This window comes from Desulfatitalea alkaliphila, assembly GCF_022968795.1.
In the GTDB taxonomy this organism is placed as follows: domain Bacteria; phylum Desulfobacterota; class Desulfobacteria; order Desulfobacterales; family Desulfosarcinaceae; genus Desulfatitalea; species Desulfatitalea alkaliphila.
In genome coordinates this window covers 57,672-111,167 of the sequence record NZ_JALJRB010000017.1, presented here as the reverse complement: position 1 = coordinate 111,167, position 53,496 = coordinate 57,672, and the positions used below count along the sequence as shown (strand labels likewise).

Sequence of the window (53,496 nt, the reverse complement as noted above, 5' to 3'; positions counted from 1 at the left end):
CAGACGTCGACGCCTGGACGGTGACACCGGCCAGCGGAAGGCCGTTCTCACGCTCCGTTATCACCCCTTCCAAGGATACGCCCTGTGGGACAAACTGTTGCAGCGATGGGGAGAACAGCAGCGTTTGGCCCGCAAGAAGTTCGGTCGATGCGGTTACAGTTGCATATCCGGCAGCTTCGACCACAAGTTCGACCGGCCCGGCCGGAATGTCACCGACCTGGTAAAAACCTTGATTGTTGGTCGTTGCCGTCAAATCCGTATCCCGCACCCGAACGACCGCACCGGGAATCGGGGCGGTCGTACGCCGATCCGTTACCTCACCGCGGGCACTGCCGGTGGTGACAGGCAACCCGGTACCCGGATCCTCCGTTCTCCGGGTCATCTGCAACACACCCAAATCGGGCTTTGCGCCCAGGTGCAAGACCGCACTGAAAACCAAGCCGTCATAACCCGAGCCATTGATATCGATTGTGTAAGCGCCGGGAAGTATATTGCGGATTTCAAAATGACCGTCGCCGGCAGATTGCACCGACATGGAAAAAGGACCTTCGATGGCTATCGTCACGCCGACAATCGGCTGACCACTCTCAGCGTCCACTACCTTGCCGGTCAGGGCGACCTCATCCTCAGCGGGCGTTTCGGCCAGGGATAGCGCCTGCAACGCCAGGGCGGTGGTGAATACATCCTCGTTGAAATCTCCCGCCGGCGACTGAAACGCCTTCAGCGCCTGCACGCTTGACGCCAAATCCTGACGATCGGTTGTGTAGCTCAGCAAGGCGATCAATGCCTTCGCACTTGCATTGATATCCTGCCAAAGATGATCTTCGCCCCTTTGGGCAAGAAGATAGGAACCGGCATTTTGCAAAGCATTTTGCACAGCGTACACCTTGCGGTATTGCCAAAGCGCATGCATGGCCCGTGCGGTCAACATGGTGTTGGATGCGTTGTCCAAAAGGGCCCAACTGCCGTCCGGCTGCTGTGCGTTTATCAAATGGCTGACAGCATGACCGGCCCGCTCATCCGCCCTCTTCTCGAGTGACAAGGCCGACAGCGCCCAGGCCGAACTGAGCACATCGGCGCCGTATCCGGCATAGAAACCATACCCGCCGCCGAGCGCCTGGTGGGCTTCCAATACTGTTATCATTTCATTGTTTTGCAGTCCCAACCGGGACCTGTGAACAATTTGTCGCGCAAGGGCCTCGATGGTGTCTTTTTCGCTGGATTGGCCGATAAATTGAAGGGCGGACTGCAGATTCACCGCCTGGTGCTCACCTGCCGAGATGAAAAAGGATAAACACTCGGCGGTGGCCCGGGCGGGTGTCGCGCTCATTTGGTCTGAAAAAAACGCTCCCGCAGGAGCCTGTCTGGATATCAACCAGCTTGCGCCCGTTTGAATGGAGGCATTGACCAACGGCGCCCAAAGGATGACGCCGAAAAAAGCAGCCCAAAAAAACTTTCCAATTGCGTTCTTCATTTTACCTCCATCGTATGTTTCCTTCTTCATCAACCACCATTTCAGCCGTTCTTTACAACGCAACGGCACACGTCCCACCATGGGAATATAAAACGCAGAAGTACCACAGGAGGCAAGGAGTCATCCGCAGTTCAAATTGGGAGTTCAATAACTGCGTCAAATCAAGTTGATAGCGAGTACATGAGGATCATCAGCTGTATTTCCTTCCACCGTGCCCAAACGCCCACCAGACGAGGGCGAACATAGAGCAAACGGGTCCGATGTGCTTCCCTACGGATTGCAGGAAGCATTATCAATTATAATAATGAAAAAAAATTCAGCGAAAACCCGTCCAGGCTCTACCGCCCAACGGCACCCAATGATTTGAAGCCTATTCGAAGCCTAATTGTATTGAAGCCTGACGACGCAACTATCTTATGCAGATAATAAATGCATTCATTCAAGTCAAGGCTTTTTTCAAAAAACCGATCAGGCCTATTGGATCAGCGCTCATAAAAACAGTACGGCCCATGCATGCCGGTGCCCGGATGGGGTTCGGTTTGCTTCAACCAGAAATTTCAGAAGCGAACGAGGAGGTTTTCGAGCGTTTATATCCAATGACTAAGGCGGCCGGAGAGCGGGCCTGAGGGGACGGGGAGTACAGGAGGGACTGGGACGTACGGGGCGTATCGGAATATCGGAGGGGCCGGAGGGACGCACGGAGTTACGTCAGTTGTTCAGTTCTGTGCGCAATTCGACCACCCATGCAATGAAGGAAGGCGCCGAGTACCCCAATTCTGGTTTACGTGTTGTGACATCATATCCTGAAAACGCGCTATGCTTCCACCTGTCGCCCGATGCCTTGGGCCTTGGTGGTGCCGAGGCGTTCGCTGACTTGTTTGAGCAGGTCGGCGGGGGATTGGTTTTTGAGTTGGGCCAGGCCGGTGCTGATGGTGATGCGTACTTCGCCTTGCTCCCAGCGCAGCTGGGAGATCTCGTGTTGGATGCGTTCGGCGGTTTGGCGGCTTTGGTCGATGTCGGTGTGGGGCAGGATGACCAGAAATTCTTCGCCGCCGTAGCGTCCCACCAGATCGATTTCGCGCACGGTGCGCCGGATGGTCTGGCCGACATCGCGCAGGATGGTGTCGCCCAGGGCATAGCCGTGTTCCAGGTTCACGCCTTTGAGCCAGTCGATGTCGCACAGCACGACGGAAAGCGGATGGCCGTAGCGTTGTGCTTTCTTGGCTTCATCGACCAGGCGCTGGTAGGTTTGGCGCCGGTTGGGAAGACCGGTGACGCCGTCCACCAGGGATTGCTTCTTCAATTTCTGATGGACCAGCTGCAATTGGGCCGATCGTTCCCGTACGCGGGTGTCCAGGGCGGCGTTGATCTCCGCCATCTGGCGTTGTCGGCGCTTCTGCCGCATGATGGCCGCGCAAAGCAAAATACTGATGGCGACGGCTGCGCCGGCCAGGTAGAGAAAAACGCGGGCATAGCGCTCCTTGAAATCGGGTGCCGGGTGAAGGACTTCACTGCCGTCTGGAAGCCGGTCGGTCTTCAAATGGAAACGGCGCAGCAGCCGACCATCGAACATGGGATGGTGGGGGTCCGCCGACGGCATTCCGATGTCGCTGATGGATGCGCCGGAGAGAATGCGCAAGGCCATTTGGCCGGCCCGTTCTCCCTGGCGGGCGGCAACGGTCATCATGCCGCCGACCACCCCGCGGTCGAGGAAGAAATCGTAGGCGCCGTAGACCGGCACCGGCGACCAGTGGGTCACCAGTTCGACCGTTTCGGCCGCCGCCAGGTCCTGGACGCTGCGATCGGGATGGAAGGTGGCCAGGTAGATCAGATCGCCGGGGCCGAGGGAGACGAGCCGGGCGGGCAGCTCCGTCCATACCGGGTCGGCCCAGACTTCGATGGCCACTCGCTGCATCAGGGGCTGCAGGACGCGGGAGACCAGTCTGCGGCGCTCGTTGGGGGAGATGCTGCGCGGGTCGATCAATACGATAATGCGACGGATTTCGGGATGCAACGCCAGCATCAGGCGCAAGGTGGCATCGTGTCCGGCAACGGCCGTCACACCCGTCGCCCGCCACCCCATGGCGCCGATGGCGGCGGCCTCGGGTGCAACGGCGCAAAAAATGACCGGCACATCCGCTAGGATGCGGCTGCTTTGCTGTTCCAGGAATTGCAGCGCGCCCTCGCCCACCGCAACCACGACATCGAAATCGGTATTGCCCCACTTGAAAGCCAGCAGATCCGCCAGTTGCGCGAAATCGGAGGTCCGGGTGGTGCGGCCCATGTCCAGGTACTCCATGTGGAGAACGATCTCCCGGGCAAAGGGTGCGAGGACCTCCTGAATGCCCCGGCTGATGCCGTCGCTCCATTCCCAACCCTGGTGATGGGTGTGCAAGACCAGCACTTGCTTGGGCGTGTCGGCCCGGGCGGCTGTGGCAGCGACCAGAAGCAGCAGTAATAGGGCCACCCGGCCCAGGGTCCGCCCGGATTTAGTAAAAGCGTTCGGTATGGACATGGGCGCCTTCATAACGGGAGTCGATGATGGCCAACAGGTCGCGGATCATCTCGCCACGACCGCACAAATAGAAATCATAATCACCCGGTGGCCAGCCGGCGCGCAAACCGTCGCCGACCCGACCCCCAAAGGGGGACGGGCCGTCGTAGTCATCCGGCAGCGGGCCGGAAATGCAGGGCCGATAGCGGCGGCCAGCACGGGCCAACTCCTCCCGGTAGTAAAGTCCGCGGGGGGAGCGCACCCCGTGCAGCAAATCGAACCCTCGCACACCGGCCCGCACAAATGCCACGAAAGGAGCGATGCCCGTTCCGGTGGCCACCCACACCGCCTGTCGCGGGGAGGGGGCGAAGGTGAAAAAACCGAAGGGTGCCGTCACCGCAAAGCGATCCCCCCTCCGGGCGGCGGCCAACTTGGGTGAGAAACGGCCGCCGGGCACCAGGCGCACGCAAAAAGACAGATGGCCGGCGGCCACGGGACCCAGCATCGTATAATCGCGGCGCGCCGCACCGTCCACGAACCCCACCTTCTGGCCGGGCAGATAATCGAAACCGGGTGGGCGGACAAAACGGATTTCGAATGTTTCTTCGCTCAACCAATGCCGCTCGGCAACCTCCAGGGTGAACTCGGTCATGGGTACCTGCCGCCTGTCGGGTTACGGCCGCCAGAGCCGGTCGCCGGTGCCCGCCTGGTGGTTCAGATGGCGGGCCAGAACGAAAAAATAATCGGAGAGCCGATTGATATAGGCGATGATCGTGCCAAGATCATCGGCGGCCGGACCGCCCGACTGCGGCTGCTGCATCAGGTGAACCACCCACCGCTCGGCCCGGCGGCAGACGGTGCGCGCCAGGTGGGCCCAAGCGGCCCGCGGGTGGCCGCCGGGCAGCACGAAGGACCTCAATTCGGGCAGTTGGTTCTGGAGGTGATCGATGGCGGCTTCCAGGGCACGGCAATGGGCATCCGTGACGGGGTGCAACTGAGCGCGGGAGGCCGATTCGGGAGTGGCGGCCAACCAGGCCCCCGCATGCATGAGGTCCGACTGGATTGCCTCCAACTGTTCGCGCAGGCGGTCGTCCTCGGTGCCCAGCGAGGCGGCCAGGGCGCCGATCACCGCATTGAGTTCGTCCACATCGCCATAGGCCTGGATACGGGCGTTGTCCTTGGCCACCCGCTCACCGGAAAGCAGGCCGGTTTTGCCGCGATCACCGGTCTGGGTGTAGATTTTCATCGGGGTGCCTCGGGGGGCGGCTCGGGGGTGTCCAGCGGCTCGAACATGCGCGCCGGCGCCCCGCACACGGGGCAGCGATAGGGCGGTTGCTCGCCGTCATGCAGATAGCCGCAAATCAAACATCGCCAGCGTTTCATCGGTGCGCGACCTCCTCATGGGGCCAGCAGCCGGGGTATCTGCCCCAGGTGCTCGATATGGGCCATGGCGTGGAGCCCGGGATTGCCGAAGGCCACGAAGGGCACCCCCGCCTGGTGGGCGGCGGCGGCATCCAGCTCCGAATCCCCGATGAATACCATTTCCCGGGGGTCGATGGCAAAATGCGCCAACAAAAGCAGCAGTTGTTCCGGGTGGGGCTTGGCGTAAGTGACATCGCTGGCGGTCACCACCTTGTCGAACAATTCGGTCAGGCCATGTTCCTCGAGCACATGGGACATGGTGTTGGTGCGGTTGGTGGCGATGGCCGTCTTGTATGCGGGCCGCAGCGAATTCAGCAACCGGTGCAGGTGGGGCTCCACCACCATGTGGCGGATGAAAGGCCGATAGCTGATTTGGCGCCGGTAGGCCTGCACCTGCTCCAGCAACCGCGGATCGCCGACGATGAAGTTGAGGGCTTCGTCCACGGTGTGCATGTGGGCGTAGGCGAACTGACGATCGGTAAGGGCCGGCAGTGCAAAGCGCTCCATCAGGTGATCATAGTAGGCCCTGTTGGCACGGGACGAATTGAACATCACCCCGTCGCAATCGAAACCGACCACTTTGAAGGTGTTACGGGTCATGGCACTCATTTCCACTCGGTTCTGGGTGATCCCTTCGGCTGACGGCGACACCGACATGCTCTGTATAGGGTGGGGAACGGGGGGATGTCAAGGCGGGGCGGGTGTGATCGAGGATAGGCACCGGGTGCATCGGGACCATGGCGCACGGTAGATCGCGGTGCCGGGGCCGGTTTCATTGTGCAGGCGATGGTGGGCCTCACATCAGAAACACCGGATCCACATCCACGGCGACGCGGATACCGCTTTTGGGCGTGGGGGCGTCGGGGCCGAACAGCAGTTGGTGCACAAAACGGTGCAAAGCAGCGACCCGTGGTCCCTTGATCAACAGCTGCCAGCGGTGGTGGTCGGCGATGCGGGCCAGGGCGGCCTCGATGGGGCCCAGCAAAACCAGCTCGCCGTAGGCGGGGTCCGCTTGCTGCAGGGCGCTGCCCGTTTCGCCCAGCCGGCGGGCGTGGGCGATCACCCCCTTTTGGTCACGGCCGGTGATGCGCACCTGGACCATGCGGGTAAATGGCGGATAGCCCAGCGCCTGGCGAAACTGGATTTCCTGACGATAAAAGGCGTCGTAATCCTGGTCGCGGGCGGCGGTGATGCTGAAGTGCAACGGGTTGTAAGTTTGCAGCACCACGCGACCCGGCCGTTGCCCCCGCCCGGCCCGCCCGGCCACCTGGGCCAGGAGCTGAAAGGTGCGCTCACCGGCACGGAAATCGGGCAGGCTGAGGGAGAGGTCGGCGCAAATGATGCCCACCAGGGTGATGTAGGGATAGTCGTGGCCCTTGGCCACCATCTGGGTGCCCACCAGGATGTCGATCCGGCGCTCCCGCAGCGCCTTGAGAATCTTGACCAGGGCCCCTTTGCGCCGGGTAGTGTCGCGGTCCATGCGCGCCACGCGGGCGGTGGGAAACAGCTCCTGAATCCAGGCGGCCAATTTTTCGGTACCGATGCCCAACCGGTTGATCCGGTTGGACCCGCAGCGGCTGCAGCGCGCCACCGCCGCCTGGCTGAAGCCGCAATAGTGGCATTTGTAAGCGTTGCTTTGCTGGTGGTAGGTCAACGAGATATCGCAGCGGTCGCACTGCACGGCCTGGCCGCAGGCGGCGCAGATCAACGCATTGGCAAAACCGCGCCGGTTGAGAAACAGCAGCACCTGCTCCTTTTGTTCGAGACAGTGTCGGACACCCTCGGTGAGCGCCGCCGTGAGAAAGCGGCGCGAACCCCGCTCCTCGCGCAGATCGGTCAGATCCTGCACAAATATTTCCGGCATCCGGCGCTGATCCACACGCTCGAACAGGTTGATGCGCTCGAATTTGCCGATCTGCGCATTGTAGGCCGACTGCAGCGACGGCGTGGCCGATCCGAGCACGGCCACGGCCTCCGCCTGGCGGGCCCGCACGACGGCCAGATCCCTGGCGTTGTAACGCAGGGCGCCTTCCTGTTTATAGGCGTCGTCATGCTCTTCATCCACAATGATCAGGCCGATCTGCTCGAAGGGCGCGAAGATGGCCGAACGGGCGCCGATGGCGATGGCCACCTCGCCGTTGCGGATGCGCTGCCACTGGTCCAGGCGCTCGCCGTCGGAAAGGCCGCTGTGCAGCAGGGCCACCTGCCGGCCGAAGCGGGCCCGGAATGCCCTCTCGGTCTGGGTGATCAGGGCGATTTCGGGCACCAACACCAGAACGGTGGTGTGCCGCGCCAAGGCTTCGGCGGCCAACCGTAAATAGACCTCGGTTTTGCCGGAGCCTGTCACGCCAACCAGCAAAAAGGTGCGATACCCCTTGCCGATGGCGGCACCCATGCCTTCCAAGGCCCGCTGCTGCTCGGGGGTTGGCGCGGGCGGGTTATCGGGGGTGATGGGCGCACCCAGCGGGTCCCGATAGACCGCACGCCATTCGATGGCCACCTGGCCGTCCGCGGCCATGCGCCGCACCAGGTCGGCCGCCGTGGGGATGTGGGCCTTGAGCGCGCTCACGGCCATGGCCCCCCGCTGCGCCAGCACAGCCAAAAGGGCACGGCGAGGGGCCGACAAACGCTCTTGCGACGCCGGTTCGGTCAAGGGCCGGACGAAACGTTCGGTCTTGGGACGGATGCGCCCACCGCCCAAAGTGTTTTGGCGCGTCACCCAACCCTTTTGTTCCCACTGTTGCAATGCGGTTCTTGAAAAGTCGTCGCCACCCAGGCGTTGAAGCACCGGCAGCCGGCACGCCCCCCGGGAAAGCCGCTCGACGACGGCCCTTTCCCATGGCGTCCGCGCCTGCTCCGGCAACACTTCGCGGCCCTCGTCGGTCAGGGATACCAGTTGCTGGTCGGCCACGTTGATGCCCGTGGGCAACGCCGCTTGCAGCACCTCACCCAAAGGGTGCATGTAGTAGTCGCTGATCCATTGAAAAAACGGCAGCATGGCGGCAGGAAAAAGGGGGTCGGGATCCAGCAGCCCTTCGATTTGCTTGAGGGCCGCTGCCGGAGCGTCGGCCGCAAACCCCAGCACGTAACCGGTTACGCGCCGGCGCCCGAAAGGCACCAGCACTCGCCGGCCGACCGCCACCATTTCGCGCAGGGCAGCCGGCACGGCATAGGTGTAGCGGCCGAAAAGGGGCAGCGCCACGGCCACCTCCACCAACAAGTCGTCCCGCGCTTCAGAAGGGAATGGATCGCGCGCCGTCATCGCTCATACTCGTGCCGTTGCTTGTCAAGCCGAAGGAAATCAAACCGTTGCGGGACCCGCCCAGACCTGATATAGTCGCAGTGGCGACATCGACGGGCCGATCCGCCCTCTGCGCCCACGCCGTAGAAACCCGTAAGAAAGGAATGGCCATGTTCAAGCAGATCAAACAACTCATCGCAGTGGTTACCGTTCTGGCGCTGTTGGCGGTGCCGGGCACCGTCTTGGCGGAAGCGACCCCACAATTCAAGGATCCCCAAGTTGATGCCGGCAGCATGGCGGCCGACGCCCTCGTGGCACGCCCGCTGGGCATCGTGGCCACCGTGGCGGGATTCGGGCTGTTTGTCATCTCGGTGCCCTTTTCCGCGCTGGGCCGCAATGTGGGCGATGCCTGGAACGCCATGGTGGTCTATCCGGCCAAGTTCACCTTCGCCCGCCCCTTGGGCGATTTCGATTAGCCCCGTCCGCCGGCGCGCGGCCCTACAACAGGCAACGACCGCGCAACCGGCCGCCGCGCATCATTGGCCGCGCTGGTCGATGGGCACGTAGTGGGTCTCCGTCGGCCCCTTGTAAATCTGACGCGGCCGACTGATGCGCCATTGGGGATCGTCCATGCTCTCTTTCCACTGGGCGATCCAACCGGGCAACCGACCGATGGCGAACATCACGGTGAACATGTTGGTGGGAATGCCGATGGCCCGCAGCACGATCCCGCTGTAAAAATCGACGTTGGGGTAGAGGTTGTAGTCGATGAAATAAGGATCTTTCAAGGCCACCTCCTCCAACTCCTTGGCGATGTCCAGCAACGGATCCTGAAAATCGAGGGCCGCGAGCAGGTCGTCGCACATTTTTTTCATGATTTTGGCCCGCGGGTCGTAGGTCTTGTAGACCCGATGGCCGAACCCCATCAGGCGGAAGGGATCGTTCTTGTCCTTGGCCCGCTCGACGGCGCGCTTATAGTCCCCCCCATCGCGGTGGATCTGGCTGAGCATCTCCACCACCGCCTGGTTGGCCCCACCGTGCAGGGGTCCCCAAAGTGCCGAAATTCCCGCCGAAATCGCCGCGTACAGGTTGACCCGCCCGCTGCCCACCACCCGCACCGCCGTGGTGGAACAGTTTTGCTCATGATCGGCATGCAGGATCCAGAACACCTCCAACGCACGCACCACCTCGGGCACGAACGCGTACGGCTTGACCGGGGTGTGGAACATCATGTTGAGAAAGTTTTCGCAGTAGGCCAGATCGGGCCGTGGGTAGACCACCGTGTGACCGCGGGAGATCTTGTAGGACATGGCCGCCATGGTGCGCACCTTGGCCAGCAGCCGGGTCACGGTGAAGTTGATCTCCTCTTCGGTGGTTTGCAACTCAGGGTAGAAACTGCGCAGGGCGTTGACCATGGCCGACAAGATGCCCATGGGATGGGAAGCCCGGGGAAAATTCTGGAAAAAGGTTTTCATGTCCTCGTGAACCAGGGAGTGGTCGTTGAGCATGATGGAGAAATTGCGCAATTCCTCCTGGCTGGGCAGGCGGCCGTTGATCAGCAGATAGGATGTCTCCTTGAAAGTGGAATGTTCGGCCAGCTCCTCCACCGGTATGCCCCGGTATCGTAAAATGCCCTTTTCCCCATCCATGAAGGTGATGCTGCTCAGGCAAGCTCCTGTGTTGGCGAATCCCGGATCGTAGGTGATCAGGCCCGTATCGGCGCGCAAACGCAGAATATCGACCCCCCTCTCCTGTTCGGAGCCGACGAGCACCGGCAATTGGTATTGCTTGCCGCGATAGGTCAAAGTAACATAGTCTTCCATAATCCTCCTCCTGCAGTTGGCGACGCGCCCCGTACGGAGCGCAATGGTTGGTCCTCGCCGCGAAACGCAAATCGGTGCCGCACGCGATGCATCCCGGCTCCAGGCCGCCGAAAGGACAAATCGATGTTTGCGTGCGCCCTTGTTGATTCCGGGAGTTGAGAAACGGTTTGCCGAAATGAAGATTCCTATATACAAAATGGTTGAGAAGGGGTCAATCGGGAAAATAATCAATCCGGCCGATGAGCGCGCCGTCATCGGCATCCAATCGGTGGTGCGGAACAATCCACCGGCACATTGAGGGGGTTCGAATGGGTTTCAGGGAAAATCTCATCAAAAAAATGGAAATCGACCGGCTGGCCGAACAGGTGCGCCGTTCGCTGGCGCCCTCCGAAGGACCCCAGCGGATCGATGGCGACGCCATGCGCGCCCTGCTGGAGATGAGCCGTTTCCAGCATCTGCGCGAACGGGATCTGGACCTCTACGTGCTGGAGGACCCCATCGACGGTCCCCTGGTGCTGGTGCTGGACAACGGCCTGGGACTGTACCGCACCGGCGTCGAGGATGTGGCGCTGCGCAAAAGCCCCACCTTGAAGGAGATGGTCAAAATCCGCAACGCAATCAAAATTCTCAACGACAAGGATGTGGTGCTCAGCCGCAAAACCGACACCCTGGACCGGGTGCTAACCGAACTGATCGACGCTTTGGATCTCTCCTTCACCGCCGCCGACATCGAAGCGATGGCGACCGACGGGCAAGCGGCGTTGCGCAACAATTACGGCGAGGGGGTGGTGGAGATCATGGCCTTGTTCTGCGAACTGCTCGGCTTTAAGGAGGCTCCCAAGCCCTTTCAGGTCCCCCACCACCTCGTGTGGGGCGAGTCGCAACCCACGGCGGACGGCCGGCTGCGGATGGCGCCCATCATCCTTTTCGACCGCATGCACAATCGTTTGAAGATGATCACGGCCCTTATCGAAACCCTGGAGAAGGACGGCATGGCGCACTGGCAGCAGGTGGTCAAAGGAGAGGCCAAGGCCGATCTGGAGGGTGCGGCGGTGTTCGACGCCTTGGCGGAGCAGACGCTCTCCCGAGGTAACCCGGCACAGGGGCAAGGGTCTGCCTGACAATGGGCCATGCGCCCCAGGACCTGAAAAGATGCCGTCTCCTGGAGAAATCCGGCGCCGGCATCTTGGTTTTCAGACCTCGAAAGTCGCCATCTCGCGACTGCGGCCGTCGTAGTAAGTGATCCGCGTCGCGTAGGTCCGCAAATCCACATGAGCGGTCGCCTGGTAGGGCGCCAGGGACCAGGTCAGCTTGATTTCGTCGTCCGGCACATCCTCGATCTTGAAATCCCCCTTGAAGGCCGGATAGGTGCTGCGGAACTCCATCAGGCGCAACAGGCGGCGGACCACCGGCTTGCGGATCTCCTCGGCGATCTCCTCCAGGCTGTAATTGTGCCGATTGATGTCACGGCCGTTTTTGGTGCGTTTGACCAGCTCGAAGTCGTTCTCCCCTGCCAAAAGGCCCACGTAGTAAACCTGGGGAATGCCCGGAGCGAAGAACTGGATGGTGCGTGCCGCCAAATAGGAGTCGTCATTGGCCTCCAGGGCGGAGTAGTAGGTGCAATTGACCTGGTAGATATCCAGGTTCTTGTATTCGGAGCCGGAAAAAATCTTGCGGGTATTGGCGCCCTTCTCGTCCAGGCCGTTGAGGGTGCGTTGGATCTCTTCGGCACTCATCAGATCCTCCACGTCCACCACGCCGATACCGTCATGGGTATCCAGGGTGGTCACCTGCCGCAGCGGGCAAATCTCCATCCAATGACGCAGCCGGGCGCTGGTGTGGTGGTACAAAGTGTGGAGCATCAACAGGGGCAGGGCGAAATCGTAGGTCCAGTAGCCGTGGTCCTCGATCTTCTTGTGATAGCGATAATGCTCGTGCACTTCGGGCAGCATTTCGACCCCGAAAGGGGCCACATATTCATTGAGCCATTCGAGGATCTCCCACACTTGGGGTTCGAGGAAGAAGCAGTTGGTGCCCACCTCGACGGTGGTGTAGGCAAAGGCGTCCATGCGGATCATCTTGGCCGACGTGCGGGACAGCCGGATCAGGAAGTTGCGGAACACCTCCTTGGTCTTGGGGGAGGTCAGATCCACATCGATCTGTTCGTAATCGAAGGTGCACCACAACTTCTCCTTGGAACCGTCGGAGCGCTCGATCATCGTGTAAGGGGGACGCGGTTTGCGGGTGTACACCTTGGCCAGCTCCTGCTCGCCGATCTCCCCCGTGGGGCTGAGCTTGTTGAAGGAAAGGAACATGTCGGCGTATTCGGATGCCTCCCCCCGCTTGAAATAATCCTGGAAAAAGACCGACTGCCGCGAGATGTGGTTGACCATGAAGTCGATGATCAGGTCGAAGTCGTGGCCGATCATCTCCACATCGTCCCAAGTGCCGAAGGCCGGATCCACCTCATCGTAGGTCAGCGGAGAAAAACCGCGATCGGCTGATGAAGGATAAAAGGGCAGCAGATGCACCCCGCCGATGGCCCGGGGCAGGTAGCGCCGCAAGGCGTAGTGCAATTCAAGCAGGTTGGCGCCGAAGCTGTCCGGATAGGTAATCAGTTGCACCTTGTTTTGAAGGGTCATGGTCAGCTGTCCTCGTTACCGGTTTCGGTTGCGTCGATCAGACGGTAGTGTTGCAGCCCCTCGATGATGCCGCCGGCACAGGGTGCTTTGGCAAAGTACACGTGACGGCTTTCGCGCAACATCTCCAGCTCGTGGCTGTAGTTGCCGACCACCACCGCCCGCGGCTCGCCACGCAACATCTCCTCGTCGTTGCCCGAGTCGCCGCTCACATAGAACCGCCCCAGGGGAATCTCCCATTTGTAGCTCAGGTAGCGGATGGCCTTGCCCTTGGAGGCGCGGTAGGGCAGAATGTCCAGATATTGGTCGTGGGAGTAGATCAGGTTGTAGCGGCACTTGTTGCGCAACAGGCGGTTGTGGATCCGGGCCAGGCGTTCCTTGCCGGGACGCATGTAGTAACTGATCTTGTATTCGCGCTGGGTGTCCTCTTCCTGGTAGGTCAAAAAGTCCAGATCGGACAGCAGATCGACGATCTTCTCCCGGCGCCACTGGTGGGCGATATGGGTGGCCCATCCCTGGGCGAACTGGTGATCGGGACCGTAGTAGATTTCACTGCCCACGGAGCTGATGATCACATCGGGCGGCGGCACGTGATGCCGCTCCAGGATGCGCATGGTGGCCTCGATGGTGCGTCCGGTGGCCACCCCGAAACCGATGCGTCCCTTGTGGCGCTCGAGAATTGCCAGCAGGTCGGCCAGGCGGCTGTTGTCCTCACCGATGAAGGTGTTGTCGATATCGGTGATCAGGAAGTGGTTCAAGGCGATCAAGCGCCGGCCGATGGCGTCGGAGGGCACCGCCGTGTCCATGTCCGAAGCGCGATTGGCATCCTTCAAGCGAGCGATTTCGCCGGCATAGGTTTCCGCATGGCTCGCCCAAGTGTAGTGCTCGCGCACCTTCATGATGCCGCTCTTGGAGTATTGCTCCCACAAATCATGATCGGCGATGATTTTACGCAGCGCGGCGCTGATCTCACCGGGCCGGGTGGGGTCGATCAAAATCCCGTTTTCACAGTTGCGCACGATGTCGTTGGGGCCGCCGTCATTGGTGGCCACGATGGGCAGCCCGGTGGCCGAGGCTTCCAACAGGGTCAGGCCGAAGGGTTCGGTCAAGGCGGGATTGATGAACACGCCCCGCTTTTCCGCCGCCACGCGGTAGAGCGCCGGCACTTCATACTCGAAATCGTGCCGCTTGGGAATGGCCAGCTTGCCGTACAGATCGTATTTGTCCATCAGCAGCAGCATCTGGGTCAGCACGTCCCGCTCATTATCCCCCATGGCGTCGATATCCTTGCGAATACCGGCAAAAACAGCCAAATTGGCCATGGATTGCAGCTCCAAATCCTCCCCGTAGGCCTGGATCAAACCGGAAATGTTCTTGCGCTTGTCCGGTCGACACAAGGAGAGGATCAGTGGCTTGTCCGGCTGCATGAAAAAGCGGTTGAGCTCCTTGAGGATCCGCGCCTGGGCATATCGCGAATTCTCCGAGCGATCGTTCTCCTCCAACAAATCGTGATAAAAGGGGTAAAACTTGTCGATGTCGATGCCCGGCGGAATGACCTTGAAGGCCGCCATCTCCTTGTTGTCATACTGCCCGTATTGCTCTTCGATTTCATGGCGCGTGCTGGTGACGACGAAATCGGCACGGGACAATATTTCCTCTTCGGCTTCGATGCGCCGGTCGATTCTGTACTTCTTGATGATTTCTTCTTCGCGCATGCCTTCGGCCAGCAGTTTGGCCAGCTTGGAGCGCCCCAGGGAGTGACCCGTGTAGACGAAAGGCACGCCGAAAAACCCAGACAGTTGACCGGCGATGTATCCCGCATCGGGATAGTGGCCGTGGACCAGATCGGGCACGGCCTGTTCCCGCTTGATGAACTTGACGGTTTTATCGATGTATTCATCCAGGTGGGGCCACAACAACTCCTTGCGCAGGTAGCGACGACCGCCGCACTGGATGCGCACGATGCGCAACTTGTCGGTCACCACCTCGATGGGCTGCGCGTAATCGGACGACACCCGTTTGTCGGAAATCAAGCGGGTGAACAGGTCCACGCGGCCGATATCTTCCCGCTGGCTCAAATGGCGTCCCAGCTCGATCACATAGTTGATCTGCCCACCGGTATCGGCGTCACGGCCCAATTCCAAGTTTTCGGCCCTGAGCAGGCCGTGCACACTGAACATTTGCACATAGGGCAACTTATCGGACATGGTTCCTTCCTTCCAGCTTGCGCCGCAATTCCAAATATACGGCAGGCTCATCGGGCACGGCCCCCGGCAGGGTGCATATGAATGCAGCAAACCGGGTGGCCAGGTCGACGACCTGCTGCAAATCGCAATTGTGATAAAACCCGGCCGCCACCACCGCCGCATAGGCGTCCCCGGCGCCCACCGTATCCACCACCGGTCCATCGCCCGAAGGCGCCGCGCTGATCTCCCGGCCACCCCGGTACAAGGTGCTGCCCTCGGCGCCATGGGTCAGCACCAGGGTGTGAACGCCGAAACGTTCCATGAGCCAATCCGCCGTTCCCTTCGCGGGCCCGCCGTAAAGGGTTTGGATGTGGTTCAGCTCATCGGTGTTGAGTTTTAAAATGTCGGCATAGCGCAGGCAGGCGGCCACCGTGGGATCTTGGTAATGGGGAGGACGCAGATTGATGTCGCAAAACACCTCGGCCCCGTTGCGGTTGGTCCCCATCAACCGCTGCATCCCTTGAAAAACCCGAGACGTGCGTTGGACCAGGCTACCGATGTAGACCATGTCGGCCGACGGCCCGATTTCCGGAGTGTATCCGTCCAGCGCCAAATGATCGTAGGCCACATCGGTGCGGATATCGAACCGCGGCACGCCCTTATCGTCCAGGCGAACCCGCACCGTGCCGGTGGGGTGGTCGGCATCGACCTGCACATCGGCCAAGTCGAAGCCGTTGTCGGCCAATCGGCGGCGGATGGCCAAACCGCGTTCATCATCGCCGACACGGGTCAACAACCGCACCGGCAAGCCCAACTGCTTCAGGTGAAAGGCGAAATTGAAGGGCGCCCCGCCCATGCGCTCATATTCATCGAACACATCGTAAAGCACCTCGCCGACAACGATGATCATGACTGGTCCTTTCCAAGCAGCAGGCGGCATCGATGAACCGACACCAGCGCAGTACGCCACGCCCCCTCCCGGCTGCAAACAGGGGCAAGCGACGCACAAAGAACATGATAACAATATCCGATCATTACGCTTAAGATATAGAGCAATCGCCCCTCCAGGTCAACCAAAGCCCAAGCGCAACCGTGCAGCGTGCGGCCCGCCCAAGGCGGGCAGTTTTAAGTTTAAAGTTTAAAGTTTAAAGCAAGGAATGCTGTCGATTGTAGGCGGTGGGGTGGTCGAGCAGGTGTGCCTTTCAAGTGTCGTTGCCTGTTCTCGCACGGAGGCGGAGCCCTGGCGGCCAGCGTATAGGATGCGCTGACGCAGGAAGCGCATCCTTTCTGATTGAAAAAGTGACATCGCCTGTCCTCGCAGAGAGGCGGGGTGGGCCGGGAGGGTTTGGTGCTGCATTGCGTGCAGCCCGCCCCAGGCGGGCAGTTTTAAGTTTGCAGTGTTAAGTTTTAAGTTAATGAATTCTATCGATTTTAATTGTTTGGGGTGGGCGAGTAAATGGGGCCCTGCCACGCATCGTAGGGGCACGGCATGCTGTGCCCGAGCAAGACCGATACCCATTGATCTCCATTTCATCCGGCACCCCATTACGGCCCCTTGGCGCCAAAACGCGCAGCACCGAACCCTCCCGGCCCACCCCGCCGGCGGTTGTCAACGCCCCCCAATCATTTGTAATCGATAGAATTCCTTAACTTAACACTTAACACTTAAAACTTAAAACCATATACTCCCAAACACTTAATCAAAACTCGACCAACCCGCCAAACTCAAAAAACGCGCAGCCCCGAATCATCCCGGTCCCATCCAGCCTTTTCCCTTGCCTTCGGCCTGCCGTTCATATTAGTTTGGCGGCCGTACCATCAAGACCTTGATCGCATGGTCGACAGCAACCTCCAACGGCCCGAGGCAATTGCCGCGAAATGGCACCCGCTCTTCCGTTGCGCACCCGCATCTTTCTGATTATCGGCGCCCTGGTGGTCATCAATGTGATCGGCGCCTCGGTCATGATATGGCACACCTACCGCACACAGTCGGTCCTCAGCACGATCATCGAAGGCAACCTGACCGGTTATCGTTCGGCCGCCAATCTCGAAGTGGCCCTGGTGAATCAAAAAGGGTTCGTCACCTATTTTTTCCAGGACGGCAACCACGAGTGGCTGCGGCAACTGGGCGAACACCGTCAAATATTCCGCACCCGCTTGGAGGAAGCCTATCACCGCGCCGAAGATGTGCACCAACAGCGCATACTGGATCACATCGAGAAAGAGTACGAGCGGTACACGACCCTCAAGGACCAGGTGATTGCCCACTATCTGGCGGAACGCCGTGATCAAGGATTGCGACTGCACCCTGCCGTCCGGGAACACTTCTTCGCCTTGATGAACACCTGCGAACAGTACAAAGCCTTGCACGCCGCGCGCATCCAGGAAGCGCAAAAGACCGGTATCGAACAAGCGGTGCGTTTGCGCCTGATCGCCGCCGCCGCCTTGACCGGTGGCCTGCTGCTGGCGGTCTTGCTGTCGATCATTTTGCTGCGCCAGGTTCTGGGGCCGGTCAACCACCTGCTGCAAATCACCAGCCGCGGAGATCAAGCCGGCGGTGGCGGCGGCAATGCGGTCTCGGCCCTGAGTATGAAAGTGGAGGGACTGCTGGCCGACGTGGACAAGACCCACCTCGAACTGGCCCGCAGCCGTGAATCCCTTTTGCAGGCCGAAAAGTTGGCCATCGTCGGAAAACTGGCCGCCGGCATGGCCCACAGCATCCGCAACCCATTCACCTCGGTGAAAATGCGCCTCTTTTCCCTCAATCGCTCCCTGGTTCTGGACAGCGAGCAAAAGGAGGATTTCGACGTCATCACCGAGGAGATCCGGCATATCGACACCATCGTGCAAAATTTTCTGGAGTTTTCCCGCCCTCCCAAACTGGTCATGCAACCCATCAGCCCCTCCCAGGTGGTGGACATGGCTGTCCAGTTGCTGCGCCACCGGCTCAAATCCTACGATGTCAATGTGACGATCCAGCGAACACAGCCCTTACCGGAAGTGTCCGCCGATCCGGAGCAGCTCAAGGAGGTGCTGGTCAACCTGATCATCAACGCTTGCGAGGCCATGGAAAACGGCGGCCGCATCGATATTCAGGAAGCCGTCGATGCGGATGACCCGGCAGGGCCGATGGCTTTGCTGCATGTGCGCGACGACGGCCCGGGCATTCCCGAACGATTGCGCGAAAAGGTATTCCAGCCGTTTTTTACAACCAAGGAGGAAGGCACCGGCCTGGGGTTGAGCATCGTGGCGCGCATCGTTCACGAACATGGCGGCCGCATCCAAATCGACCCCGCCAAGGGGATGGGCACCACCTTCATTATTGCATTGCCGATCAAGGAGTGACCGGTGACCACGATTCTGATCATCGACGATGACGACCAGCTTCGCAAAAGCTTCGCGCGCCTGCTGACCAAGGAAGGTCACGAAGTGCTGACGGCCGCCTCCGGCGAGGCCGGTGTCGGGCTCTTCGCAGCGCAGGAGGTGGACCTGGTCATTCTGGATGTGCGCCTGCCCGGCATGAGCGGGCTGGAAACCTTCAAGGCCATTCATGCATCCGATCACCGCGTTCCGGTGATCATCATGACCGCCTACGGCACCACTGAAACGGCCATCGAAGCGACGAAAATGGGCGCCTTCGATTTCGTACTCAAACCTTTCGAGGTGCCCGAAATGCTCAACACCATTTCGCAGGCCTTGGAAGCGGCCCGCTTCATGCGTTCCACGGTGTCGGTCGACGGCGAACCGGGCGCAGCGAACACCGATGCGATCATCGGGCGCAGCGCCGCCATGCAAAAGGTGTACAAGGCCATCGGCCGAGTGGCGGCCACCGATGCCACCGTGCTGGTGCGCGGCGAGTCGGGCACCGGCAAGGAGCTGGCCGCCCGGGCCATCTATCAGCACAGTTTACGGTCTGATCGCCCCTTCCTGGTGATCAACTGCGTGGCCATTCCGGACACGCTGTTGGAAAGCGAGTTGTTCGGCTATGAAAGAGGGGCCTTCACCGGCGCGACCCACCGCCGGGTGGGCAAAATCGAGCAAGCCTCGGGCGGCACCATCTTCCTTGACGAAATCGGTGACATGCCGCTCAATCTGCAGGCCAAGATGCTGCGGCTGCTGCAGGAAAAGAGCGTCGAGCGGCTGGGCGGGCGAGAGGCCATCCCCGTGGATGTGCGCATCATCGCCGCCACCAATCGCGACCTGGAAACCCTCATCACCCAAGGGCAGTTCCGCGAAGACCTCTACTACCGGCTCAAGGTGATCACGATCTGGCTGCCGCCCCTGGCCGAACGCAAGGAAGACATCGCGCTGCTCAGCGAGCACTTCCTGGTCCATTACGCCCGGGCCTTGGGGGTGGACCACCCGGGCATCGAAGCAGCGGCCTTGAGCGCTCTGCAGCAGCGTCCCTGGCCCGGAAATGTGCGCGAACTGGCCAACACCCTGCAAAAAGCACTGATTTTCAACCGCGGCACCCCCATCGGCGTCGACGCGATCGCGCAAGCCGCCGGCGAAGACCCGCCCCTCAGCGGGCAGAACCACGCCCCCGTAACCACCGAGGAGGCGATCCGCCAATGGGTGCGCGAACAGTTGTTGCGCCAGGCCAAGGGCAACCTGTTCGAGGCCTGCATGGACCATTTCGCCGGTCTGTTGATCACCGAGGCGCTCAACATCACCGGCGGCAACCGCTCCCGGGCGGCCAAACTGCTGGGGGTGTCCCGACCGACTCTGCACGCCAAAATCGAAAAATTCGACTTGAAATTTGAAACCTCGGTCAAAGGCGATACATAGGGCTCGCGCAAAAATCGGCGGCCTGTCGGTGAACGCCCACTTGACAACCTGTAAAGAAGTCGGACAGTCGCCACACCTCGTGTATACCGCCAGTTCCGCCCCCCCACAGTGAGCATTCAGCGCCCGGTGATCCCGTTGACACCGCTGCCGCATCAGCAGGCGGCACACCCGGCCATGGCGGCGGCCGGATTTGCGCCCTGCGGTCATCCTGTGATAAATTGAATTTGCAGCCGCGGGCGCAAACCCGGAATCCATGGCACAACTCTTGCGGTTTGAAAAGCAACCCCCCCGGCTTCAACCGGGTGACACCTTTTAACGGCCGTGGTCGCACATATCGCTTGCGATCACGCCGCCCCACAGAAAGGAGTGTGCCCATGTCCGACACCCACACCATTATGGTCGCCTTGGATCTGTCCCGTTACGCCCTGCCGACGGCGCAATACGCCGGCCGGTTGGCACGCGATCTGGATGCCGACCTGCTGTTTGTCAGCGTCATCAACCAGCGGGACATCGACGCGGTGCAGAGCGTCGCCACCACCTACGACACTTTTCCCTTCGAACAATTCGTCAACGATCGCAAAAAAGAGCGCCATGGCCGATTGCAAGAAATGGCTTCGGCGTGCGACCTCGATCCGGCGAGGGTGCGCACCGTCGTCAAAATCGGCATTCCGTTTCAAAAACTGTTGGAAGTGATCGACGAAGAAAAACCGGATCTGCTCATCATGGCCACCAAGGGTCGCAGCGACATGGTGGACGTGGTGATGGGTTCTTGCGCGCGCAGCATGTACCGCCGCTGCCCCATCCCCCTGTTAAGCATCCGCGGCGACAAATACTTTGTCGTCTGACAAGGAGGAGAAAAACACTATGCTGGTCAAGTACTGGATGAGCACGGACGTCATCACCGTCGCCCCCGGCGACGCAATGAAGGAGGCCATGGATCGGCTCAAAGCGCATGCCATCCGCCAGATGCCGGTGGTCAAGGACGGCAAACTGGTGGGCATGCTCAGCGACCGCGATCTGAAGAAGGCCTCGGCATCCGACGCCACCTCCCTGGATGTGCACGAACTGCTCTATCTGCTCGACAAGGTCAAAGTCGCCGGCATCATGAGCAAGCCGGCCATCACCGTGCCGCTTGACTACACCCTGGAAGAGACCGCCGAACGGCTGCTCGAGCACAAGATCGCCAGCATGCCGGTGGTGGACGCCGACGGGACCATGGTGGGCATCATCACCCAAAGCGATCTTTTCCGGGCCCTGGTCTCGCTCACCGGCCTGCAGGACCGTGGCCTCCACCTGGGTTTGCTGATGGCGGATCAACCCGGTTCGATCATGACCGTGGCCAACATGGTGCGTGAAGCCGGTGGCAAAATGGCCGGCATCCTGACTTCCTACAAACGATGCCCGGAAGGCAAGCGCCGCGTCTACCTGCGGTTCTACAACATCGACCGCGACGCCACCGAAGCGCTGCTGCAACAGATCGGCACGAAAGCGCAATTGCTCTACATGGTGGACCATCGTAACAACCACCGCACCGTCTTCGCCGAATAGCGCCGTTCTCTTTGGAGGAGCAGGGCCAATGGATCAACCGATCACCCTCCAAGCCGACGATATCGTCCTGGAGGCCCGCATCAACCGTCAGGCAAATGATCGGGCCGCCATCATCGCTCACCCCCACCCCCTTTACGGCGGGGACATGGACAACGGCGTCGTGATGGCGCTGGTCGAAGCTTACGCCCGGCAAGGCTGGACCGCGCTGCGTTTCAATTTCCGCGGCACCGGCCGCAGCACGGGCCAGTTCGATGACGGCGCCGGCGAGCAAGACGATCTGCAGTCGGCCATCGACTTTCTGCGACAGGCGGGATATGACCGCGTCGATCTGGCCGGTTACTCTTTCGGTGCCTGGGTGATCGCCTGCTGGTCCCGCGCCCATACCCGGCATACCCACCGAATCCTGCTGGTGGCCCCACCGGTGGCCTTCATCGATTTCGGCAACCGGTCCCCCATACCGGGGCTGACCCGCGTGTTCGCCGGCGACTTGGATGACCTGGCGCCCCCCGCCCGTATCCGCACCGCCCTGCCCTTCTGGAGTCCGGCGGCCCGCATGGAGGTAATCCAGGGCGCCGACCACTCTTTCTGGGGCCATTTTCAAGCCCTGCAACAAGCGGTGGTCAAAACCATCGATGGATAGCGCCGCGAACCGACCGTCGCCACCCTTCCCTTGACAACCTTGCAAAACAATGATTTTAAGCACTTATATCCATCACAAGCACAAACGCAATGAGGAGCGGAAATGGCGCGGTTGATCGTGACGTTGAACAACAGGGTGCTTGGCAATCAAAGCGTTGCTTCGGGACAGCCGGTTACCATCGGCCGTAGCGCGGACAACCAAATCGTGGTCGACAACATGCTGGTATCGGCCCACCACGCCAAGGTCAACTTCGATGGACAAAAGCTGATCATCACCGATCTGGGCAGTCGCAACGGCACCCTGGTCAACAACGAAAAGATCACCCGAACGCCGCTGAGCCACCAGGATTGGATCACCGTCGGCAAACACATCCTGATCGTGGACCTGCATGACAGCCTGTCCCTTGCGGCCACCCATGCCGAGCAATTGATCGCTCGTTCCAAAGCAGCTTCGGATGCCGATCAGACCATTGTACTGGAGCGGGACCAGGCCGAACCGACCTGGTTGAGCTTCGACTATCTCTCCTTTCTTTCCACCCGCAAGGAAGATTTCGAATTGACCGATCCGGTGGTGGCCATCGGAAAGAACCCCGATGCCCACATTCGCCTGACGGGCTTGCGGGCGTGGTTCGCCGGTACACCGGCGGCCACCATCGAAAAAAAGGGCGCCGGCTATACCCTCAACCGCGGCAACGGATGGCTGCTGCCCAAGGTAAACGGGGAAGCGGTGAAAACATCCCATCCGCTCAAGCACCAGGACATCATCGCCATCGGGCCGCTGCGGTGCCAACTGCGCATCGTGCGCCGCCCCTCCCATTAAAATGGAGCAATTGCCGTGACCCGCATGCATGTGTTCATCATTCGCGCCGGTTTGGGCGTTTTTTTCGGCATCATCGTTACCCGCTTGTTCTTTCCCCAGGCCTCCACACTTTTCGTCGTGGGGGTGTGCGTGATCCTGGTGGCCATGGCCTATGTCACCGAATCGCTTCACGGCCGGAAGAAGAAATAGTATTTCCGCCGCCGACAGTGATCGCGTACATCCGCCAAGGCAGCAACACCATCGTTAAATGAGGAGTGGATTGGCCGTGAAGCAAATCATCTTGGGCACCGCCGGGCACATCGACCACGGCAAAACCAGTCTGATCAAGGCCTTGACCGGCGTCAACACCGACCGGCTCAAGGAAGAACAACTGCGCGGCATCACCATAGAGCTGGGCTTCGCTTCCCTGGAACTGCCCAGCGGCCAGCGCATCGGAATCGTGGATGTGCCGGGCCACGAAAAGTTTGTCAAAAACATGGTGGCCGGCGCGACGGGCATCGATATCATGGCCCTGGTGATCGCGGCCGACGAGGGCATCATGCCCCAGACCCGCGAGCACATGGAGATCTGCACCCTGCTGGGCATTCATCACGGCTTGGTGGTGCTCACCAAGGTGGACATGGTGGACGAAGAGTGGCTGGCTCTGGTGCAAGAGGAGGTGGCCGAATTCACCCGCGGCACTTTCCTTGAAGGTGCGCCGGTGATACCCGCCTCGGCGGTCACCGGGCAAGGCCTGCCCGAATTCATCCAAACCCTGGACCGCATCGCCGCCGAAATCCCTGCCCGATCCGCGTCGGGGCTGTTTCGCCTGCCGGTGGACCGGGTGTTTTCCATGAAAGGATTCGGCACGGTGATCACCGGCACCCTCGCCTCGGGCAAGGTGGCGGTGGGCGATCGGGTGATGCTCTACCCGTCGGGGGAGACCTCGAAAGTGAGGGGGCTGCAGGTGCACAACCAAACCGTGCAGACGGCCGAGGCCGGCATGCGCACGGCCATCAACTTCCAAGGGTTGGAAAAAGCGGCGGTGGAGCGGGGCGACGTGATCGCCATGCCCCACTCGCTGGTGTCCAGCTATATGGTGGACGTGGTGCTCACCTACCTGGCCGGCAACAGCCGTGCGCTGAAAAACCGCACCCGTGTGCGTTTCCACACCGGGACCGCCGAAATGATGGGGGTGGTGGTGCTGTTGGACCGCAACGAGCTGGCGCCGGGCGAACAAGCCGTCGCCCAGATACGGTTGGACACGCCGGTCACCCTGGTCAGGGACGACCGCTTCGTGCTGCGCAGCTATTCACCCGTGCGCACCATCGGTGGCGGCCCCGTACTCAACCCCGTGGCCCCCAAACACAAGCGCAACCGGCCGGAGGTCGTATCCCGACTCGCTGCCCTGGCGGAGGGGCCGCCGGAACAGATCGTCACCTACCACCTGGAGACCGCCGGTTTCGCCGGCCGCAACTTCAACGACCTGCGCATCATGGCCAACCTGCCTGAAAAACAACTGGACCGGGTGCTGCAGGGAATGATGTCCCAGAAAGGGGCTATCCTGATCGACCGCGAGAAACGCCAATATGTCCACCAAAAAGCATTCACCGAACTGCAAGGGGCCATTACGGGCCATTTGAGCGCCTATCATCAAAAAAACCCGCTCAAGGCCGGGATGCCCAAGGAGGAGTTGAAATCCAAGCTGCCGCCTGCCGTGGACAGCAAACTGTACCTGTTGGCACTGCAACAGATGGTCAAGGACGGCACCGTCGCGCAGCAGGACGACCTGGTCCATCTGGCCGATCACCGGGTGGCCCTGGGCGTCGACCAGCAAGCGTTGCGCGAAACCATTCTGGACACCTACCTCCGGGCGGAATTGGCCCCCCCCTACTTCAAGGACCTCTGCCAACAGTTGGACACCCCTTTGGAGCAAGCCCGCCAGGTGCTGTCGCTATTGGTCAAGGAAGGATTGATGGTCAAAGTCAAAGAGGAGCTTTACTACCACCACGCGCCGTTGGAGCAGGTGAAACAAGCCCTGGTGGACCACTTGACGGCCAACGAAGAGATCGCCACCCCCCGGTTCAAAGAGATGACCGGGCTGTCGCGCAAGTATCTGATCCCGTTATTGGAGCACTTCGACACCACCCAACTGACCATCCGCATCGGCGATGTGCGCCGGCTGCGCAAACGGGTCGGGGGGTAGTCGCTACTCCACGGTCAAGGCGCTTACCCGTTGGAATCCCCGGGGCAACTGTTTGCCCCGTTTGCCCCGTTGCCCCATGAACTGCTGCAGATTGCCGCCGGTCAAGGCAAAAAACTGCTTTCCCGCATGCACGACCAACTTATCGCCTTCGCCCATCAGTTGCAGAAACAGCAGCCGGTCGGCGCCTTCCTTGAGATCCCGGGGTGGGATGTGAATCAATTTGTTGCCCTTGCCCTTGGGCAACTCGGGCAGGTCGGCCAGTGGAAAGATCAGCAAACGCCCCTGCAGGGTGACGGCGGCGACATGCAAAGGGGTTTCGCTTTCGGGAATCTCCAGCGGCGGCAACGGCAGGCTGCCGGGCGGCAGCGTGAGAAACGCCTTGCCCTTCTGGTTGCGCGTGTGCAGGCTTTCCAGGACGGTGACGAACCCGTAGCCGCCATCGCCGGCGATGAGCATCGGCTGTTGCGCGCTCCCCATGAGCACCGCCACGAAATGGGCTTGCGGCGGGGTTTTGAACAGGCCGGTCAAGGGCGTGCCGTTGCTGCGTGCCGAGGGAAAGTCGTTCACGGCGCTCATGTAGCTGCGCCCGGTGCTGTCCAGAAACACCGCCGGCTGATTGCTCCTGCCGCGAGCGACGGCCAGGAACCCGTCGCCGGCTTTGTAGGACAAGGTTTCAGCCGCCACCTCATGGGTTTTGGCCAAACGCACCCAGCCCTGTTCCGAAAGAATCACCGTCACCGGCTCCACCGGTGCCAGTTGGGTCTGGGCGATGGCCCTGGCCTCCTCCCGCTCGACCACGGCCGTGCGCCGTGCATCCCCGTACTGACGGGCATCGGCGGTCAACTCCTTCTTGATCAGGTTCCGCAGGCGTGCGGGCGAGTCGAGAATGGCTTGTATCTGCTTCTCTTCCGCCGCCAAGGCCGTCTGCTCCTCCTTGAGCTTGCGCTCTTCCAGCTTGGCCAGGTGTCGCAAGCGCAGCTGCAAAATGGCTTCGGCCTGGCGGTCGGTCAAATCGAATCGTCGCATCAGGACGGGCTTGGGTTCGTCCTCGGTACGAATGATGCGGATCACTTCATCCAGGTTCAAAAAGGCCACCATCAACCCCGCCAGCACATGCAGCCGATCCTGCACCCGTTCAAGACGGTGGCTGAGCCGGCGCCGCACCGTCTCCCGGCGATAGGCCAGCCATTCGTTGAGAATCTCCACCAACCCTTTGACCCGCGGCTTGCGGTCCAGGCCGATCATGTTGAGGTTGACCTTGCAGGTGCGTTCCAGGTCGGTGACGGCGAACAGGTGCAACATCAGTTCCTCCCGGTCCACCCGGTTGGAACGCGGCGTGATCACCAAGCGCACCGGCTCCTCGCTGTCCGACTCGTCCCGCACATCGGCCACCAGGGGCAACTTCTTGGCGTTCATCAAGGCGGCGATCTGCTCGATGATCTTGGCCGGCGATGCTTGATAGGGCAACGCGTTGACCACGACGTCCCCGTTTTCGATCACCCAGGTGGCTCGCAGGCGAATAGAACCCCGGCCGCCGGCGTAAATGGCCCGTATGTCCTCCCGCGGCGTGATGATCTCGGCACCCGTGGGATAGTCGGGACCCTGGATGTGCCGGCAGAGGGTCGCCAGATCGGCATCGGGATCATCCAGCAGGGCGATGCAGGCCTGGACCACCTCGTTCAAGTTGTGGGGCGGAATGTCGGTGGCCATGCCCACGGCGATCCCGCTGGAACCGTTGAGCAGCAGATTGGGCAGCCGCGCCGGCAGGGCCAAGGGCTCCTCCAGGGTGCCGTCGAAATTGGGTCCCCACGCCACCGTTCCCATGCCCACCTCGGCGAGCAAGCTCTCCGCGTAGGCAGAGAGCCTGGCTTCGGTGTAACGCATGGCTGCGAAGGATTTGGGATCGTCCACGGAACCCCAGTTGCCCTGTCCTTCGATCAGCGGATAACGGTAGGAGAAGGACTGGGCCATGAGCACCATGGCTTCGTAACAGGCGGTGTCGCCGTGGGGATGGAACTTGCCCAGTACGTCACCCACGGTGCGGGCCGACTTTTTGAACTTGGCCGTCACCTTGAGCCCCAGCTCGGACATGGCGTACAAAATGCGCCGGTGAACCGGCTTGAGGCCGTCGCCGATGAACGGCAAGGCGCGGTCCATGATCACGTACATGGCGTAATTGAGATAAGCGCTTTCAGCGAACAGGTGAATCGGCGTCGCTTCCACCTGATTGTCTTTGACCGGTAAACCCATGTTTTTATCTCCCTGCGAGGGGCGCAAGATCCTAAGTGTCGGACAACCCCTGGCATACCGATCATCACCACTGTAACGGCATCCACCGAGGCCGGTGCTCCACGGCGACTGTCGGCCCTCTCATCTTACCACGGTCAAAGGCCCTGCCCGATCTTGAGTCCCCACCCATCCTGCAAAACCGCAACGCAATCCGTCGCACACCACCGGCATCATTATCATGCCGTCCCCCTGTATCCAACCATCAATTATTTGTAACCGGGCACTGAAAGGGAAAGTTTGCCGCTTTGCAGGTGACGGATAGCTTTTAAAAAAAAGCGACGGGCACGCCCATCAGGGAGGCCTCCCGGGCCTTTCGGGGCACCATCTCAGGAAAACAATTTTTTAAACAAGGAACCGCCCTTGCCGCCCCCACCGCCGCCTTCTTGCGGCCCTCGGTCAGTGGTTGGTGTGTCTGAGGCCTGCCGCGGCGGACCCTCGTCCGTATCGGGTCCGGGTGGCGACCCTTCGATTTCGACCAACCGGCCGCCGCCGAGAAAACGGAACCACGGCCCGCGGGACGTCAAGGCGATCACGGCATTCGGCCCGAGGGCGCTTTCGCCGGCGACCGCCTGATCGTCCACCAACAGGGCGCCGGTTCCGGAAAGGTCTTTGATCCAGTAACGGTCCTGGTGAAAGAAGATCTGCGCATGCCGGTCGGTCAGGGCCGGATGACCGATCACGAAATCGCAGGCGGCGCCGCTGCCGAGAACCACCGGCAATTGGGCGAAGGATTTGATGGTGGGTCCATATTGAATGGCCAGCGGCACCTTGACCGGTGCGACGACCGGTCCCGGTGCCGCCGGCGGATCGACCGGCGCCTCATGCGCGTGCGGCGGCACCGGTGGCGACGGTTGAGGTGGCCGCGGCGCAGGCGGCGGTTCCGGCGGTGACGGGGCCACCGCGGCCGCGGGTTCGGGCCCGCGCCCGCCGGCGTCAGGTAAACCCTTCGGAGTTGCTTGAGAAGCTTGCTCTGCGACGGCAGCGGTCATTGTCAAGAAGCTGACTTTCGGCCCCCCTTCGGCGAACATCAGCACATCGCCATCCTTCAAATAGGCTTCCGGCACGCGGACGCCGTTGACAAAGGTGCCGTTGGTGCTCTGATCGACGATTTTGAAGCGGTTGCCTTCCCGCACGATGATGGCGTGAATACGGGAAAGGGTCACCTCTTCCTTGGCGAAACGCACCTGGCAATCCGGATGGCGGCCGATTTTGATTTCACCGTCGGACAACTCCTGGATACTGCCCTTCAAGGGACCCTGGATGTGTACCAACTGAACAACGATCTGCGGTGGTTGTACCATAGGGGCGCATTCAACTTTTTGGAGTAAAGGATGTCGTTCAAAACATCGGCCCCAAGGGCCGAACCACACTCCCAATCATGAGCAAGTTTAATGCCATTAAATCAAAAAGTTGCTTCATCGATACCACATCCGGTCCGGTGGCGCAACCATTGATAACAGCTGATAACAGCGGTACCCGCCGATGATCGAAGGCAGCAACGATTGGACACGATCCCGGCGTTGACACTCGACGCAACTCATAATATTTAAAATGAAATTGACTTTTCATCCACATTGCCGTCATGGATCGGCATGCTGGGTCAAAAGGACCGCCTCAGGCGCCCGAAGGGTGGCAAAGCCCATGGTGCAAAAATCCGTTCAGCTGTTTACGGCGATTTTGCTGATCAACTGGATCGCGTGCGCGGCTTCGGCGACGGAACCGGCCGCCGCACATCGCATCTACATGATGCCGATGCTGGAAACCGCCACGGCCGTCACCGGCTGGCTTGCCGCCAACGGGTTTCACACTCTGGACACCGCCCGGGAGGCGCAACAAATTCGCTTCGAGGTCCAACGCCACGATCTGCGGGCCACCATTCGTTTGCGCATGCACTCTCCGTTGGGCACACGCATCGAGGTGGCGCCGGAACACCCGGACAATGATGTGTGGACACCCCTCTGGCGCCACCTCGACAGTTATATCGACGTGCCGACGCGCAAATGCCCCGATGCAGACGTTACGCCGACAGCCGTGTTATCCGCGCTGTCGGCCACCGTCTGCATCCTCGCCGAAAGGGAAGGCAAAACGGTGCAACTCAGCGGCTTTGCCATTGATCGGCAAGGCCTCATCGTCTCAACGGCCCACGACCTGCGCGCGCACCAGGCCCTTGAGGTGCGTTTGGCCGACGGCCGCTCCGTCCCGGGCCAAGTGGTGGCGCTGGACCTGCACCGTGACCTGACATTGATACGCATACCGATATCCATGGAGAACGTTGTCGCAATCCATAACGGACAGTTTCTACCCAATCCCGGCGGCGCCCTTTTTGTACTCGGGTGCCCGGTCAACGGTCATGGCGCCGTGCGCCGGGGAGCACTGGACGGTCCACCGCGCCAGGTTGCCGGCGCACCCCTGTGGCAGGCCCGCATGGTGGTCGAGCCGGGCAGCAGCGGCAGTCCCGTTCTGGATGCCGAGGGCCGCTTGACGGCGGTGGTCAAGGGCCGATTCCGGGGCGCCGATGCCATCGGCTTTTTGATCCCGCTGGAGACCCTGGTCCAATTTCTGGAGAACCATTGAACATGGATGCACACTACGGCCGCTACCGCATCGTTGAGGAGCTGGGCAAGGGCGCCATGGGGGTGGTGTACAAGGCACACGACCCCCAGATCGACCGCATGATCGCGCTCAAAGTGTTGCGCCCCGACCGGGTGACCAGCGACGCTTTCGTCGCCCGCTTCCTGAAAGAAGCACGGGCCATCGGCCGCTTGTCCCACCCCCACATCGTCACCATCTACGATGCCGGCGAAGACCAGGGCACCATTTACATCGCCATGGAGTATCTGGAGGGCGTGCCCCTGAACGAAGTGATCCGCAACGATCGCCCGGACGCCGCCCGCAGCATCGACCTGGCCCGCCGAATCGCCTTGACGCTGGATTACGCCCATCGGCAGGGCATTGTCCACAGGGACATCAAACCCTCCAACATCCTGATCACCGCCGAAGGGCAAGTGAAATTGACCGATTTCGGCATCGCCCGCATCGAAGAGGCCGCTGCGGGACAGGAGACCCAGGCGGGGGAAATCCTGGGCACACCGCTCTACATGTCGCCCGAACAGGTGATGGGCCAATCGGTCGACGGGCGTTCGGATCTCTTCTCGCTCGGTGTCATTCTGTACGAAATGGTCGTGGGGCGGCGGCCCTTCACCGGCGACAGCATCGCCGCGATCTTCCACGCCATCACCCGCGGGACCCCCGAAGCGCCGGAGCAGGTCGACCCGTTCCTGCCCAAATCGCTCTCCGGCCTGATCCTCAAAAGCCTCGCCAAGGATCCGGCGGAACGCTTCCAGACCGGCGAGCAGATGGCGGCGGCGCTGGCGGAAGCGTTGGCCGCCCTGAAAGCGCCGGCGGGCAAAACAACCACGCCGCGAAAGCGCGCTTCATCCCGACGCCTCGTCCCGGCGTTCGGCTTGTTGCTGGTGGTGCTGCTGGTTGCGGGAGGGTATTGGGCCATGGGCCGCCAACCGAACTCTTCCGCCGTCGACAAGACCGCATCGGCACCACCCGGAAATGCGGCACCGGGAAACACCGCCACCCCGCTGCAGGCCGCCGAACTGTCCCTGCTCAAGGTTTCCAGCGAGCCACCGGGGGCCGACATCTACGTGAACGAAGGTCACAAAGGCCGTACGCCAATGGATTTGGCTTTGCCGCAAGGCAAATATGAGCTGCGACTGGACCTGGAAGGGTATCTGGAATGGCAGGCCCAAGTGCAGGTGGACGCAGAAGGAGAAACACCGTTGAACATCACGTTGTGGCCGAAGCAATAGCATCGCTTGCGGCCGCCATAACAAAGGGGGATTCATCATGCGTGTCAACCGGCCTATCTTATTGGGATGCTTCACCGTCTGCATCGCCATCGGTCTCTGCCTCGCCGGCAATGCCTTCGGCCGACTCGAATCGGGCCAAAAGGCACCGGCCTTCCATCTCATCGACTTGGATGGTCGTTCCCATGCATTGTCGGAAATCGATGGGCGCCGGATGACGATTCTATATTTTTTCGATGCCACTTCGGAGGCCAGCCAGGGGGGGTTGCTGGTTCTGGACCGGCTGCTGCGGCAATACGATGATCGGCTGCTGACGGTTTGGGGCGTCAGCCGCTCCGACCAGGATGCCGTGCGCCGCTTCAACCGAAACGCCCGATTGCAATTTCCGGTACTGCTGGACGAAAAGCAGGTCAGTCGACAATACGGCGCCACCACCGTCTTGCCGGTGGTGTGCGTGCTGGGTCCGGGACGCGAAGTGCTCGAATACTTCCAGGGGGGCGGGGCCACCATCGAGGTGATGCTGACCCGCCTGGCGGAACGCCAGATTCACCGCGACCAACCGCAACTGGCCGATGCCATGGCCGAAGCGGCCATCCAGCGGGATCCGGCCAATGCCGATGCCCAAGCGGTCCGCGGCTATGCGGCCCTGGCCAGGGGCGAAACGGATGAAGCACAGAAGATGTTCGATCAGCTCGCGGCCCGCGACGACGACGCGGCCGTGATCGGCCAGGAGGGGCAGGCCGTCGTGTTGGCCCGCAAGGGGCAAACGGACCAGGCCCTGGCCATGGCGGAGACGGTGACCCGCAAGGCACCGCAGCGCGTGGTGGCCCACAAGGTCAAAGGGGATCTGTTGATCGCCAAGGGCGACCGTGCCGCGGCCGCGACCGCTTACCAGGCGGCCGCCGCACAGCCCGAAGGCGCGCCTTTTCAAAAGGCGGAAGCGTTCAACCAGTTGGGACGCCTGTACGCCGCGCAAGGCCAATTCGACGAGGCCCGCAAGCTTTTCGACAATGCGGTGGCCATGGATCCCTACTACCTGGAGCCCACCTCCAACAAAGGGGTGACCTACGAAAAACAGGGACTCTGGGACAAAGCCCTGACCGAATACCGCAAGACATTGGCCATGGACCAGTCGGACACCATCGCCGCGGTGCTGGCACGCAAAGCCGAGCAGATCATCGCCCTGCAGCAGGACAACGCCCGAAACCAACGCATGGACAAACTGGTCGGCGATCTGGTGGAACGGTATCGCCGGCAACAAACCCAAAAAACGGACCGTCCCGAAGATCAGTGGACCTCGCGGCCATTGATCTTGAGCTTCGTGGATATCCAGGAGCGGGGCGGGCTCGCCAGCCGGGACGGCCTTTCCATCGTACTGGCCACCCGTCTCGGCGAATTGCTGGCCGAATCGGGACGGGTGCAGGTGGTGGAACGGGTGGTGATGGAACGCCTGCTGTCCGAACTCAATCTGGGATCATCCGAACTGGCAGATCCTGAAACCGCCCTGCAACTGGGCCGCCTGTTGGCCGCCAAGCTGATCGGCACCGGCTCGCTACTCTACACGCCGGACAGCACTCTGCTCCACCTGCGGCTGGTGGACACCGAAACCTCCGCCATCGCCAAAACCATCGCCCATCGCCTCACCGGTCAAACGGATCTGGAACGGCAACTGTTCGACTTGAATCGGGACATTCTCAGAATGGTGATGGAGCGCTACCCCCTGCAAGGCTACATCGTCGAAATGGAAAACCGGGAGGCAATGATCAATCTGGGCCAAAACCAGGGGGTCACCGTCGGCAGCGCATTCGCGGTGGTTGAACCCGGCGCGGAGCGGACCTACAGGGGGCGCGTGCTACGCGGCGCCATGAAAACCGTGGGCCGCCTGGAGGTGGTGCGCGTGGAACCGGACTTGAGTTACGCCCGGGTGGTTGCACAAGACCGACCATTGGTTATGGACGACCAAATTCGTGAGATAATGCCCGCCGCGGTTGCCTCGGGAGGCCGCGATGAAAGCTGAGGTCAACCTGCGCGCCAAGGCATGGGTTTTGGTCGCGCTCTTTTTGCTGGCGGCATGCAGCGCCGGCGCACCGGTGCGCGATCAACGGCCCATCGCAGTCGCCGTTTGGGATCTGGAAGACCTGAGCGTGCACCCCATTGATCGGATCGGCATGGGCGAATTGATGGCGCAGCAAATCGCCGCCCACCTGGAGGGCCGGGCGGACTATCAGGTGGTTGAAAGGCAACGGCTGCTCGATGTCATGGAAGAGTTGCATATCGGCAGCTCCGATTTGGCCGATGCGAGCACCCGCCTGCAACTGGGTCGTATCATCGGGGCCCGGCAAATGGTCTTCGGTGCCTACCAGGCCATCGGAGCCTCCCTGCGCTTGGATGTGCGCCGCGTCGATGTCGGCACCGGCCGAGTTCTCAACACCGCAACGGCCGACGCCCCCGTCGACAATCCCAGCGCTTGGCTCAGCGCAGCTGAACAGGCCGCCGAGGCGCTATTTCCATAAACCGTAGTAACCGAAAAAGTCCTAAAACAAAGGGAGGCGCGGCCGCAAAGAGGGGCGGTGATACTGAACCGGGGTCGCAGTTTGGCCGAAGCGCTCCAGGAAAGGGCCCGACCGGTTTTGCGCCTTGACTATCCCTCGATTTTATTATAGTTTTTCTAACAGCTTGGGTAACCGGGTAATTCCATCATCGCAAACGCCACCACAAACAAACGGACATCGTGAGTGACCAATTCCGCAATGGCTGCAACAGGTCCTTCCATGACGCCTTCGCTGTTACCCTATCTCGATCCGGGCACCCGCGGCCTACGACTGCGGTTGCCCATGGTGCAACGCCAAGGCAACGGCCCCGGCATCGCTTTGGCCACCATGGAAGGCACAGGAGCGTTTTCCGCGCTGGTTGAAGTTTCCCTCCACGCCGGTCAAAGCGCCGCCTTGCAGCGCCTGTTGTTGCTGATCCAGCCGGACACCTACCCCCAAGCGGCTTCTGAATTGGTCGGCTTGACCAATCCGGATATCGAAAGGCTGTGGCAAGCGGCCGCCGGCAAGGCAGTCAAAGCGCCGCCGGCAAAAGAGTTGCCGCCCTGGCCGGAGCAGCTGGACGGGCAAAAGCGCCTACTGCCGTGGCGCCCCCTGTTCTACTGCGCCTTCAAACAACGCTTCGCCCATCCCCTCTGCCCGACCTGCGGCGACGGCCTGACCCTCTGCCGCGACGACCGTTGCCTGTCCGACGCCGGCCTGCCGGCCTTCAGCGCGGGCCTGCAGCGCTATCTTTATTGTCCATCTTGTGCATCCACTGCGGAACCGCCGCGTTTCTATGCACGCCACCTGCCTGAGGCACCGCCCGCGCATCTGCGGGGTGCGGAGGCCCTCATGGAACAGTTCAGCCGCCTGCTGGCCAGGGAAGATTTGGCGCACGACTTGCCGTGCATCGGCTGTGAGCATTCCGGCGAATGCTACGGGCCGGCCACGGCGGTGCATGAACGCATGGCGGCCCTCTGCTTCCATCCCTTTTATACCCTGCCTCGTTCGGCCGCCGACCTGAACTTGCTCGAATTCAGCGCCCTGCTTTCCAACCGCAGCGCAGAGGCGCTCGCCCCGCGACTCAAGCAAGATCGTAAAACCGGACGCCTGGGCAAGTTGCAGCGATTTCAGGAACGGTTCAGCGCCAACGACGGTTTTCTGTTCAGCCAACCGGCGCAGCGCTTCGCCGAGGCTTTCTATCTGAAACTGACCCTGGTCGAAACGATCCACCAGTTGCTGGCGCAGACCACCGAAGATTGGCAAGGACCGGTCGTCGATCTATCCTTGGAAAGCTTCTGGGTGTCGTTGCCCGAGCTGGCGGCCCGACTGCCCGTCTTCTGGAATTTCGGCCTGCAATGGGTCGACACCGTTGGCAGACCGGACATCACCCCGGGCAGCGGCATGTTGGCCCGCTGCCGTTCGCGCGCCTTTTTGGGAACCGCCTTTTTCCATATATTGCTGGCCAACGACCAACAGGGCGCACACGAAGTGCGGCAGGCGCTGCAACGCCTGCTGACGGATGCCGCCGCAAGCGACCCGTGGCAAAACGAGCCGATCTTCGATCCAGGCCGCTCGTTCACCCCTGCCGATTCCCTTTTACTGCCCCCGGACTGCCGCGACATGTGGCAAGGCGCCCTCGATCTCGCCTTGTCGGCGCTGCGCGCGGGCCACAATGCCGAAGGCGACTGGTCCGATGAACAGTTCGCGACGGCACTGGCGGACCTCAAGCAACAGGCATTTCGCTGGATGTTCCAACCCGCGACGACCGCCCCGATGCCCGCTGCGACCCAGTCCACGGAGATGCCACAGGATCGCCAAATCGCCAACGTCGTGCGCGCCGTGCTGTCCCGCTGGCCCCGGGAGCCGGCAACACCGGAACATCCACCGGAATCGGTTGCCGTACCCGAGCACCCTTTGCCCGACAGCGAAGGCGATTTCATGCAAACCGTCATTCTGGAAGATCATGACGCCGTATCGACGCCACTGAACGCGACCGAAGCGCCACCCGCATTGCAGCCACCCCCGTCCCCAGCGCGCACCACCGACGCCCGGGACGGCAAAGCATACGGATCCGCTGACGACGTGGCGGCCACGGTCATGCTGCCATCCGAGCCGCCCCGGCAGCCAGCGACGACCGCTGCGCAACCTGAAACACCGGTGTCTCCCGGGCGCCCGGCGGCCGGGGCGGAAGAGGACCTGGAAGCCACTGTATTGCTCTCCACCGGTGCATCGCGCCCGCCATCGCCGAGCGAGGCGCAACTCGCGCCACCGGCGTCCCCGGAAAGCCCGCCGACAGCCGCGGAACAGGACCTGGAAGCCACTGTTTTACTGTCATCCGAGCCGTCCCGGCAGTCGCCGAACAACGCACCGCCTGCAACACCGGCGCCGCCTGAAGGACCACCGGTGCATACGGAAGACGATCTTGAGGCCACGGTATTGATCGGCCAGGGCGGCACGCCCGGGCAGCCTGCCGCCGTCAGGCCGCAGCCGCCGGCTTCCGGAGGAGAAAATACGAAGCCGCCGCCGCACCCTGAATCGGAAGAGGACCCGCTGGACGAAACGGTGATCATCCAGCCACGACAATCCGCCAACCGGAAATCGAAGCCATGACCGGCACCGCCAACGCTTCCCAACTGGCCGAGGATCTGCGCGCGCTGCACGCCGGCGACCCCGCCGATGCCCCCCGGGCCATCGAAGCCCTCTTGCAGGAGCGCTTGGCCGGCTGCTCCCCTGCGCAGGGCCGCCGAACCTTGATAAGCCTTTTGCAAATTCTCGAACCAAGGCACGAAGGCGACGACATGGCGACCGACGAAGCGGTGTTGAACCGGATATGCGGCCTGTTGCTCGGACGCCGCTTCGCACCCGGTGAGCTTTCAGCGGACCAGATGCTCGAGCGCCTGGGACGGTCGATGAACACCATCTTCGATGCCCTCAACCGTTTGATCGCCTCGATCGACACCGTTTTCTCCGGCGAGGACGACGGATCGCAGACCATCCGGCATTTCATCGGTGATCACATGGAAGGCGAAGATGCGCAGCTTTCCCTTGAAGCCCACATTCGTCGCATCAACGACGCCTTCCTGCTGACCCACGAAGCGTTCAAGGCCGCCGCTAAGACCAAGTTCGCCCAGGTCCTCAACGCCGTGAGTCAAGAGACCGTCGCCGCCGAACGCAGCGGCGGTCTGAAACTCGGCCCGCTGCGCAAAGCGGAAGACCACGACATCTTGAGAGAAAAGATCGACCGCATCCAACGCTGGTTCGATTCGGAACGGTTCATGGAAGACTTCCTGAGGGAATTCGAAAAACAATGCCAGGAAATCACCCGCAAGTAAGGAGAGTGTCATCATGCCCTATCGCGCTTGCCACGTCTTGTTCATTCTGACCCTTTTGCTGTCGGCCTGCGCCTCGCCGCCGCCGCCCGCACCCGATTGGAGCTATGAAAAAGAGGCCATCGAAATGCGGGTCAAGGCCGATCCACAACTCAACCTGGACGACGGGGCACCCCACACGCTGGTGCTGTGCACCTACCAGTTGAGGGACCCCAACACCTTCAACCTGCTGGCCGAGGACCTGGAGGGGATCTACAAGTTGCTCGCCTGCGATCTGTTCGACCACAGCGTGGCGACCGCCAAACGGTTCATTGTCCATCCGGGAGAGGAGACGGTCCATGCCATGGATCGCGCGGCGGGCGCTCGGCATGTGGGGGTGGTGGCCGGTTATTACACCTTGCACCAGGACAGGGTGACGCGCCTGTACAATATCCCCGTTTCGGTGGAAACCTCGGGCCTGGTACGCCGCACCACCGTCAGCCGGCCCGGCCGCCTCTCCTTCGAACTGGAGTTGGGACCGCTGCAAATCGGTCCTTGATCACCCATCGGCAGCGAAAGCACACCTCATGATGGAACGCGCACTCTTTTGGCATCAAGGGTTGTTTTTACAGCCCCAGCACCTTCAACTGAGCAGCCGGTACCAGGAAGCCCTGAGCCTGCCGCTCAAACAATTTCTGCAACCCCATTTTTGGGGCGTCGGACATTACCGGGTACAAACCGCCGCCCTGGACAACCGCAGTTTTCACCTGACGGAAGGCAAGTTCCTGTTTTCCGACATGACCTATGTGGAGATTCCCGGCAACGGCGTGGTCATGCCCCGCTCCTTCGAGGCCGACTGGGAAGCCGGCAGTCAACAGTTCGGCGTCTACCTGGGTCTGCGCAAATGGAACCCCGGCGGCAACAACGTGACGATCGTAAATGACATCGGGGATGCAACGGAGGTCTTGACGCGCTGGGCGACCCCTGCCGCGGCGGATGCCGTGCCCGATCTGCACCGGGACGGACCGGCGGCCGAAGTCCAGCGGCTCACCTGCGTGCTGAAGGTGTTCTGGGAAACGGAAAAGGATCGGTTGGGGGATTACGATTTGATTCCCATCGGTCGCTTGGAGCGCGACCAGGACCGGGTGCGCTTGTCCGATGCCTATCTGCCGCCCTGTCTATCCATCGACGCCGACAAAAACCTATACAACACCATCACCGAAATACGGGACCAAATCGGTGCACGGGCACGCCAACTGGAAGCGTACAAGCGGGATCGCGGGCTCCACTCCGCCGAATTCGGCGCCCGCGACATGGTGTACCTGCTGGCCTTGCGTTCCCTGAACCGTTATGCCGCCCTGCTGGAACACTGCACCGCCGCACGGCACGGTCACCCATGGCAAATCTACGGGCTGCTGCGCCAACTGGTGGGCGAGCTTTCCACCTTCACCGCGGACATCTCGTACACCGGCCAATCGAACGCGGGCGAGCAGATGCTGCCCGGCTACGATCATCAACAACTCGGGCCCTGCTTTGCGGCCGCCCTGTCATTGATCACCCTCCTGCTCGACCAAATCACTGCCGGGCCTGAATTTGTGCTGCCCATGCGGTTCGACGGCACCTATTTCGGCACCGAACTGCCGGCCAACATTTTCGAAGGGCGCAACCGTTTCTACCTTGTGGTGGAGACCGAGGCCGACCCCAAAGGCGTACTACCCGCCCTTACGGGCATCGCCAAACTGGGCTGCCGGGAGTCGTTGCCCATTCTGATCGCCCGTTCCTTGTCGGGCATCGGTTTGACCCACCTGGCGACGCCGCCTTCGGAACTGCCCCGCCGCAGCCGGGCGCTCTATTTTCAGATCGACCACCACGACGATCAATGGCCGCAGGTGCAAAAGGTGAAAAACCTGGCCCTTTACTGGGACGCAGCGCCGGAGGATTTGAGTATCGAACTGATGGCCGTAAGAAGGAGTTAGCCCCATGGACTTGTCCGCATGCTTCGTTGAAATCATCGCCTACACCTTGGCCGTGGCTCGCGGCGACGGGGCATCATCCCTTGCCTACGAACAGGTCCGCAACACCATGCAGCGGCTGATCGACCAAAGCGAAACCTGTTTGGCGCAAGGCGACTTTTCGCAGGAGGATCGCGACCTGGCGCGTTTCGCCGTCTTCGCCTGGGTGGATGAAACCCTGCTCGCATCTTCATGGGAAGGCCGGCAGCAGTGGCAACGCGAGCAACTGCAGCGGGTGCACTTTCAAACCGCCGATGCAGGGGAGCTCTTTTTCGAACGCCTCAATGGCATCGGCCCCCATCAGCAGCAGGTGCGCGAAGTCTACTACCTTTGCCTGGCACTGGGCTTCAGTGGCCAATATTGCAATGAAGGCGACGATTTCATGTTGGAACAGCTGCGCACCTCGAACCTCAAACTGCTGACCGGTCGCGCCGTGGGCATTCCGGACTGGAAGGATCAAACCCTTTTTCCCGATGCCTACTCTCGCGATGAGGGCGACGGCGTGCCATCATTGCAAGAGAAAAGGCGCTGGCCCGCATTCGCCATGATCTGCGCGGCGGCGCCGCTGGTGCTGTTCGGCGTTTTGTACCTCATCTACAGTTTCATTCTTAATAACATCGGCAACAATCTCATGGGTACGGTGTAGTAGATGAAATCCATTGCGGGATGGCTGATCAAAATTTTTCTGGTATTCACCTTGGCGGTACTGGCGCTGCTGCTGATCCTCGCCCTGGTGCTCTGGGTCGGTTGGCCCTGGTGGGTGAGCCTGTTTGTGGCCCTGGGGATGGCGGGCCTGCTGCTGGCGGCGGTCTTGCTGCGCAAAATCTGGCTGCGGCGACGGGAGCAGCGCTTCGTGCACCAAATCATCGCCCGGGACGATGCGCGGCAAGCCAACATGGCGCCGGCGGAGCAACAGCAGGCGCGCGAACTGCAAGCCCGTTGGAAGGAAGCCATCAACGCCTTGCGGCACTCTCATTTGCGCAAGCACGGCAATCCGCTCTATGTGCTGCCCTGGTACATGGTCATCGGCGAAAGCGGATCCGGCAAAACCACGGCCATCCAAAGCGCCCGCCTTTCATCCCCCTTCGCCGAAATGAGTCGCACTTCGGGCATTTCCGGTACCCGTAATTGCGACTGGTGGTTTTCCGAACAGGCCGTCCTGATCGATACCGCCGGCCGCTATGCAATGCCTGTCGACGAGGATCAGGACAAGGAGGAGTGGCAGACCTTTTTAACCCTCCTGGCCAAATTTCGCAAAAAAGAACCCCTCAACGGTCTGGTGGTGACCGTGGCGGCGGACCGCCTGGCCCGGGCCGACACGGACGCGCTGACGGCGGAGGGCCGCGTCATCCGGCAACGCATTGAAGAGCTGACCCGGGTGCTGGGCGCCCGTTCGCCGGTCTACATCCTGGTCACCAAGTGCGACCTGGTGCAGGGAGCGACCACTTTTTGCGACCAGTTGCCCGAGCCGGCGCTGCAGCAGGCCATGGGCCACATCAACCAATCCCTGGAAACGGATGCCGCCGCCCTGACGGATACGACCTTCCGTCGGGTGGGTGAACGCCTCCGTCAATTGCGGCTGTTGATGCTGCACAAAACCCCCAAGGGGTCGCCGAGCGCGGACCTGTTGCTTTTTCCGGAAGAGCTCGACAAGCTGCGCCTCCCCTTGACCGCCTTCGTGCAGGGCGCCTTTCAGCAAAACCCCTACCAGGAAACCCCGCTGCTGCGAGGGATCTTTTTCAGCTCCGGCCGGCAGGAAGGCACGCCCTTCTCCCATTTTCTGGAGGCCTTGGGCCTGATTCACACCCGTGACGTGCTGCCCGGCACCAACAAGGGGCTCTTTCTGCACGACTTTTTCGCCAAAATCCTGCCCACGGACCGGCACCTGTTCCGACCCACCCAACATTTGCTGCAGTGGCGCATGTTGACCCGGCACCTGGGACTGGCGGCCTGGGTGGCGGTGGCGGTAGCGGCCTGCGGGTTGTTGAGCTACGCCTTTGTCAAAAACCTCAACACCCTGGCCGATGTCCGGCGGGAATTCGACCGTCCGGCCGCAATGCAGGGGCGTATTCTCGCCGACACCATCACCTTGGATCGCTTCCGCGATGCCGTGCAGGAGGTGGAAAGCGGCAACCGCAACTGGTGGATCCCCCGGTTGGGAATGACGGAGAGCCTCAAGGTCGAAGGCGCCCTCAAGCAGCGGTTTGTCGATTTGTTTCACAAGGAATTCCTGGGGCCTTTCGATCAACGGATGGCCGATCGCATGACCCACTTCGGGCCGCAGACGGCGGCGTTGGATCTCGGTACCCATGTGATGCACCTTGCCCGGCGCATCAACCTGATCAAAGCCTGCCTGGACGGGGCCGAGCCGGCGCAATTGGCCGGCTTGCCCCAACCGCGATATGGTCCGGCACTGCTGCAGGATGCCGAAGCCATCACCGAAATCCAGACGCGGATCGGCACCCAGTACTTGTACAGCTTGAACTGGACACAGGACAAAGATCGGCTCAATGATGAAATGCGCCGGCTGCACACCTGGTTGAAGCACCTGCTCAGCCAACCGGAGGCCGATCTCAACTGGCTGGTCGTATGGGCCGCCGACGATCCCGATGCATCGCCGATCGGCATGGCGGACTTCTGGGGTCCGCTTGCCAAGGACGCACCGGCGCCGGCCACCATTTCGGCGGCCTATACCCCGATCGGCAAGAACCGGATCGAGACGGCCATCGACGAAATCGAATCCGCATTGTTGGAGCCGTTGCTGTTGGCCGCGCCCAAGCAGAACTTCGCCGAATGGTACCGCAATCAATACTTCGCCGCCTGGGAAAGTTTCGTCAAGGACTTCAGCGGCGCCCCCGATCTCATCCAAGAGAAGCGCCGCTGGCAGGATGTGGCCCGGCGACTTCCCACCCGGCAAGGGCCCTACTATGCCCTGATTCAGCGCATCAGCGAAGCGTTCCAGGTTTATGAACAGGAAACGGCCATCCCCGCCTGGGCCGGCCTGGCCTTCGACTGGCAGGAGGTCGTCAAAGAGTCGCAAAAAGGCGATGTCGTGGACCCGCAACAATCGGGACTGTTTCGCAAAGCGACGCGCCAAGTCACCTCCCGGATGAGAAAAGCGGAACGCGCGTTGGGGGTGCGTGTCCGCGCACCGATGGAAGCCGAAGCCCAACTGCAGGCCGCTCAGGTTTACCTGGAGTATCAGAAGGCCCTGGAGGCAATGGTGCAGGCCGCCGATTCACGCAACGTGGCCTTCGACATGGCAACGGCCCTCTTCCAGCAGGACCCCGCAACGGGTGATGTGCCTTTCTTGACGGCCCACCGCGCCCTGTCGAATCTGAAAATCATCATGGCCGAGCAGGATGACCGGAACGAAGCCCCTTTTTGGCATCTGTTGGCAGGTAACATCCTTTTCATGCAGCGTTATGTGACCCAAGAGGCGGCCTGTCGGTTGCAAACATTGTGGGAAAACCAGGTGTTGCTCGAGCTGCAGGATGTCAGCGCCGACCGCGACCCGGGGCAGGTGTTGATGGGCCCCGATGGCTTGGCCACCCGCTTTCTCAGTCAACCGGCGGCGCCTTTCATCACCCGTAGCCTGGCAAAGGGGTATCACGCCACCCGCGCCTTGGACATGGAACTCGCCTTCGAGCCGGCATTTCTTGCCTATCTGAGCAAGGGCGCGCAAGCGGCCCGACCGGTGCGCAGCCAGTACACGGTCCAAATCAAAGGATTGCCCACGGGCACCAACCCCGAGGCCCGGGTGCAACCCCACGCGACGGTCCTGGAGATGCAGTGCGCCGCGGGCACGACGCGCATGGAAAACCTCAACTTTCCCGTCGCCAAGCAGTTCAACTGGTCCGCTGGGGATTGCGGCGAAGTGCGGTTGCGCATTTTCGTGGGGGACACGACACTGGTCAAAACATACACCGGCCGTTACGCCTTCGCCCAATTCCTGAACGATTTCAAAACCGGGCAACGCACCTTTCAAGCCAATGCGTTTCCCGAACACGAGGCGAGCTTGAAAAGATCGGGCATCGAGTTCATCCGGGTGCGCTATCAGCTCCAAGGACACGGTCCCGTGATCCAATTGCTGGCCGGTGCCCCGGGCCGGCCTCCCGGACGAATCGCCACATGTTGGGACTGAACCGAACCCGCCGCAGCTGGCAATGGCATGCCGCCGGCAAGCATCCTGTAGCGCCGGATTTCATTCACCTGCGCGGCGGGACGCCGATATTGGAAGTCGTGGCCGATTGGATGACCAAAGGTTATGACGCGCTGGCCGGAAGGCCGCAGTCCATGGTTTCCCGTTACCACTTGTGGCGCTTTTGGCTGCAAGGCGGGCAGGCGGACCATTTGATCTGCGGCGTGGTCAAAGACAGCAGTGATCGCCTGGGGCGCCCCCACCCCTTGATGATAGCGGGAAGCGGCCCCTTGGCCCATTGGCAGAGGCGATGGCCCCTTCTGGCGGTGCAACTCGACCCTTTGTGGGAAGAGGTGGAACAGACCGCCGCACGACGGTTCGACAACCTGAGAGACTTCGGCGACGCGGTGGCGCGCTTGGGCAGGCCGGCCGCCGATGAAAACACCGTCGCAGCGCCGCCGAGCGCCCCCATCGCCGCCGAACGCTTGGCCGATTGCCAAAACGCCCTGCAAAGCGATGGTCGCGCCTTCATCGCCCTGGACGACGACCTGGCCGTCGACCCGCTCGCAAAAGTCGTTGCCTGGCACACGCAGTTGGACCGGTGTTGCCCCGAGGTGCCGCGGGCGGTTTTTATCGGCGGGCCCTTGGAGCGGGCGCACCTGGTGATTTTCCGACATGCGTTGGCCACCGCCGACTTCATACGCTTGTGGCGCATGCACGCAGACACGAAGGAAAGCTGATTCATGGATTTGAGTGCAATTGGAACAACCCCCATCTCCGAAGCAACCCCCGGTGGCGCGGACGTGCGTTATGATCCCGATTTCGAGGCGCTGCAGGCGGAAATCGACAAGCTGGGATCGCCGACCGCCTCCGGCCAGGTGGACTGGTCCCGGGTCATCGACCTGGCCACTGCGATCCTTCAATCCAAAGCCAAGGATCTCAATGCGGCCGTTTACCTTTGTGTCGCCCTGGTGACGACCCGTCAGTGCGAAGGGTTGGATCAAGGGCTGGCCCTGCTCAAGGCGCTGCTGGAAAACTTTTGGGACACCCTCCACCCCCCCAAAAAACGGATGCGTGGCCGCGCGGGCGCCATCGACTGGTGGCTTGAAAAAACGGAAAACGCCCTTTCGCGGTTGCCTGCGCCCGCTCCGTTGCCGGCGGAGATGCCGGCCCGAATGTTGGAAAACCTCCACGCCATCGACAGCCTGTTGGCCGACAAAATGCCCGACGCGCCCATATTGCGCCAACTGCAACGTCGGATCGAGACGTTCCCGATCAGCGACGTGCAGGAAGCCGCGACACCGCCGCCGGCCGCCGCCGAAACCCCGGCAATCCCGGCACAATCTCAGGATCCGCCGGCAACGGCCGCCGCGACACCGCCGATCCCCGCGCCGAGGGCCACCGCACCAACCAAGACCGAGGAAGGAGCCTCCGAAAACCTTTCCAGCAGCGCCGAGGCGCGCAAAGCCGCCGATGGCGTCATGCAGCGCTTGCGGCGGATCAGCCTGGCGCTGCTCGAGCATGACACCGCCGACCCATTGGCCTACCGTTACCGCCGCATTGCGGGCTGGGCGAGGGTGATGGCGGCACCGCCGGTCAACAAGGACGGCAACACCGCCATTGCACCGCCGGCGCCCCAAGTCCTGCAACAGTTGGAAGAGCTGCGCAGTGCGGGTAATGCCGCGGCACTGCTGCCCCAATTGGAACAAAAGGTGTCCCAGCACATCTTCTGGCTGGACCTCCACCGCTACACGGCGGAAACGCTGCAAGATCTGGGAAATGCACATCAGGCGGCCCATGACGCCGTTTGCCACGAAACCGCGGCGCTTTTGCGTCGATTGCCGACCCTGGCGGCATTGTGCTTTTCCGATGGTATGCCTTTTGCGGATGACCCGACGCGCCAATGGCTTGCTCAAATCGGATGCGACGCACAACCCGCGGGCCAGGGGGGGACCGCCGGACCGGCCACGGCGGACGACCCGTTGGCCGAGACGGTGGACGCTGCCCGGTCCATGGCTCGCAAGAAGCAGCTGGTCGAAGCCGTCGGCCTGCTGCAGCAGAAAATGCAGCAAAGCCCGGGCCGCCGCAACGCATTGCGCTGGCGCTTGGCCATCATCCGGTTGTTGTTGGAACATCGCAAGGCGCCGGCGGCAGTGCCGCACGTGGAGTACACGCTTACCGAAATGCAGCGTTTTGATTTGGCGCGTTGGGAGCCGGCGTTGGCGGTGGAGGTGCTGTCGCTGGCCGGGCAGGCCTTCGACGCTCAAAGCGGCAATGAACACAAATCGCGCGCCGGGGAGATGCGCCACCGCGTGGCCGCGCTCGATCCGGTTGCGGCCCTTCGCGCCGACCGGTCCTGAAGGCCTTCGGCTGCAAGAAGGGCTAACGCGACCCGATTCAGATAAACCCCAAACCCCAGACAAGGGAGTCAAGCCATGGCCAAGGAAGGAACCGTCGCCCCCAAGGAAAGAGTCAATATCGTCTACCGACCCGCCACCGGGGATGCCAAGGAAGAGGTGGAGCTGCCGCTGAAGCTGCTGGTGGTCGGCGATTTCACCCTCCAGGCGGATGACCGCATGATCGAAGAGCGCGAACCCACCCGGATCGACAAGGACAACTTCAATGACGTGATGCGGGCACAGAACCTCAAAATCGACATCACCGCGCCGGACAAGCTTTCGGATGAACCGGACAAAGAGATGGCGGTTTCGCTCAGTTTTGAATCGATCAGCGATTTTTCTCCCGAAAGCATCGCCCGGCGCACGCCCGAACTGAACAAATTGCTCGAGTTGCGCGAAGCGCTATCCTCATTGAAAGGCCCCATGAGCAACCGGCCGGAGTTTCGCAAAAAGATCCAGGAGATCGTCACCGATGCGGCGACGCGCGAAAAATTGCTCAAGGAATTGAATCTGGACAAAGAATAAATCAGGGAGGTGGTAAGCATGGCCGAAGAACGTGAAATGGAACAAGCTGCGCCCCCCGAGGCCGCAGAAACCTCTTTACTGGATGACATCGTCACCGCAACCCGGCTCAAACCCGCCGACGAAGGCTACGGCGTGGCCAAACGCGGCGTGGAAGCATTGCTGGCCCAATTGGTGGTCCCGGGCCGCACGGTGGACAAGGTTTCCAACGCTTTGATCGATGAGTTCATCGCCGAAATCGACGGCAAGCTCAGCCGACAGCTGGATGCGATTCTTCACAATCCCGAGGTGCAACGGCTGGAGTCGGCCTGGCGGTCGCTCAAATACCTTGTCGACAAAACCGATTTCCGTGAGAACATCCGCATCGAAATCCTGAACGCCGGCAAACAAGAGCTGTTGGAAGATTTCGAGGATGCCCCCGAAGTGAGCAAGGCCGGTCTTTACAAAACGGTCTATACCGCGGAATATGGCCAATTCGGCGGTCAGCCCTACGGCAACATCATCGCCAATTACGAATTCGGTCCCGGGCCGCAGGACATTAAACTGCTCCAGTATGTGGCCGCGGTTTCGGCCATGGCCCACGCGCCCTTCGTGGCCGCCGCCGGGCCGCAATTCTTCGGCGTGGACAGCTTCAACGAGCTGCCCAATCTGAAAGATCTGCACGCGGTTTTCGAGGGGCCCCAATACACCAAGTGGCAATCTTTTCGCGAAACGGAGGATGCCCGCTATGTCGCCCTGACCGTGCCCCGTTTCCTTTTGCGGCTGCCTTACGGCCAGGACACCCAGCCGGTCAAAACCTTCAACTATGAAGAGAATGTGTCGGCCACCCACGACCACTATCTGTGGGGCAACGCGGCCTTTGCTTTCGCCACCCGCCTGACCGATAGTTTCGCCAAGTACCGCTGGTGCACCAACATCATCGGACCCATGGGCGGCGGCACGGTGGAAGATCTGCCCTTGCACCAATTCGAGGCCATGGGCGCCGTCCAGACCAAGATCCCCACTGAAGTCCTGATCTCCGAACGACGTGAATTTGAATTGGCCGAAGAAGGCTTCATCGCCCTGACCATGCGCAAAGGCAGTGACAATGCCTGCTTTTTTTCCGCCAACTCGGTGCAAAAGCCCAAAAACTTCGGTATCAGCGAAGAGGGCAAGAACGCCGAACTGAACTACAAACTGGGCACCCAGCTGCCGTACATGTACGTGGCCAACCGCCTGGCCCACTACTTGAAGGTGATCCAGCGCGAAAACATCGGCAGTTGGAAGGAGCGTGCCGATCTGGACAGGGAACTGAACACCTGGATCCGGCAGTACGTGGCCGACCAGGAAAACCCCCCCGCCTCGGTGCGCAGCCGGCGGCCGCTGCGCCAGGCGCAAATCACGGTGGAAGATGTGGAAGGCGAGCCAGGCTGGTACCGGGTGGGAATGAAGGTCCGCCCCCACTTCAAGTACATGGGTGCTTTTTTCACCCTTTCGCTTGTCGGGAAACTGGACAAGGAATAAACCAACCAAATTTAAAGAAAAAGGAGAACGAAGATGCCGACACCAGCTTATTTGACCATCGAAGGCAACAGCCAGGGACTGATCACCCAAGGTGCTTTCACCGAGGAGAGCGTGGGCAACATCTACCAGGAGGGCCATGAAGACGAAGTTCTGGTCCAGGCGCTGTCCCATGACATCACCATCCCCCGCGATCCGCAAAGCGGTCAGCCGACCGGGCAACGGGTGCACAAACCGTTGGTCATCACCAAGGTGCTCGACAAGGCGTCGCCACTGTTGTGCAACGCTCTGTGCTCCGGCGAACGTTTGACCAAGTGCACCATCAAATTCTATCGCACCAGTGCCGATGGCCAACAGGAACACTATTACACCATCGAACTGGAAGATGCCATCATCGTCGATATCAAGACCTACATGCCCAACTGTCAGGATCCGGCCCAGGCCCATTTCACCCATTTGGAAGATGTTGCCTTCACCTATCGCAAGATCACCTGGAACCATGTCGTGTCCGGCACGGAGGGAACGGACGACTGGCGCGCCCCACGGTCCTGATGCAACAGGGCAAGCACTTGAACACGATTGGTTTTGTGCCGCGCATGCCTTGCCGGCAACCGTCCGGCGGATCGATGCCGTTGCGTTGCCTGCAAGGCGGCTTGGCATGAAACCGGTCGACCATGCCGGGCGCGGGGTCGCTTGAGTAGACCTCGGCCCGCATAAAGAGCAGGACGTGCCATGCGTGAACACCGTCTTTTGGACCGCATCCGTGAATCGGCCAGAAACCCGAGTCGTCGGGTGACCGAAGATCCCGCGCAAATGATACGCTCGGTCCAATCACACTTGCAGCGCATTCTCAACACGCGCCAGGGCAATGTACCCATAGCTGAAGATTACGGCATTCCCGACTTTACGGACTTGATGAGCGGCTATCCCGAATCGCGGCGCGTGATAGAACACACCATCCGGGACACCATTCAGAAATACGAGCCGCGACTGCGCCAGGTCCGGGTGGTATTTCTGGACCAGGCCGGCGACGCCCTGACGGTCCATTTTCAGATCAATGCCCAACTGGTGTTGGCCGGCCACCGAGACCCGGTCACCTTCGACAGCGTGCTGGATACCGGCGGCCAAATTAAAGTAAAGAAGTAGGCCATTATGTTCGACCACTATTTTCACCAGGAACTGGCCCAACTGCGCGACCTGGGCGCCGAATTCGCCAAGGCGCACCCGGCCGTGGCCCCCATGCTCAGCGGCATGTCGACCGATCCGGATGCCGAACGGCTGCTGGAAGGGGTGGCCTTCCTGACGGCCCTGCTGCGCCAGCGGCTGGACGATGATTTTCCTGAAATCGTCCAGGAGTTGTTTCAGTTGATCTGGCCGCACTACTTGCGACCGTTGCCGGCGGCCACCATCGTTGCTTTCACGCCCAAGGCCAATCCCAAACAGGCGATACCGGTAGCCAAGGGCACCTACCTGGCCTCCGAGCCGGTGGAGGGCACCGCGTGCACCTTCCGCACCTGCAGCGACGTGGTGGTCGAGCCGTTGACCGTAGAACAGGCCGCCTACGAAGAGCAGCCCGGCCGGCCGCCGCGCATTCGCCTGCAGATGGCCTTGAAAGGGGTGTCCCTCAAAGATTGGCGGCCCGAGCGGTTGCGCTTTCATTTGGCCGGATCCTTTCCGGAAGCAGCGGATATTTACTTACTGCTGCGGCGTCACCTGCAGCGCGTGGTGTTGACGGCGCCGGAAGACAATCATGTCTGCGTGCTTCCGGCCGAGGACCTGCGACCGGTGGGGTTTGACGATGCCGACGTGCTGATCGAATATCCGCCCCACTCTTTCCCCGGCTACCGCATCCTCCAGGAATATTTTCTACTGCCGGAAAAATTCCTTTTTCTCGATTTACACGGTTGGCAGCAGTGGACACCGAACGGTGACGACACCCGATTTGAAATCCGGTTCGAACTGACGCCTTCAAAGCTGCCGCCGCCGCGGGTGCGCCGGGAGCATTTTGCGCTGGCCGCCACCCCGGCCATCAACATATTCCCCTACGACGCGGATCCCATTCGGCTGGATCACCGCAAAAGCGAATACCGCGTCATGCCCAGCGGCGGCGAGCGAGGGCACTTTCAGATCCACTCGGTCACCGGGGTGACCGGTTTCGTCCAGGGAACCGCCAAGGAGCGGGTCTATGCACCCTTCGAGCTGTTCTCCCCGAATCCCGAAGCCAATCCCACCTACCATCTGCGCATGCGCCAATCACCGGTTCGACACGCCGCTGATTTCTATCTGTCCGTGGCCTACCCGCCCGGCGCGCCGCCGCCGGCGACGGAAACGCTTTCCATTCAGCTGCAATGCACCAACGGTCAACTGCCCGAAGGTTTGCAACGCGGCGACATCCGTCACCCGACCAGCAACACGCCCGAATTCGTGGCGTTCACCAACTTGCGTCCTCCGACGGCATCCGTGCTGGTCACCCCCGGCAGCAATTTGCACTGGAAATTGCTGTCCCACCTCTGCCTGAACTACCAGTCCCTGACCGATGTGGACAACTTCAGGGCGCTGCTGGGGCTTTACAATTTCGAGGAAAACAGGGACCGGCCCGCCTTCATGGCCCACCAGAAAAGAATTTCCGGTGTCCGGGCCATCCGCGCCGAGGCTTCCGATCGCCTCGTTGACCGCGTGGTCATGCGCGGTCGTGAAATCCGTATGGAGGTGCACCAGGACCATTTCAGCGGGCCGGGCGACCTGTTCCTCTTCGGAACGGTCCTCTCCCGTTTTTTCGGCCTGTACGCTTCCATCAACACCTACACCCGCTTGTCGATGCAAGAGATCCTCAAGGGAGAAAGCTACCAATGGAAGGCACGGATCGGCGACCATCCACTGATTTAGCCGTCGACGGCGAGGGCGCGCTTTGCGGCGACCTGCTGACCAACGCACCGGCCTACGCCTTTTTCCAGGCGATGCGATTGCTGCGCCGCGCCGTGCGCGCGGAAGACGGTCGGGACGCGGCACAGGCGGAGGAGCGCATCCGCATCCGGCCGAACCTTTCCCTCGCTTTTCCGGCCGCCGACATCGAAAGCATCACCCAACAATCATCCCCTACCGATGGGACCATCTTCCACATCACCGCCAATTTCCTCGGGTTGTACGGCACCGCTTCGCCCCTGCCCACTTTTTACACCGAGGATCTGCTGGAAGAAGCCGCACAGGACGAGTCGGTCTCCCGCGATTTTCTGGACATCATTCACCAGCGCCTGTACCATCTGCTTTTCAAGGGATGGTTGAAATATCGTCAATATCTGCAAGTGGCCGAAGCGCAGCAGTCGGCCCACATGGAGCGGCTCTACTGTTTGCTGGGACTGGGCACGGAAACGCAGCGGCAAAAGGCCGATCCGGCTTTCCCGCCCTACCGGTTGTTGCGCTACATCGGGCTGTTCACCCAATACCCGCGCTCGGCCGCAGGGTTGACCGCATTGCTGACGGACGCCCTGCAGAGGGTGCCGCTGCGCATCGTGCCCTGCATTTCGCGCTGGGCCACCATTCCGGATTCGCAAAGGTTCTGCGTCGGCTCGGCCGGCAACCGGATCGGCATGGACAGCTATCTGGGCCACACCATCGAAGACCGCATGGGCCGCTTCCGCATACAAATCGGTCCCTTGCCCAAAACGCTCTTTTTTCAATTCACGCCGGGCAGCCCGCTCTACCTGCAGCTGGCAGCCCTGACGGCGCTGTATGTCACCGAACCGCTTTCCTGCGAAGTGGAACTCGTTCTGGCCGCCGGTGAGGCCGAAACCCTTTGCCTCGGTGATCCGGGCAGATCCCGCTTGGGGATCGCCAGTTGGGTTTTTTCCGAAGCATCGTTAGGCGAAGTGCGCACCCGTTTTGAAATGCAACATCCCTAGCCCAGGAGGCAAACCATGCTCACGGTCGACATCAAATCCTTGCTGCGCCGCTTGAACCCCTACTGCACCTCCGGTTTGGAAGGCGCCGCGGGGCTGTGCGTCTCCCGCACCCATTACGAGGTGACGGCGGAACACTTCTTTCTGAAGCTACTGGAAAATCCCGCCTCGGACATCTGTCTGCTGCTCGCGCATCAGGGCGTCGACGTGGGCCGTGTGCAGAAGGCCCTGCACCGCAGCATGGAAGAATTTCGCAGCGGCAATGCCGCCAAGCCGGTTTTTTCACCCTTGCTGCTGGAATGGCTGCAGGAAGGCTGGCTGGTGGCATCCGTGGACCTGGACGAGGCGAGGGTCCGGTCCGGTGCCCTTTTGCTGGCTTTTCTCAACCGCCCACGCCAGTTCGCCGACGGCAGCTATGTGGATCTATTGACGGCGGCAAGCCGTGATGCCGTGCAGGACAATTTCTGGGCGGCGACCAAAGGGTCGGTGGAAAAAGCGCTGCGCGAAAGCGAAATCGCCGAGACCACGGGACCACCGGGCGAAGCGACCGCCTTACAACGTTATTGTACCGATTTCACCGAAAAAGCGGCCAGCGGCGACATCGACCCGGTTTTCGGACGGGATCGCGAAATCCGCCAGATGGTGGACATCCTGGCCCGGCGCCGCAAAAACAACCCCATCGTGGTCGGCGAGGCCGGTGTGGGAAAAACCGCGGTCGTGGAGGGTCTGGCGTTGCGCATCGTGGAGGGCGACGTCCCCGATCTGCTGACCGGTGTCCGGTTGCTGGGATTGGATATGGGGCTTTTGCAAGCCGGCGCCGGCATGAAAGGGGAGTTCGAAAACCGGCTCAAGGCGGTCATCAACGAAATCAAGGCATCGGAAAAGCCAATCATTCTGTTCATCGACGAAGCCCACACCCTGATCGGCGCCGGCGGTTCCGCCGGCATGAGCGATGCCGCCAATCTGCTCAAGCCGGCCTTGGCCAGGGGTGAACTGCGCACCGTGGCGGCCACCACCTGGTCGGAATATAAAAAATATTTCGAAAAAGACGCCGCCCTGGCCCGGCGTTTTCAGTTGGTCAAACTGGACGAGCCGTCTGAAGAGAGCACCAAGCTGATTCTGCGCGGCCTGAAGGCGAAATACGAGGCGGCCCACCAGGTCGTGGTGCGCGACGATGCCATCGAAGCCGCCGCCGAACTGTCCAATCGTTACATATCGGGGCGACAACTGCCGGACAAGGCCGTCGACCTGCTGGACACCAGTGCGGCCAGGGTCAAAATCATGCTGACCGCCAAGCCCGATGTGATCGAAGACCGGGAGCGGCGCATTCAGGCCCTGGACCGCGAAACCCGGGCCATCGACCGCGACCGCGATCACGGGCTCGCCGTCGATCCGGAACGCGCCGGGTTGCTGTCGGCCGAACGGGAGCACTTGACGGAGGAGTTGAGCGACCTCAACAACCGCTGGCAGAACGAACAGGCCCTGGTGCAACAAGTGATCGCCTTGCGCCTGCAGTTGTCCGATGCCGAAGCGACGGCCACGGCGGAGATCCGGTCGGAATTGGAGGCGGCCGGTCAACGGCTGAGCGCGGTGCAGGGCACCGACCCCCTGGTGCGGGCGGAAGTCGACCCGGATATCGTCGCCAAGGTGGTTGCCGACTGGACCGGCATACCTGTGGGCAAGGTCATGCGGGACGAAGCGCGGACCGTCATGCAACTGGGCCAACGGCTCAAAGAGCGTATCCGGGGCCAAGATGAAGCGCTGGATGCCATCGTCCAGGTGATCATGGCGGCCAAGGCGGGCATCAAGGATCCCGCC

At 61.4% G+C, this 53,496-nt stretch carries 43 protein-coding genes (1 of these 43 cut by a window edge); 30 read left to right on the top strand and 13 right to left on the bottom strand.

The genetic code is table 11. The annotated features are described in order from the left end of the window. From MRX98_RS14695 to priA, 7 genes are all read right to left on the bottom strand, one after another. Positions 1–1,474, bottom strand: a 1,474-nt coding sequence (locus MRX98_RS14695) for a carboxypeptidase regulatory-like domain-containing protein (RefSeq protein ID WP_246911108.1), incomplete at its 3' end; no start/stop codon positions are given. An 814-nt stretch (positions 1,475–2,288) separates the two neighbouring features. Then, the gene (locus MRX98_RS14690) at positions 2,289–3,989 is read right to left on the bottom strand and encodes an ABC transporter substrate binding protein (RefSeq protein WP_246911107.1); all 1,701 of its coding nucleotides are present in this window, start codon (positions 3,987–3,989) and stop codon (positions 2,289–2,291) included. Continuing rightward, entirely contained in the window at positions 3,964–4,620 is a 657-nt protein-coding gene (locus MRX98_RS14685) for a ferredoxin--NADP reductase (RefSeq protein ID WP_246911106.1), read from the bottom strand. Before MRX98_RS14685 ends, MRX98_RS14690 begins: the two co-directional genes overlap by 26 nt. A gap of 21 nt (positions 4,621–4,641) precedes the next feature. Continuing rightward, positions 4,642–5,214 (bottom strand): cob(I)yrinic acid a,c-diamide adenosyltransferase, encoded by a 573-nt coding sequence (locus tag MRX98_RS14680; RefSeq protein ID WP_246911103.1) that lies wholly within the window; start codon positions 5,212–5,214, stop codon positions 4,642–4,644. Then, positions 5,211–5,351: a rubredoxin-like domain-containing protein gene (locus tag MRX98_RS14675; protein ID WP_246911101.1), complete on the bottom strand. Its 141-nt coding sequence runs from the start codon at positions 5,349–5,351 to the stop codon at positions 5,211–5,213. Before MRX98_RS14675 ends, MRX98_RS14680 begins: the two co-directional genes overlap by 4 nt. A 15-nt stretch (positions 5,352–5,366) precedes the next feature. Beyond that, positions 5,367–5,990: an HAD family hydrolase gene (locus MRX98_RS14670; RefSeq protein ID WP_246911100.1), complete on the bottom strand. Its 624-nt coding sequence runs from the start codon at positions 5,988–5,990 to the stop codon at positions 5,367–5,369. A 196-nt stretch (positions 5,991–6,186) separates the two neighbouring features. Continuing rightward, positions 6,187–8,652 carry a replication restart helicase PriA gene (gene priA / locus MRX98_RS14665; protein WP_246911098.1) on the bottom strand — a complete coding sequence of 822 codons (2,466 nt, stop codon included), beginning with the start codon at positions 8,650–8,652 and terminating at the stop codon, positions 6,187–6,189. Between the two features lie 149 nt (positions 8,653–8,801). On the opposite strand from priA, the gene MRX98_RS14660 reads away from it, so the two are divergent. Continuing rightward, positions 8,802–9,107, top strand: coding sequence for a hypothetical protein (locus MRX98_RS14660; protein WP_246911095.1), 306 nt, complete (start codon positions 8,802–8,804; stop codon positions 9,105–9,107). Positions 9,108–9,167: 60 nt separating this feature from the next. On the opposite strand, the gene MRX98_RS14655 is transcribed toward MRX98_RS14660, so the two are convergent. After that, a complete protein-coding gene (locus MRX98_RS14655; RefSeq protein ID WP_246911094.1) occupies positions 9,168–10,454 on the bottom strand; it encodes a citrate synthase in 1,287 nt (428 codons plus the stop codon). A gap of 43 nt (positions 10,455–10,497) precedes the next feature. Here MRX98_RS14655 and MRX98_RS14650 point away from each other — a divergent pair, with 43 nt between their 5' ends. Continuing rightward, a complete protein-coding gene (locus MRX98_RS14650) occupies positions 10,498–10,752 on the top strand; it encodes a hypothetical protein (protein ID WP_246911089.1) in 255 nt (84 codons plus the stop codon). A 10-nt stretch (positions 10,753–10,762) separates the two neighbouring features. After that, positions 10,763–11,575 carry a hypothetical protein gene (locus tag MRX98_RS14645; RefSeq protein ID WP_246911087.1) on the top strand — a complete coding sequence of 271 codons (813 nt, stop codon included), beginning with the start codon at positions 10,763–10,765 and terminating at the stop codon, positions 11,573–11,575. A gap of 72 nt (positions 11,576–11,647) precedes the next feature. Here MRX98_RS14645 and gtfA read toward each other — a convergent pair whose 3' ends face one another. From gtfA to MRX98_RS14630, 3 genes are read right to left on the bottom strand one after another with little or no spacing between them, the layout of a single operon-like run. Further along, a complete protein-coding gene (gene gtfA / locus MRX98_RS14640) occupies positions 11,648–13,096 on the bottom strand; it encodes a sucrose phosphorylase (RefSeq protein WP_246911085.1) in 1,449 nt (482 codons plus the stop codon). 2 nt (positions 13,097–13,098) lie between these two features. Next, positions 13,099–15,300 (bottom strand): HAD-IIB family hydrolase, encoded by a 2,202-nt coding sequence (locus MRX98_RS14635; RefSeq protein WP_246911083.1) that lies wholly within the window; start codon positions 15,298–15,300, stop codon positions 13,099–13,101. Continuing rightward, complete coding sequence (locus MRX98_RS14630; RefSeq protein ID WP_246911081.1) at positions 15,290–16,189, bottom strand: carbohydrate kinase family protein; 900 nt, start codon at positions 16,187–16,189, stop codon at positions 15,290–15,292. Before MRX98_RS14630 ends, MRX98_RS14635 begins: the two co-directional genes overlap by 11 nt. Positions 16,190–17,157: 968 nt before the next feature. Between MRX98_RS14630 and MRX98_RS14625 the strand changes: the two genes are divergently transcribed. From MRX98_RS14625 to selB, 8 genes are all read left to right on the top strand, one after another. Then, positions 17,158–18,624, top strand: coding sequence for a sensor histidine kinase (locus MRX98_RS14625; protein ID WP_246911080.1), 1,467 nt, complete (start codon positions 17,158–17,160; stop codon positions 18,622–18,624). A gap of 3 nt (positions 18,625–18,627) precedes the next feature. Then, the gene (locus MRX98_RS14620; protein ID WP_246911079.1) at positions 18,628–20,067 is read left to right on the top strand and encodes a sigma-54-dependent transcriptional regulator; all 1,440 of its coding nucleotides are present in this window, start codon (positions 18,628–18,630) and stop codon (positions 20,065–20,067) included. 374 nt (positions 20,068–20,441) lie between these two features. Further along, entirely contained in the window at positions 20,442–20,912 is a 471-nt protein-coding gene (locus MRX98_RS14615) for a universal stress protein (protein WP_246911074.1), read from the top strand. A 19-nt stretch (positions 20,913–20,931) separates the two neighbouring features. Further along, a complete protein-coding gene (locus MRX98_RS14610) occupies positions 20,932–21,615 on the top strand; it encodes a CBS and ACT domain-containing protein (RefSeq protein ID WP_246911073.1) in 684 nt (227 codons plus the stop codon). A 28-nt stretch (positions 21,616–21,643) separates the two neighbouring features. Then, on the top strand, positions 21,644–22,255 hold the full coding sequence (locus MRX98_RS14605) for an alpha/beta hydrolase (RefSeq protein ID WP_246911072.1): 612 nt from the start codon (positions 21,644–21,646) through the stop codon (positions 22,253–22,255). Positions 22,256–22,357: 102 nt separating this feature from the next. Beyond that, positions 22,358–23,074, top strand: a complete 717-nt coding sequence (locus MRX98_RS14600; RefSeq protein ID WP_246911071.1) for an FHA domain-containing protein — start codon at positions 22,358–22,360, stop codon at positions 23,072–23,074. 15 nt (positions 23,075–23,089) lie between these two features. Continuing rightward, complete coding sequence (locus MRX98_RS14595) at positions 23,090–23,263, top strand: hypothetical protein (RefSeq protein WP_246911064.1); 174 nt, start codon at positions 23,090–23,092, stop codon at positions 23,261–23,263. A gap of 76 nt (positions 23,264–23,339) precedes the next feature. Further along, positions 23,340–25,259 carry a selenocysteine-specific translation elongation factor gene (gene selB / locus MRX98_RS14590; RefSeq protein ID WP_246911063.1) on the top strand — a complete coding sequence of 640 codons (1,920 nt, stop codon included), beginning with the start codon at positions 23,340–23,342 and terminating at the stop codon, positions 25,257–25,259. Positions 25,260–25,262: 3 nt separating this feature from the next. Here selB and parC read toward each other — a convergent pair whose 3' ends face one another. Next, positions 25,263–27,509, bottom strand: a complete 2,247-nt coding sequence (gene parC / locus MRX98_RS14585; RefSeq protein ID WP_246911061.1) for a DNA topoisomerase IV subunit A — start codon at positions 27,507–27,509, stop codon at positions 25,263–25,265. A 365-nt stretch (positions 27,510–27,874) separates the two neighbouring features. After that, positions 27,875–28,849: an FHA domain-containing protein gene (locus MRX98_RS14580; protein WP_246911060.1), complete on the bottom strand. Its 975-nt coding sequence runs from the start codon at positions 28,847–28,849 to the stop codon at positions 27,875–27,877. Between the two features lie 340 nt (positions 28,850–29,189). On the opposite strand from MRX98_RS14580, the gene MRX98_RS14575 reads away from it, so the two are divergent. The 19 genes from MRX98_RS14575 to tssH form a co-directional block, all read left to right on the top strand. After that, positions 29,190–30,122 (top strand): S1 family peptidase, encoded by a 933-nt coding sequence (locus tag MRX98_RS14575; protein ID WP_246911057.1) that lies wholly within the window; start codon positions 29,190–29,192, stop codon positions 30,120–30,122. 2 nt (positions 30,123–30,124) lie between these two features. Then, entirely contained in the window at positions 30,125–31,369 is a 1,245-nt protein-coding gene (locus MRX98_RS14570; protein ID WP_246911113.1) for a serine/threonine-protein kinase, read from the top strand. A gap of 37 nt (positions 31,370–31,406) precedes the next feature. Further along, on the top strand, positions 31,407–33,383 hold the full coding sequence (locus MRX98_RS14565) for a tetratricopeptide repeat protein (protein WP_246911055.1): 1,977 nt from the start codon (positions 31,407–31,409) through the stop codon (positions 33,381–33,383). Beyond that, positions 33,373–33,879: a CsgG/HfaB family protein gene (locus MRX98_RS14560; protein ID WP_246911053.1), complete on the top strand. Its 507-nt coding sequence runs from the start codon at positions 33,373–33,375 to the stop codon at positions 33,877–33,879. The genes MRX98_RS14565 and MRX98_RS14560 overlap by 11 nt, the downstream gene beginning before the upstream one ends. A 258-nt stretch (positions 33,880–34,137) precedes the next feature. After that, positions 34,138–36,510 carry a hypothetical protein gene (locus MRX98_RS14555; RefSeq protein WP_246911052.1) on the top strand — a complete coding sequence of 791 codons (2,373 nt, stop codon included), beginning with the start codon at positions 34,138–34,140 and terminating at the stop codon, positions 36,508–36,510. After that, complete coding sequence (locus MRX98_RS14550) at positions 36,507–37,232, top strand: hypothetical protein (RefSeq protein ID WP_246911049.1); 726 nt, start codon at positions 36,507–36,509, stop codon at positions 37,230–37,232. Before MRX98_RS14555 ends, MRX98_RS14550 begins: the two co-directional genes overlap by 4 nt. Before the next feature lie 13 nt (positions 37,233–37,245). Continuing rightward, complete coding sequence (gene tssJ / locus MRX98_RS14545) at positions 37,246–37,767, top strand: type VI secretion system lipoprotein TssJ (RefSeq protein ID WP_246911048.1); 522 nt, start codon at positions 37,246–37,248, stop codon at positions 37,765–37,767. Between the two features lie 28 nt (positions 37,768–37,795). Beyond that, positions 37,796–39,184 (top strand): type VI secretion system baseplate subunit TssK, encoded by a 1,389-nt coding sequence (gene tssK, locus MRX98_RS14540; RefSeq protein WP_246911028.1) that lies wholly within the window; start codon positions 37,796–37,798, stop codon positions 39,182–39,184. Positions 39,185–39,188: 4 nt separating this feature from the next. Continuing rightward, positions 39,189–39,866, top strand: coding sequence for a DotU family type IV/VI secretion system protein (locus tag MRX98_RS14535; RefSeq protein ID WP_246911021.1), 678 nt, complete (start codon positions 39,189–39,191; stop codon positions 39,864–39,866). A gap of 3 nt (positions 39,867–39,869) precedes the next feature. Next, complete coding sequence (locus tag MRX98_RS14530; RefSeq protein ID WP_246911011.1) at positions 39,870–43,364, top strand: type VI secretion protein IcmF/TssM N-terminal domain-containing protein; 3,495 nt, start codon at positions 39,870–39,872, stop codon at positions 43,362–43,364. Then, positions 43,352–44,101 (top strand): type VI secretion system-associated protein TagF, encoded by a 750-nt coding sequence (tagF, locus tag MRX98_RS14525; protein ID WP_246911006.1) that lies wholly within the window; start codon positions 43,352–43,354, stop codon positions 44,099–44,101. The genes MRX98_RS14530 and tagF overlap by 13 nt, the downstream gene beginning before the upstream one ends. Before the next feature lie 3 nt (positions 44,102–44,104). Then, the gene (gene tssA / locus MRX98_RS14520; protein ID WP_246911001.1) at positions 44,105–45,721 is read left to right on the top strand and encodes a type VI secretion system protein TssA; all 1,617 of its coding nucleotides are present in this window, start codon (positions 44,105–44,107) and stop codon (positions 45,719–45,721) included. Positions 45,722–45,796: 75 nt separating this feature from the next. Beyond that, the gene (tssB, locus tag MRX98_RS14515) at positions 45,797–46,285 is read left to right on the top strand and encodes a type VI secretion system contractile sheath small subunit (protein WP_246910991.1); all 489 of its coding nucleotides are present in this window, start codon (positions 45,797–45,799) and stop codon (positions 46,283–46,285) included. 18 nt (positions 46,286–46,303) lie between these two features. After that, positions 46,304–47,785: a type VI secretion system contractile sheath large subunit gene (gene tssC, locus MRX98_RS14510; protein ID WP_246910983.1), complete on the top strand. Its 1,482-nt coding sequence runs from the start codon at positions 46,304–46,306 to the stop codon at positions 47,783–47,785. A 33-nt stretch (positions 47,786–47,818) separates the two neighbouring features. Beyond that, a complete protein-coding gene (locus MRX98_RS14505) occupies positions 47,819–48,334 on the top strand; it encodes an Hcp family type VI secretion system effector (protein ID WP_246910980.1) in 516 nt (171 codons plus the stop codon). Positions 48,335–48,514: 180 nt separating this feature from the next. Then, a complete protein-coding gene (tssE, locus tag MRX98_RS14500; protein ID WP_246910978.1) occupies positions 48,515–48,928 on the top strand; it encodes a type VI secretion system baseplate subunit TssE in 414 nt (137 codons plus the stop codon). A gap of 6 nt (positions 48,929–48,934) precedes the next feature. Then, entirely contained in the window at positions 48,935–50,668 is a 1,734-nt protein-coding gene (gene tssF / locus MRX98_RS14495) for a type VI secretion system baseplate subunit TssF (protein WP_246910976.1), read from the top strand. Continuing rightward, positions 50,632–51,681: a type VI secretion system baseplate subunit TssG gene (tssG, locus tag MRX98_RS14490; protein ID WP_246910974.1), complete on the top strand. Its 1,050-nt coding sequence runs from the start codon at positions 50,632–50,634 to the stop codon at positions 51,679–51,681. Before tssF ends, tssG begins: the two co-directional genes overlap by 37 nt. A 15-nt stretch (positions 51,682–51,696) precedes the next feature. Continuing rightward, a protein-coding gene (tssH, locus tag MRX98_RS14485; protein WP_246910971.1) for a type VI secretion system ATPase TssH crosses the window boundary here: on the top strand, positions 51,697–53,496 show its 5' portion. 819 nt of this gene lie beyond the right edge of the window; 1,800 of the gene's 2,619 nt are visible here — the first part of the coding sequence; the start codon lies at positions 51,697–51,699; its stop codon lies off the right edge, out of view.

Excerpts from the sequence above, each read along its gene's own strand:
- MRX98_RS14690 (WP_246911107.1), bottom strand. The coding sequence starts at position 3,989 with ATGTCCATACCGAACGCTTTTACTAAATCCGGGCGGACCCTGGGCCGG.
- MRX98_RS14685 (WP_246911106.1), bottom strand. The coding sequence starts at position 4,620 with ATGACCGAGTTCACCCTGGAGGTTGCCGAGCGGCATTGGTTGAGCGAA.
- MRX98_RS14680 (WP_246911103.1), bottom strand. The coding sequence starts at position 5,214 with ATGAAAATCTACACCCAGACCGGTGATCGCGGCAAAACCGGCCTGCTT.
- MRX98_RS14675 (WP_246911101.1), bottom strand. The coding sequence starts at position 5,351 with ATGAAACGCTGGCGATGTTTGATTTGCGGCTATCTGCATGACGGCGAG.
- MRX98_RS14670 (WP_246911100.1), bottom strand. The coding sequence starts at position 5,990 with ATGACCCGTAACACCTTCAAAGTGGTCGGTTTCGATTGCGACGGGGTG.
- priA (WP_246911098.1), bottom strand. The coding sequence starts at position 8,652 with ATGACGGCGCGCGATCCATTCCCTTCTGAAGCGCGGGACGACTTGTTG.
- MRX98_RS14660 (WP_246911095.1), top strand. The coding sequence starts at position 8,802 with ATGTTCAAGCAGATCAAACAACTCATCGCAGTGGTTACCGTTCTGGCG.
- MRX98_RS14655 (WP_246911094.1), bottom strand. The coding sequence starts at position 10,454 with ATGGAAGACTATGTTACTTTGACCTATCGCGGCAAGCAATACCAATTG.
- MRX98_RS14650 (WP_246911089.1), top strand. The coding sequence starts at position 10,498 with ATGGTTGGTCCTCGCCGCGAAACGCAAATCGGTGCCGCACGCGATGCA.
- MRX98_RS14645 (WP_246911087.1), top strand. The coding sequence starts at position 10,763 with ATGGGTTTCAGGGAAAATCTCATCAAAAAAATGGAAATCGACCGGCTG.
- gtfA (WP_246911085.1), bottom strand. The coding sequence starts at position 13,096 with ATGACCCTTCAAAACAAGGTGCAACTGATTACCTATCCGGACAGCTTC.
- MRX98_RS14635 (WP_246911083.1), bottom strand. The coding sequence starts at position 15,300 with ATGTCCGATAAGTTGCCCTATGTGCAAATGTTCAGTGTGCACGGCCTG.
- MRX98_RS14630 (WP_246911081.1), bottom strand. The coding sequence starts at position 16,189 with ATGATCATCGTTGTCGGCGAGGTGCTTTACGATGTGTTCGATGAATAT.
- MRX98_RS14625 (WP_246911080.1), top strand. The coding sequence starts at position 17,158 with ATGGCACCCGCTCTTCCGTTGCGCACCCGCATCTTTCTGATTATCGGC.
- MRX98_RS14615 (WP_246911074.1), top strand. The coding sequence starts at position 20,442 with ATGTCCGACACCCACACCATTATGGTCGCCTTGGATCTGTCCCGTTAC.
- MRX98_RS14610 (WP_246911073.1), top strand. The coding sequence starts at position 20,932 with ATGCTGGTCAAGTACTGGATGAGCACGGACGTCATCACCGTCGCCCCC.
- MRX98_RS14605 (WP_246911072.1), top strand. The coding sequence starts at position 21,644 with ATGGATCAACCGATCACCCTCCAAGCCGACGATATCGTCCTGGAGGCC.
- MRX98_RS14600 (WP_246911071.1), top strand. The coding sequence starts at position 22,358 with ATGGCGCGGTTGATCGTGACGTTGAACAACAGGGTGCTTGGCAATCAA.
- parC (WP_246911061.1), bottom strand. The coding sequence starts at position 27,509 with ATGGGTTTACCGGTCAAAGACAATCAGGTGGAAGCGACGCCGATTCAC.
- MRX98_RS14580 (WP_246911060.1), bottom strand. The coding sequence starts at position 28,849 with ATGGTACAACCACCGCAGATCGTTGTTCAGTTGGTACACATCCAGGGT.
- MRX98_RS14575 (WP_246911057.1), top strand. The coding sequence starts at position 29,190 with ATGGTGCAAAAATCCGTTCAGCTGTTTACGGCGATTTTGCTGATCAAC.
- MRX98_RS14570 (WP_246911113.1), top strand. The coding sequence starts at position 30,125 with ATGGATGCACACTACGGCCGCTACCGCATCGTTGAGGAGCTGGGCAAG.
- MRX98_RS14565 (WP_246911055.1), top strand. The coding sequence starts at position 31,407 with ATGCGTGTCAACCGGCCTATCTTATTGGGATGCTTCACCGTCTGCATC.
- MRX98_RS14560 (WP_246911053.1), top strand. The coding sequence starts at position 33,373 with ATGAAAGCTGAGGTCAACCTGCGCGCCAAGGCATGGGTTTTGGTCGCG.
- MRX98_RS14555 (WP_246911052.1), top strand. The coding sequence starts at position 34,138 with ATGACGCCTTCGCTGTTACCCTATCTCGATCCGGGCACCCGCGGCCTA.
- MRX98_RS14550 (WP_246911049.1), top strand. The coding sequence starts at position 36,507 with ATGACCGGCACCGCCAACGCTTCCCAACTGGCCGAGGATCTGCGCGCG.
- tssJ (WP_246911048.1), top strand. The coding sequence starts at position 37,246 with ATGCCCTATCGCGCTTGCCACGTCTTGTTCATTCTGACCCTTTTGCTG.
- tssK (WP_246911028.1), top strand. The coding sequence starts at position 37,796 with ATGATGGAACGCGCACTCTTTTGGCATCAAGGGTTGTTTTTACAGCCC.
- MRX98_RS14535 (WP_246911021.1), top strand. The coding sequence starts at position 39,189 with ATGGACTTGTCCGCATGCTTCGTTGAAATCATCGCCTACACCTTGGCC.
- MRX98_RS14530 (WP_246911011.1), top strand. The coding sequence starts at position 39,870 with ATGAAATCCATTGCGGGATGGCTGATCAAAATTTTTCTGGTATTCACC.
- tagF (WP_246911006.1), top strand. The coding sequence starts at position 43,352 with ATGTTGGGACTGAACCGAACCCGCCGCAGCTGGCAATGGCATGCCGCC.
- tssA (WP_246911001.1), top strand. The coding sequence starts at position 44,105 with ATGGATTTGAGTGCAATTGGAACAACCCCCATCTCCGAAGCAACCCCC.
- tssB (WP_246910991.1), top strand. The coding sequence starts at position 45,797 with ATGGCCAAGGAAGGAACCGTCGCCCCCAAGGAAAGAGTCAATATCGTC.
- tssC (WP_246910983.1), top strand. The coding sequence starts at position 46,304 with ATGGCCGAAGAACGTGAAATGGAACAAGCTGCGCCCCCCGAGGCCGCA.
- MRX98_RS14505 (WP_246910980.1), top strand. The coding sequence starts at position 47,819 with ATGCCGACACCAGCTTATTTGACCATCGAAGGCAACAGCCAGGGACTG.
- tssE (WP_246910978.1), top strand. The coding sequence starts at position 48,515 with ATGCGTGAACACCGTCTTTTGGACCGCATCCGTGAATCGGCCAGAAAC.
- tssF (WP_246910976.1), top strand. The coding sequence starts at position 48,935 with ATGTTCGACCACTATTTTCACCAGGAACTGGCCCAACTGCGCGACCTG.
- tssG (WP_246910974.1), top strand. The coding sequence starts at position 50,632 with ATGGAAGGCACGGATCGGCGACCATCCACTGATTTAGCCGTCGACGGC.